The sequence below is a fragment of the Pseudomonas sp. SDO524_S393 genome, from assembly GCF_054071875.1.
In genome coordinates this window covers 1-53,571 of record NZ_JBSVVZ010000030.1, presented here as the reverse complement: position 1 = coordinate 53,571, position 53,571 = coordinate 1, and the positions used below count along the sequence as shown (strand labels likewise).

General features: G+C 62.8%; 60 protein-coding genes (1 of these 60 only partly in view). 28 read left to right on the top strand and 32 right to left on the bottom strand.

What is annotated here, in order from left to right; all coding sequences use genetic code 11:
* Positions 1–619, top strand: the 3' portion of a protein-coding gene (locus ACW9IB_RS15280; protein WP_457414312.1) for a 16S rRNA (uracil(1498)-N(3))-methyltransferase. 101 nt of this gene lie to the left of the window's left edge; only the last 619 of its 720 coding nucleotides appear in the window; its start codon lies beyond the left edge, outside the window; its stop codon occupies positions 617–619.
* A 78-nt stretch (positions 620–697) separates the two neighbouring features.
* Here the strand turns inward: ACW9IB_RS15280 and ACW9IB_RS15275 are convergent, their stop codons facing one another.
* Genes ACW9IB_RS15275 through ACW9IB_RS15265 form a run of 3 tightly spaced genes read right to left on the bottom strand, consistent with a single transcriptional unit; the run spans position 698 to position 3,217 of the window.
* Positions 698–1,600: a transporter substrate-binding domain-containing protein gene (locus ACW9IB_RS15275; protein ID WP_457414311.1), complete on the bottom strand. Its 903-nt coding sequence runs from the start codon at positions 1,598–1,600 to the stop codon at positions 698–700.
* A 23-nt stretch (positions 1,601–1,623) separates the two neighbouring features.
* On the bottom strand, positions 1,624–1,974 hold the full coding sequence (locus tag ACW9IB_RS15270; RefSeq protein ID WP_457414310.1) for a RidA family protein: 351 nt from the start codon (positions 1,972–1,974) through the stop codon (positions 1,624–1,626).
* A gap of 10 nt (positions 1,975–1,984) precedes the next feature.
* Positions 1,985–3,217, bottom strand: coding sequence for a D-amino acid dehydrogenase (locus ACW9IB_RS15265; protein ID WP_457414308.1), 1,233 nt, complete (start codon positions 3,215–3,217; stop codon positions 1,985–1,987).
* Positions 3,218–3,325: 108 nt separating this feature from the next.
* Here ACW9IB_RS15265 and ACW9IB_RS15260 point away from each other — a divergent pair, with 108 nt between their 5' ends.
* The gene (locus ACW9IB_RS15260) at positions 3,326–4,228 is read left to right on the top strand and encodes a LysR family transcriptional regulator (RefSeq protein WP_457368710.1); all 903 of its coding nucleotides are present in this window, start codon (positions 3,326–3,328) and stop codon (positions 4,226–4,228) included.
* A 140-nt stretch (positions 4,229–4,368) separates the two neighbouring features.
* Here ACW9IB_RS15260 and trhA read toward each other — a convergent pair whose 3' ends face one another.
* Entirely contained in the window at positions 4,369–4,986 is a 618-nt protein-coding gene (gene trhA / locus ACW9IB_RS15255) for a PAQR family membrane homeostasis protein TrhA (protein ID WP_457368711.1), read from the bottom strand.
* Positions 4,987–5,223: 237 nt separating this feature from the next.
* Here trhA and ACW9IB_RS15250 point away from each other — a divergent pair, with 237 nt between their 5' ends.
* Genes ACW9IB_RS15250 through ACW9IB_RS15240 form a run of 3 tightly spaced genes read left to right on the top strand, consistent with a single transcriptional unit; the run spans position 5,224 to position 7,284 of the window.
* Positions 5,224–5,790 carry a chromate transporter gene (locus tag ACW9IB_RS15250; RefSeq protein WP_457414307.1) on the top strand — a complete coding sequence of 189 codons (567 nt, stop codon included), beginning with the start codon at positions 5,224–5,226 and terminating at the stop codon, positions 5,788–5,790.
* Positions 5,790–6,332, top strand: coding sequence for a chromate transporter (locus ACW9IB_RS15245; RefSeq protein WP_457414305.1), 543 nt, complete (start codon positions 5,790–5,792; stop codon positions 6,330–6,332). Before ACW9IB_RS15250 ends, ACW9IB_RS15245 begins: the two co-directional genes overlap by 1 nt.
* A 37-nt stretch (positions 6,333–6,369) precedes the next feature.
* Positions 6,370–7,284: a LysR family transcriptional regulator gene (locus ACW9IB_RS15240; RefSeq protein WP_457368714.1), complete on the top strand. Its 915-nt coding sequence runs from the start codon at positions 6,370–6,372 to the stop codon at positions 7,282–7,284.
* Between the two features lie 164 nt (positions 7,285–7,448).
* Here the strand turns inward: ACW9IB_RS15240 and madM are convergent, their stop codons facing one another.
* The 12 genes from madM to ACW9IB_RS15180 form a co-directional block, all read right to left on the bottom strand.
* A complete protein-coding gene (gene madM, locus ACW9IB_RS15235) occupies positions 7,449–8,213 on the bottom strand; it encodes a malonate transporter subunit MadM (RefSeq protein ID WP_457368715.1) in 765 nt (254 codons plus the stop codon).
* A 1-nt stretch (position 8,214) separates the two neighbouring features.
* A complete protein-coding gene (gene madL, locus ACW9IB_RS15230; protein ID WP_457368716.1) occupies positions 8,215–8,628 on the bottom strand; it encodes a malonate transporter subunit MadL in 414 nt (137 codons plus the stop codon).
* A gap of 67 nt (positions 8,629–8,695) precedes the next feature.
* The gene (gene mdcH / locus ACW9IB_RS15225; RefSeq protein WP_457414304.1) at positions 8,696–9,595 is read right to left on the bottom strand and encodes a malonate decarboxylase subunit epsilon; all 900 of its coding nucleotides are present in this window, start codon (positions 9,593–9,595) and stop codon (positions 8,696–8,698) included.
* Positions 9,592–10,179: a malonate decarboxylase holo-ACP synthase gene (locus ACW9IB_RS15220; RefSeq protein WP_457414303.1), complete on the bottom strand. Its 588-nt coding sequence runs from the start codon at positions 10,177–10,179 to the stop codon at positions 9,592–9,594. Before ACW9IB_RS15220 ends, mdcH begins: the two co-directional genes overlap by 4 nt.
* A complete protein-coding gene (mdcE, locus tag ACW9IB_RS15215; RefSeq protein ID WP_457368719.1) occupies positions 10,173–10,943 on the bottom strand; it encodes a biotin-independent malonate decarboxylase subunit gamma in 771 nt (256 codons plus the stop codon). Before mdcE ends, ACW9IB_RS15220 begins: the two co-directional genes overlap by 7 nt.
* On the bottom strand, positions 10,940–11,779 hold the full coding sequence (locus ACW9IB_RS15210; protein WP_457414301.1) for a biotin-independent malonate decarboxylase subunit beta: 840 nt from the start codon (positions 11,777–11,779) through the stop codon (positions 10,940–10,942). Before ACW9IB_RS15210 ends, mdcE begins: the two co-directional genes overlap by 4 nt.
* On the bottom strand, positions 11,772–12,071 hold the full coding sequence (locus tag ACW9IB_RS15205) for a malonate decarboxylase subunit delta (protein WP_457368721.1): 300 nt from the start codon (positions 12,069–12,071) through the stop codon (positions 11,772–11,774). The genes ACW9IB_RS15210 and ACW9IB_RS15205 overlap by 8 nt, the downstream gene beginning before the upstream one ends.
* The gene (locus ACW9IB_RS15200) at positions 12,071–12,904 is read right to left on the bottom strand and encodes a triphosphoribosyl-dephospho-CoA synthase (RefSeq protein ID WP_457368722.1); all 834 of its coding nucleotides are present in this window, start codon (positions 12,902–12,904) and stop codon (positions 12,071–12,073) included. The genes ACW9IB_RS15205 and ACW9IB_RS15200 overlap by 1 nt, the downstream gene beginning before the upstream one ends.
* Positions 12,905–14,575 (bottom strand): malonate decarboxylase subunit alpha, encoded by a 1,671-nt coding sequence (gene mdcA / locus ACW9IB_RS15195; protein WP_457414300.1) that lies wholly within the window; start codon positions 14,573–14,575, stop codon positions 12,905–12,907. It abuts the gene before it with no gap.
* Positions 14,576–14,874: 299 nt separating this feature from the next.
* The gene (locus ACW9IB_RS15190) at positions 14,875–15,057 is read right to left on the bottom strand and encodes a DUF6124 family protein (protein ID WP_457368052.1); all 183 of its coding nucleotides are present in this window, start codon (positions 15,055–15,057) and stop codon (positions 14,875–14,877) included.
* Between the two features lie 43 nt (positions 15,058–15,100).
* Entirely contained in the window at positions 15,101–15,520 is a 420-nt protein-coding gene (locus ACW9IB_RS15185) for a hypothetical protein (RefSeq protein WP_457414298.1), read from the bottom strand.
* Complete coding sequence (locus tag ACW9IB_RS15180) at positions 15,498–15,881, bottom strand: polymorphic toxin type 44 domain-containing protein (RefSeq protein WP_457414296.1); 384 nt, start codon at positions 15,879–15,881, stop codon at positions 15,498–15,500. Before ACW9IB_RS15180 ends, ACW9IB_RS15185 begins: the two co-directional genes overlap by 23 nt.
* 296 nt (positions 15,882–16,177) lie before the next feature.
* On the opposite strand from ACW9IB_RS15180, the gene ACW9IB_RS15175 reads away from it, so the two are divergent.
* Positions 16,178–16,456, top strand: a complete 279-nt coding sequence (locus ACW9IB_RS15175) for a type II toxin-antitoxin system RelE/ParE family toxin (protein WP_457414295.1) — start codon at positions 16,178–16,180, stop codon at positions 16,454–16,456.
* Positions 16,457–16,470: 14 nt separating this feature from the next.
* A complete protein-coding gene (locus ACW9IB_RS15170; protein ID WP_457414293.1) occupies positions 16,471–16,758 on the top strand; it encodes a HigA family addiction module antitoxin in 288 nt (95 codons plus the stop codon).
* 136 nt (positions 16,759–16,894) lie between these two features.
* Here the strand turns inward: ACW9IB_RS15170 and ACW9IB_RS15165 are convergent, their stop codons facing one another.
* The 6 genes from ACW9IB_RS15165 to pilG form a co-directional block, all read right to left on the bottom strand.
* Complete coding sequence (locus tag ACW9IB_RS15165; RefSeq protein WP_457368050.1) at positions 16,895–17,350, bottom strand: chemotaxis protein CheW; 456 nt, start codon at positions 17,348–17,350, stop codon at positions 16,895–16,897.
* Positions 17,343–23,159, bottom strand: a complete 5,817-nt coding sequence (locus ACW9IB_RS15160; protein ID WP_457414291.1) for an Hpt domain-containing protein — start codon at positions 23,157–23,159, stop codon at positions 17,343–17,345. The genes ACW9IB_RS15165 and ACW9IB_RS15160 overlap by 8 nt, the downstream gene beginning before the upstream one ends.
* Positions 23,160–23,327: 168 nt before the next feature.
* Entirely contained in the window at positions 23,328–25,379 is a 2,052-nt protein-coding gene (locus tag ACW9IB_RS15155) for a methyl-accepting chemotaxis protein (RefSeq protein WP_457414290.1), read from the bottom strand.
* Entirely contained in the window at positions 25,376–25,900 is a 525-nt protein-coding gene (locus ACW9IB_RS15150; RefSeq protein WP_457368047.1) for a chemotaxis protein CheW, read from the bottom strand. Before ACW9IB_RS15150 ends, ACW9IB_RS15155 begins: the two co-directional genes overlap by 4 nt.
* An 11-nt stretch (positions 25,901–25,911) precedes the next feature.
* Entirely contained in the window at positions 25,912–26,277 is a 366-nt protein-coding gene (pilH, locus tag ACW9IB_RS15145) for a twitching motility response regulator PilH (RefSeq protein ID WP_016976047.1), read from the bottom strand.
* A gap of 46 nt (positions 26,278–26,323) precedes the next feature.
* Entirely contained in the window at positions 26,324–26,731 is a 408-nt protein-coding gene (gene pilG, locus ACW9IB_RS15140) for a twitching motility response regulator PilG (RefSeq protein ID WP_010564379.1), read from the bottom strand.
* 240 nt (positions 26,732–26,971) lie between these two features.
* Between pilG and gshB the strand changes: the two genes are divergently transcribed.
* The 7 genes from gshB (at position 26,972) to ACW9IB_RS15105 (ending at position 32,888) form a co-directional block, all read left to right on the top strand.
* A complete protein-coding gene (gene gshB, locus ACW9IB_RS15135) occupies positions 26,972–27,925 on the top strand; it encodes a glutathione synthase (protein WP_457414289.1) in 954 nt (317 codons plus the stop codon).
* Positions 27,926–28,003: 78 nt separating this feature from the next.
* Entirely contained in the window at positions 28,004–28,912 is a 909-nt protein-coding gene (locus tag ACW9IB_RS15130) for an energy transducer TonB (RefSeq protein ID WP_457368045.1), read from the top strand.
* Between the two features lie 92 nt (positions 28,913–29,004).
* Positions 29,005–29,574 (top strand): YqgE/AlgH family protein, encoded by a 570-nt coding sequence (locus ACW9IB_RS15125; RefSeq protein ID WP_457414288.1) that lies wholly within the window; start codon positions 29,005–29,007, stop codon positions 29,572–29,574.
* The gene (gene ruvX / locus ACW9IB_RS15120; RefSeq protein ID WP_457368043.1) at positions 29,574–30,011 is read left to right on the top strand and encodes a Holliday junction resolvase RuvX; all 438 of its coding nucleotides are present in this window, start codon (positions 29,574–29,576) and stop codon (positions 30,009–30,011) included. Before ACW9IB_RS15125 ends, ruvX begins: the two co-directional genes overlap by 1 nt.
* Positions 30,012–30,084: 73 nt before the next feature.
* Positions 30,085–30,591, top strand: coding sequence for a bifunctional pyr operon transcriptional regulator/uracil phosphoribosyltransferase PyrR (pyrR, locus tag ACW9IB_RS15115; RefSeq protein WP_457368042.1), 507 nt, complete (start codon positions 30,085–30,087; stop codon positions 30,589–30,591).
* A 24-nt stretch (positions 30,592–30,615) separates the two neighbouring features.
* Complete coding sequence (locus tag ACW9IB_RS15110) at positions 30,616–31,620, top strand: aspartate carbamoyltransferase catalytic subunit (protein ID WP_457368041.1); 1,005 nt, start codon at positions 30,616–30,618, stop codon at positions 31,618–31,620.
* A complete protein-coding gene (locus ACW9IB_RS15105; protein ID WP_457414287.1) occupies positions 31,617–32,888 on the top strand; it encodes a dihydroorotase in 1,272 nt (423 codons plus the stop codon). Before ACW9IB_RS15110 ends, ACW9IB_RS15105 begins: the two co-directional genes overlap by 4 nt.
* A 150-nt stretch (positions 32,889–33,038) precedes the next feature.
* Here the strand turns inward: ACW9IB_RS15105 and ACW9IB_RS15100 are convergent, their stop codons facing one another.
* Positions 33,039–33,467 (bottom strand): NINE protein, encoded by a 429-nt coding sequence (locus ACW9IB_RS15100; protein ID WP_457414285.1) that lies wholly within the window; start codon positions 33,465–33,467, stop codon positions 33,039–33,041.
* A gap of 250 nt (positions 33,468–33,717) precedes the next feature.
* Here ACW9IB_RS15100 and ACW9IB_RS15095 point away from each other — a divergent pair, with 250 nt between their 5' ends.
* A complete protein-coding gene (locus tag ACW9IB_RS15095) occupies positions 33,718–34,356 on the top strand; it encodes a C40 family peptidase (protein WP_457368038.1) in 639 nt (212 codons plus the stop codon).
* Positions 34,357–34,502: 146 nt separating this feature from the next.
* Here ACW9IB_RS15095 and ACW9IB_RS15090 read toward each other — a convergent pair whose 3' ends face one another.
* A complete protein-coding gene (locus ACW9IB_RS15090) occupies positions 34,503–35,537 on the bottom strand; it encodes a type IV pilus twitching motility protein PilT (protein WP_457414284.1) in 1,035 nt (344 codons plus the stop codon).
* 57 nt (positions 35,538–35,594) lie between these two features.
* On the opposite strand from ACW9IB_RS15090, the gene ACW9IB_RS15085 reads away from it, so the two are divergent.
* From ACW9IB_RS15085 to ACW9IB_RS15045, 9 genes are all read left to right on the top strand, one after another.
* Positions 35,595–36,281 (top strand): YggS family pyridoxal phosphate-dependent enzyme, encoded by a 687-nt coding sequence (locus ACW9IB_RS15085; RefSeq protein ID WP_457368036.1) that lies wholly within the window; start codon positions 35,595–35,597, stop codon positions 36,279–36,281.
* 33 nt (positions 36,282–36,314) lie between these two features.
* A complete protein-coding gene (gene proC, locus ACW9IB_RS15080; RefSeq protein ID WP_457368035.1) occupies positions 36,315–37,133 on the top strand; it encodes a pyrroline-5-carboxylate reductase in 819 nt (272 codons plus the stop codon).
* Between the two features lie 39 nt (positions 37,134–37,172).
* A complete protein-coding gene (locus ACW9IB_RS15075; RefSeq protein ID WP_457368034.1) occupies positions 37,173–37,760 on the top strand; it encodes a YggT family protein in 588 nt (195 codons plus the stop codon).
* Positions 37,761–37,992: 232 nt separating this feature from the next.
* Entirely contained in the window at positions 37,993–39,132 is a 1,140-nt protein-coding gene (metX, locus tag ACW9IB_RS15070) for a homoserine O-succinyltransferase MetX (protein WP_457414282.1), read from the top strand.
* A gap of 7 nt (positions 39,133–39,139) precedes the next feature.
* Positions 39,140–39,760, top strand: coding sequence for a methionine biosynthesis protein MetW (metW, locus tag ACW9IB_RS15065; RefSeq protein WP_457368032.1), 621 nt, complete (start codon positions 39,140–39,142; stop codon positions 39,758–39,760).
* Between the two features lie 21 nt (positions 39,761–39,781).
* Positions 39,782–40,219, top strand: a complete 438-nt coding sequence (locus ACW9IB_RS15060; protein WP_457368031.1) for a DUF4426 domain-containing protein — start codon at positions 39,782–39,784, stop codon at positions 40,217–40,219.
* Positions 40,216–40,809: an RdgB/HAM1 family non-canonical purine NTP pyrophosphatase gene (rdgB, locus tag ACW9IB_RS15055; protein WP_457368030.1), complete on the top strand. Its 594-nt coding sequence runs from the start codon at positions 40,216–40,218 to the stop codon at positions 40,807–40,809. The genes ACW9IB_RS15060 and rdgB overlap by 4 nt, the downstream gene beginning before the upstream one ends.
* Complete coding sequence (hemW, locus tag ACW9IB_RS15050) at positions 40,806–42,008, top strand: radical SAM family heme chaperone HemW (RefSeq protein ID WP_457414281.1); 1,203 nt, start codon at positions 40,806–40,808, stop codon at positions 42,006–42,008. Before rdgB ends, hemW begins: the two co-directional genes overlap by 4 nt.
* Positions 42,009–42,026: 18 nt before the next feature.
* Positions 42,027–42,350 (top strand): DUF3392 domain-containing protein, encoded by a 324-nt coding sequence (locus ACW9IB_RS15045; protein WP_016972961.1) that lies wholly within the window; start codon positions 42,027–42,029, stop codon positions 42,348–42,350.
* A gap of 215 nt (positions 42,351–42,565) precedes the next feature.
* Here ACW9IB_RS15045 and trmB read toward each other — a convergent pair whose 3' ends face one another.
* The 4 genes from trmB to ACW9IB_RS15025 all read right to left on the bottom strand — a co-directional run bounded on the left by trmB (position 42,566) and on the right by ACW9IB_RS15025 (position 44,796).
* Positions 42,566–43,291, bottom strand: coding sequence for a tRNA (guanosine(46)-N7)-methyltransferase TrmB (trmB, locus tag ACW9IB_RS15040; RefSeq protein ID WP_457368028.1), 726 nt, complete (start codon positions 43,289–43,291; stop codon positions 42,566–42,568).
* 9 nt (positions 43,292–43,300) lie between these two features.
* Positions 43,301–44,095: a thiazole synthase gene (locus ACW9IB_RS15035; RefSeq protein WP_457414279.1), complete on the bottom strand. Its 795-nt coding sequence runs from the start codon at positions 44,093–44,095 to the stop codon at positions 43,301–43,303.
* Positions 44,096–44,143: 48 nt separating this feature from the next.
* Positions 44,144–44,344, bottom strand: coding sequence for a sulfur carrier protein ThiS (gene thiS / locus ACW9IB_RS15030; RefSeq protein WP_457368026.1), 201 nt, complete (start codon positions 44,342–44,344; stop codon positions 44,144–44,146).
* Positions 44,345–44,415: 71 nt separating this feature from the next.
* Positions 44,416–44,796 (bottom strand): DUF423 domain-containing protein, encoded by a 381-nt coding sequence (locus tag ACW9IB_RS15025; protein WP_033897049.1) that lies wholly within the window; start codon positions 44,794–44,796, stop codon positions 44,416–44,418.
* A gap of 74 nt (positions 44,797–44,870) precedes the next feature.
* On the opposite strand from ACW9IB_RS15025, the gene mtgA reads away from it, so the two are divergent.
* Positions 44,871–45,593 (top strand): monofunctional biosynthetic peptidoglycan transglycosylase, encoded by a 723-nt coding sequence (gene mtgA, locus ACW9IB_RS15020; protein WP_457414278.1) that lies wholly within the window; start codon positions 44,871–44,873, stop codon positions 45,591–45,593.
* A 181-nt stretch (positions 45,594–45,774) separates the two neighbouring features.
* On the opposite strand, the gene rpoH is transcribed toward mtgA, so the two are convergent.
* The 4 genes from rpoH to ftsY form a co-directional block, all read right to left on the bottom strand.
* The gene (gene rpoH, locus ACW9IB_RS15015; RefSeq protein WP_003176698.1) at positions 45,775–46,629 is read right to left on the bottom strand and encodes an RNA polymerase sigma factor RpoH; all 855 of its coding nucleotides are present in this window, start codon (positions 46,627–46,629) and stop codon (positions 45,775–45,777) included.
* Between the two features lie 129 nt (positions 46,630–46,758).
* A complete protein-coding gene (ftsX, locus tag ACW9IB_RS15010) occupies positions 46,759–47,784 on the bottom strand; it encodes a permease-like cell division protein FtsX (protein ID WP_457368023.1) in 1,026 nt (341 codons plus the stop codon).
* Positions 47,781–48,452 carry a cell division ATP-binding protein FtsE gene (ftsE, locus tag ACW9IB_RS15005; RefSeq protein ID WP_003234627.1) on the bottom strand — a complete coding sequence of 224 codons (672 nt, stop codon included), beginning with the start codon at positions 48,450–48,452 and terminating at the stop codon, positions 47,781–47,783. The genes ftsX and ftsE overlap by 4 nt, the downstream gene beginning before the upstream one ends.
* Positions 48,449–49,810 carry a signal recognition particle-docking protein FtsY gene (gene ftsY / locus ACW9IB_RS15000; RefSeq protein ID WP_457414277.1) on the bottom strand — a complete coding sequence of 454 codons (1,362 nt, stop codon included), beginning with the start codon at positions 49,808–49,810 and terminating at the stop codon, positions 48,449–48,451. The genes ftsE and ftsY overlap by 4 nt, the downstream gene beginning before the upstream one ends.
* A 232-nt stretch (positions 49,811–50,042) precedes the next feature.
* Between ftsY and ACW9IB_RS14995 the strand changes: the two genes are divergently transcribed.
* Genes ACW9IB_RS14995 through rsmD form a run of 3 tightly spaced genes read left to right on the top strand, consistent with a single transcriptional unit; the run spans position 50,043 to position 53,489 of the window.
* Positions 50,043–51,398, top strand: coding sequence for a M16 family metallopeptidase (locus tag ACW9IB_RS14995; protein ID WP_457414275.1), 1,356 nt, complete (start codon positions 50,043–50,045; stop codon positions 51,396–51,398).
* The gene (locus ACW9IB_RS14990) at positions 51,391–52,881 is read left to right on the top strand and encodes a M16 family metallopeptidase (protein ID WP_457414273.1); all 1,491 of its coding nucleotides are present in this window, start codon (positions 51,391–51,393) and stop codon (positions 52,879–52,881) included. The genes ACW9IB_RS14995 and ACW9IB_RS14990 overlap by 8 nt, the downstream gene beginning before the upstream one ends.
* Positions 52,881–53,489, top strand: a complete 609-nt coding sequence (gene rsmD, locus ACW9IB_RS14985; protein WP_457414272.1) for a 16S rRNA (guanine(966)-N(2))-methyltransferase RsmD — start codon at positions 52,881–52,883, stop codon at positions 53,487–53,489. Before ACW9IB_RS14990 ends, rsmD begins: the two co-directional genes overlap by 1 nt.
* Positions 53,490–53,571 lie beyond the last annotated feature (82 nt).

Sequence of the window (53,571 nt, the reverse complement as noted above, 5' to 3'; positions counted from 1 at the left end):
CGAAGGCGATGCCGTGCAACTGTTCGACGGCTCCGGCCAGGAGTTTTTGGGCAACCTGCTGGAGGTCGGCAAAAAACGCGTCAGCGTGCAGCTCACTGAACGCTTTCAGGGCCAGGTCGAATCGCCCCTGCACATTCACCTCGGCCAGGGCCTGTCCCGGGGCGAACGCATGGACTGGGCGATTCAGAAAGCCACGGAGCTTGGGGTCAACGTCATCACGCCGATTTTCAGCGACCGCTGCGAGGTACGCCTCAAGGACGAACGCGCCGACAAACGCCTGCTGCACTGGCGCCAGGTGGCGATCAGCGCCTGCGAACAATGCGGACGCTCGACCGTGCCGGTGATTCACCCACCGCTGCTGCTGGCCGAGTGGCTGAAGCAAACCGAGGCGGACCTGAAACTGGTGCTGCACCCGGTGGCCGAGCCGCTGGTCAGCCATGCCAAGCCAGCAAGCCTGGCCTTCCTTATCGGGCCTGAAGGTGGATTGACCGACAACGAAGTCCAGATCGCCCAAGCCGCCGGCTACCACGCCGCGCGCCTGGGGCCACGGGTGCTGCGTACCGAAACCGCGCCGGTGGTGGCGCTAGCAGTCGCTCAACAACTGTGGGGCGATTTCTGACCCAGACCCTTTGCAAACCCAATCCCCCTGTGGGAGCTGGCTTGCCAGCTCCCACAGGGGGATTGGGTTATCACTTCTTTATTCCACCGGATCACTCACCGGCCTGGCAATGATCGCCTTCAGCTCAGCGGTCATCGGGAACTCCAGGTTCAGCCCTTTGGGTGGAATCGGCTGTTCGAACCAGCGCTGATAAATCCCGTTGATTTCCCCGCTGCGATACAGGTCTGCCAACGTCTCGTTGACCACCGCCAGAAACTGCGGATCGTCCTTGCGTACCATGCAGCTGTAGATTTCCCGGGACTGCTCTTTGCCCACCACCACCCAGTGGTGCGGGTCGCGGGCCTTGGCGCGCTCGCCGTAAAGCAATGCGTCATCCATATAGAACGCCGCTGCGCGGCCCGTCTCCAGCATCTTGAACGCTTCGCCATGGTCCTTGGCGCTGATCACGAACATATTGGCCTTGTGCTCGGCGTTGTAACTCTTGAGGAAACGCTCGTTGGTGGTCCCCGCCGTGGTCACCACATTCTTGCCGCCAAGGTCGCCAAAGCCCTGGATGCCACTGTCCTTCGCCGTCAGCAACTGCCCCTTCACATAGATAAACCCGTAGGAGAACGCCACCTGCTTCTGCCGCTCGGCGGTCACGCCGGTGGAGCCGCATTCCAGGTCGACCGTGCCGTTCTGCACCAACGGGATACGCGTCTGGGAGGTCACCAGGTTGTATTTCACATTGAGCTTGGCCACCCCGGTTTTCTGCTGGATGCGCTCGACGATCTTGTTCGCCAGCTCCACCGAGTAACCCATGGGCTTGCCGCTGTGATCCCCCACGTAGGAAAACGGCACCGAAGCATCGCGATACCCCAGGGTGATGGACTGGGCGCCGGCGATTTTGCCCAGCGTACCCTCCAGCGGCGCCGGATTGGCCTGGGCCTGAGCCCCCCACAACAGCCCCAGGGTGCAGGCCGACAACAGGATTTTTTTCATTGTTATGCTCCGTGTTTTTGACGTTATGCGCGCACAGCAATCACGCTGATTTCCACCAGCACGCTCGGGCGCGCCAGTTGCGCTTGCAGGGTGGTCCGCGTCGGCGCGCAGCCCGGCGACAGCCAGGCCGACCACACCGCGTTCATCGGCGCGAAACCCTCGCCGATGTCTTTCAGGTAAATCGTCGCGTTGAGCAGGTGGTCCTTGTCGCTGCCGGCTTGGGCCAGCAACGCGTCGATCTTGGCCAGCACTTCCCGGGTCTGGGTCGCCACATCCTGACCATCGTCCGGCACCTGGCCCGAGAGGAACACCAGGTCCTTGAAGGTCACGGCACCGGAAAGTCGTTCGTTGCTGCTGAGTCGTTCGATGGTCATGGGTGGATCCTCAGGCGGCGCGGGGCGTCAGGCCCTGCAGGTCAATGGAAGGAGTGCGCTGGCCGATCAATTCGGCCAGCAGTTGGCCGCTACCGCAGGCCAGGGTGAAGCCGAGGGCGCCATGGCCCAGGTTCAACCACAGGTTGCGCGTGGGACTGGCGCCGATCAGCGGCACACCGGTCGGGGTGGCCGGACGCATGCCGGCCCATTCCACCGCGCGGGAGTAGTCGCCGGCCAGGGGAAACGTCTCCCGTGCCTGACGCTTGATCAGCGCCAGGCGCTTGGGGTCGAGGCTGGCGTCGAAACCGACGATATCCACCATGGCCGCCACCCGCAGTTGTTCGCCGATGCGCGCATAGACGATCTTGCGGTCGTAGTCGGTGATGCTCACGTTCGGCGCCTGATGCTGCGGGCCAAGCGGCACGCTCAGGCTGTAGCCCTTGAGCGGATACAGCGGCACCCGCAGGCCCAGCTCGGCACTGCGATACCCGGCGGCCAGCACCAGGTGCTCGACCGGCATCACCTCATCACCCAGCTCGACCGCCTGCACCGCACCACGTGCCTCGCGAATGCCGGTGACCTTGCGCCCCAGCAAAAACCGGCAACGCCCCGAGGCTTCAAGCCGGGCCGCCAAGCGCTGGCAAAAGGCATGACAATCGGCCACTTCTTCATTGGGTGTATAGATGCCGCCGACGAACCCGCCACCCGCCAGCGCCGGCTCCAGTCGCGCGCAATCGGTCGCCGACAACACCTGCTGCTGCAGGATATCGGTGACTTTGCTGCGGGCATGTTCAAAAGAGCCGGCATTACGGAACGTCACCAACTTGCCGTTGCGTCGCCAGTCGAAGCCATCCAGATGATCGTTATCGCGCCATTGCTGCAACGTGGCCTGGCTCAACGCCGCCAGGCGCAGCAAATGAGCGGCATTGCGCTGGTTCACCGAACCCCGGCAGGCGCCAAGAAACGCGGCCATCCAGCGCCATTGCCGAGGGTCGAGGCGTGGACGCAGCTTGAGCGGCGAGTCGCCGCGCAGCAACCAGCCCACGGCCTGCCAGGGCACGCCGGCGTCCGCCAACGGTGCCACGTAGCGATAGGACAATTGCCCACCGTTGGCAAAACTGGTTTCGCTGCCCAGCGACCCGCGCGCCTCGATCACCGTGACCTCATGGCCGGCACGCACCAGCGCGTACGCACTGGCCAAGCCGATGACCCCACCCCCGATGATACAAACCTGCCCGGCCATCCCAGCCCCCAGCCTTTGAAATAAGAGGACTCAAGCGTAGGGTCAGGTGACAGGCGCGCGACAATCAATAAAGATGGCCCTCCTATAAACAAAGGTTATGGACTTGCCATGCGCTTGCGTCATATCGAGATCTTCCAGGCCATCCGCCAGACCGGCTCCGTCAGCGCCGCCGCGCAGTTGCTGCATGTGTCGCAACCGGCGGTGACCAAGGTGTTGCAGCACGCCGAGTTGCAGTTGGGCTTTCCGCTGTTTCTGCGGGTACGTGGCAAATTGCAGCCCACCCCGGAAGCTCTGGCCCTGGAAAGCGAAGTCGAGAAAGTCAGCGAGAGCCTGCAAGGCGTGCGGCGTCTGGCCAAGAGCCTGCGCCGTGCACCGGGCCAGAGTGTGCGCATCGGCGCCATCCCCGCGCTGGCCCTGTCCCTGCTGCCGCCGGCGATCCTGGAGTGGAAGCGCGATTACCCGGATATGGCCTGCGAGCTGTCCAGCGACCATAGCCGCGAGCTGGTGCAGAAGCTGTTGATGCGCGAGATCGACCTGGCCCTGACGCTGAATTTTTCCGGCCACCCAGGGCTGACTACCCAAGTGCTGGCCAACGGTGTGCTGGTGGCGTTGGCGTCGAAGGGTTACTGGCCCGACGCTGAAATCAGCCAGCCACTGCCCCTGGCCGACCTGGCGGGCACTTCCTTGATCGGGCTTTCCAGCGCCGACCCGTTGGCCGCGAAACTCGACAGCTACCTGGAAAACGTCGAGCCGCCGCCCCGGGTGACGATTGCCGTGCAGACCTATTCCCTGGCCCGTGCCATGGTGGAGTCCGGCGCAGGCCTCACGGTGATCGACCCATTCACCGCCCTCGGCGCCTCGACCGTCACCACGTGCATCCGCCCCCTCACCCCGCCACTGCCGATCACGCTCTATGCACTGACCCGCGCCGATGAACCGCCGCCGCATATGTTGGCCAAGCTGCTGAAGATCTTCGGCCACCGCGCCCAGGACCTGCTGAAACGCTTGTAAGAACACCACTCTTGAAACCGATGAAGCTCCAATGTGGGAGCGGGCTTGCTCGCGAATGCAGTGTGTCAGTGAAGTAGGTATTGGCTGATCCACCGCATTCGCGGGCAAGCCCGCTCCCACATTTGGATTTGTCGTGTGGGTCAGAGCACGTAATGCATCACCGCCACAAAATGCAGCAGGCTGCCGCCGATAACGAACAGGTGCCAGATCCCATGGGAGTGCCGCAAGCGATGCTCCAGGGCGAAGAAAATAATGCCGACGGTGTACAACACCCCACCCAGCGCCAGCCAGGTAAAACCCGCCGTGCCGAGCGCGTTGATCAGCGGCTTGACCGCCACCAGCACGATCCAGCCCATTACCGCGTAGATCACAATTGACAGGATGCGGGCTTCGGAACGCGGCTTGATCTCCTGCAAAATGCCGATCACCGCCAGCCCCCACACGATGCCGAAGAGCGTCCAGCCCCACGGCCCTCTCAATGTCACCAGGCAGAATGGCGTGTAACTGCCGGCGATCAACAGGTAGATCGAAAAGTGATCCACCTTCTGCATGATCGTTTTACGTCGCCCGCGCACACTGTGGTAAACGGTCGACACGCTGTACAGCACCAACAGCGTAAAGCCATAAATCGCTACGCTGACGATCTTCCAGGGGCTGCCGTCGAAACTTGCCACCACCAACATCCACACCGCGCCGACAAAGGCCGCGACCGCCCCGAACAAATGGCTCCAGGCGTTGAATCGTTCCCCGTGATACATGTGTCACTCACCTCGAATAACCGTTATCACCTTGAGCATTCTGACGTCAGACACTGACTTTCAGGTAACACCCGTTCTTCATTTGCCCAAGTACCCCAGCCCATCGGATGATTCACCCCATCCTGTGGGAGCTGGCTTGCCTGCGATGAGGGCCTGACACTCAACACTCTACCCACTGATAGACCGCTATCGCAGGCAAGCCAGCTCCCACATAAAAGCACCCCATTGGTAATCGCCATGCCCGAGCTTGAACCCGACGCACCTCACCCCAGCCTATGGCAATTGTTTTACAACTTCGCCATGGTCGGCCTGTTCGGCTTTGGCGGCGTGATGCCCTGGGCACGGCAGATGATGGTCGACCGTAGGCAGTGGGTCAGCGAACAGGGCTTCAATGAGCTGCTGACCACCGGCCAGTTCTTCCCCGGCCCGAATATCGCCAACGTCGGCATCATCTTCGGTCGGCGCCTGCATGGCTTGCCGGGTGCGGTTGTGACCGTGTGCGGGCTGTACCTGTTCCCCTCGCTGATCACCGTACTCGCCGGCTTCGCCTACGCCAAATGGTGGAGCCATGACGTGGTGCAACAGATCTTCGGTGCCGTGATGCCGATTGCCACCGGCCTGATGCTCGGCACCACCCTGCGCCTGCTCAAGGCCATGCCCCGCAACCTCGCCAACTACAGCGCGTTCTTGCTGACGTTCGTGTTGATGGCGGTCCTGGTGCTGCCGCTGTGGGTGGTACTGCTGGTCTGCATCCCCAGTTCCCTGGCCCTGAGCTTCATCGAATCCAAGCCGGTGGTCAGCTGATGCAAACCGTCCTCCTGCACCTGATGGTCCAATGCGCACTCTGGTCGCTGATGTCGATTGGCGGCAACACCGTGGCCATCGGCGATATCCACCGCTACACCGTCGTCGATATGCACTGGATCACCGACGCGCAATTCGTCGCGTTCTTTGCTCTGTCCCAGGCGCTGCCCGGCCCCAACGGCATGTTCCTGGTGTTTATCGGCCAGCAAGCGGCGGGCCTGCCGGGCGCGCTGGTGGCCTTGCTGGGCAAACTGGTGCCGTGTTCGGTGCTGGCCTATGTGGGTGCCGGCTGGCTGGAAAAACACACCCGCACGCCGTGGGTGCAACGGGTCAAGCGCAGCCTGCTGCCCATCTCCATCGGGCTGATCCTGGCCTCCACCTACATTCTGATGAACAGCCTGGAAAACAATGCCACCAGCCTGGTGCTGACCCTCGCCAGCGCCGCCGTGGTCTATTACACGCGGCTGAATGCGATTTGGCTGATCGTCTTCGGCGTGGCGCTCGGCCTGTGCAGTTCATGGCTGGGAGCGAGCTGGTTTTAGGGGCACAATCGACGGCATTCGAACAAGAGTGACCGCCATGCTGATCGACGAAGAGTTCACCCTCAAGAAGCTGGAAATCTTCCTGGCGTTCATGCGCACCGGCAACCTGGCCCGTGCCGCTGCCGAGTTGCAGACCAGCAACGTCAGCGTGCACCGCGCCATCCACTCCCTGGAAAACGCCCTGCGCTGCCCGTTGTTCAAACACGAAGGGCGCAACCTCACCCCGCTGGAAAGCGCCTATGTGCTGGAAGAGCGCGCGCAGAAACTGGTGAGCGACGTGGTCGACAGCGTGCGCCTCACCCGCGAAGCCGCCGGGTTCTCCGCCGAGCGCTTCAAGCTGGGCTCGCTGTATTCGCTGACGGTCAAGACCGTGCCGCAGTTGATCATGGGCCTGAAGCTGCGCCGCAGCGAACTCAATATCGACCTGATCCTGGGCTCCAACTTCGACCTGCTCTACAAGCTCAAGAACATGGAGGTGGACGCGATCCTCATCTCTTTGGACGAACACGCCAACGACCCCGACTGCGAACAGATCGCGCTGTTTTCCGACGACATCTTCCTGGCCACTCCGGCCGATTCGCCCTTCGACCGCGAGCAGCAGATCGACCTCGCCGACGTGCGCGACGCCACCTTCATCACCCTCACCCAGGGCTTCGCCACGCACCAGGACGGCAATCGCGTGTTCAAGCAGGCCGGGTTCGAGCCGAAAGTGGCGATGCAGGTGAACGATATTTTCACGCTGCTGAGCATGGTCAGTTCAGGCGTGGGGTATGCGTTGCTGCCGGGCAGGATCGCGGCGGTGTACGAAAACCGCGTGAAGCTGATACCGCTGCAACCCCGGTATCGGTTGCAGCAGCATATCGGCGTGGTCTTTCTGAAGGCCAAGGAGCGTGACCCGAATTTGCTGGCGTTGTTGGCGGAGTGCCGCATGTATGCCAACCGTCAATCTTGACCGTCCCTTGTAGGAGCCCGGCTTGCCGACGATGACGCCATCAAAATCGCCATCGCAGGCAAGCCAGCTCCCACATTTTGACTGCATTCCAAATGCAAACCCGATCAAATGTGGGAGCGGGCTTGCCCGCGAAGACGCCAGGCCAGACAACGCTGGATCGGGGGTTAGCCGACGAGGCCACGCACGATGAAGTACAGCACCGAAGGCCCGAGCAGGCAGCCAAGCCCGGTATGGAAGGTCGCTGTCAGTGCGCCGTAGGGCACCAACCGCCGGTCCGTCGCCGCGAGCCCTGCGGTCACACCACTGACGGTACCGGCCAGCCCGCCGAACACCATCGCCGAACGCGGGTTGTCCAGGCCCATCCAGCGCGCCGCCACGGGCGTGCCGACCATCACCAGAATCGCCTTGATCAAGCCCGTGGCAATCGACAGCGCCATCACATCCGACGTCGCGCCAATCGCCGCACCGGTCACCGGGCCGACGATGTAGGTCACGGCACCGGCGCCAATGGTGGTCATGCTGATCGCATCGCGGTAGCCGAACGCCCAGGCCATGCTCGCGCCGACGATAAAGGGCAGCACGGTGCCCAGCAGCAGCGCGATCACGCCGATCATCCCGGCCTTGCGCGCCTCGGTGGCTTGCACCTCGAACGCCGTGGCGACGATGGCGAAGTCTCGCAGCATCGCGCCGCCCATCAGACCGATGCCGGAGAACAGTGCCATGTCGGCCAGGCCCTTTTGCCCGCCGGTCAGCGTGCCGCCGACCCAGGCCAGGATCAGGCCGATGACGATGGCAATCGCCGAGCCATGAATGCGTCCGAAGGTAAGGCGCTTGGACAGCACCACCGAAATCCACATCACCACGCCGACGAAGGCAAAAGCAGTGATCAAACCATTGTGTTCCAGGCCCTTCTCGATGAGATCCCACATATCAGCGGCCCCCTGCGACAGGTGCCGGGGTGCTCAGCGGTTCCTCATCAGGCAAGGGTTCGCCCTTGTGAGTCCGGCTGATCAGCGCAATGGTGCAACCGCACACCACCACTGATCCGATGGCCGCCAGCACCGCCACCGGCCCGCCGTGCAAGGCGGTCACCACGTTCTGTTGCGCCGCCATCGCCACCACCACGGGAATGTACATGGCGCCCCAGAATCCGACGCCCATTTCGCAGTCCTTGGTCATGCCGCCGCGCTTGTGCATCCACAGCCGGGCGCAGATCAGCAGGATCATCGCGATGCCCACTCCGCCGACGTTGGATTTGACGCCGAGCAACACGCCCAGCAAATCGCCCATGATCACGCCCGCGAGCGTGCAGATCGCCAGCAATGCCACACCGTAAATAATCATTGTCGTTGTCCTCAAAGTGCTCGATCGAAATTGTTGTTGTTGTGCTTCGAAAGCCTTGGGTGGTGCTTTATCGGTGGCGGCGCCCCTCCTCTTGCAACAGGGCCTGCAAGGTGTCCAGGCGCGCGCCTTCGCAGGCGATGACCGTGCCTTGCTCGAACACCCGGCGCGACAGGCCGGTGAGCACGGCCCCCGGAGGCAGTTCGATTTGCAGGCGCACGCCGCGCTCATAGGCGCTTTGCACGGTGCCGCGCCAATCGACGATGCGGCACATGTTGAACGCAAGGTCGTCGCGCAACGGCTCAGGTTGGTGGACCGGCCGCGCGCGGGTGCTGCTCAGGTAGGTGATGCGCGGCGCCTTGAGCGGCACAAAGGCCTGCGCCAGCACCTGGGCCGGTTGCTCCAGCAGCGCGCAATGGGACGGCACGCTGACCGCCAGGCGCCTGGCGACGCCATTGCCCTTGATGCGCTGGGCCACACGCTGCATGGCCTCGTCGCTGCCGGCGATCACGCTCTGGTTGTCGGCATTGATATTGGCCAGGTACACCGGGGTTTCAGGGCTGTGGATCTCGGTCAGCAGTTTTTCCACTGTGGATAATTCCACACCGATGATCGCGGTCATGCCAAAGCCCTGTGGATAAGCGTTCTGCATCAATTCGCCGCGCAGGCTGACCAGCTTGAGTGCATCAGCGAAGTCCAGAGCACCCGCGATCACAGCGGCGGGATAGGCGCCGATGGACAGGCCCGCGACATAGTCCGGTGTGTGTTGCAACAAGCGCGCGTGGGCGACACCGGCGATCAACAGGCACAACTGAACCGCACGGGTCGAGGCCAAAGCCTGCACGGAATCGAGCTGACGCGCATCTTCACCCAGCACATCGCTGGCCTGCTCCAGTACCTCGGCGGCAATGCCCTGAAGCATCCCGGGTCGCTGGGCGCCCTGCCCCGGAAACACCAGCAGGCTGCTCATGCCACGGCCTGCCAGGGGTCAAGGACGAGATGCGCGCCGCTGACGGTTTTCAGCAACACACGCTTGGAATCACCGGCCCATTCGCGCAAGGCAACGGCGCCGAACGGTGTTTGCAACTGCATGTCCACGGCGCACGCGGCCTTGTCCAGGGTGGCCAGCAACTCACGCGCAGCGCTGCGACCCAGCAGCTCGGGCGTGCGCAGAAGCAGGTCCAGGTCGCTCCTGGCATGCAGCGCTTCAATGCCCGTGGCCAGTTCGAAACCGGCGCTGCCGGTGACGCCCCAATCCAAGGCGGCCAACACGGGGCGCAGTTGTTCGAGGGCCTGCAACGCCGGCAGATCCCGTGGCGAAACGACCTCGCGCAAGTCTTCCGGCACCACTCGCCGCTGCACGGCGGCCAGCGGCATCAGCGCAGCCAGGCGTTGCTCGCGCAACCGACCGCGCACGCCCACGGCAATAAAGCCCGGTGCGACGCGTGCGCGGCGCACCACCACCGCATCAAGCGCCGTCGCCGCCCACGCCGGTGCGTCAGCGGGCAGATGCGCCGGGGTCATGCCCCAGAGCAAGTCGTGCGCGTTCACCATTGCTCCCGCAGCAGTTCGCGCACGCGGCTGGAAGCCGCGCGGTTGGCCGCGCCCAGGCGACCACTCAAGTCAGGCTCGCCAACGTCCTTGATTGCACTCACCAGGCAGTCGCCGACCCGCGCCACATCGTCCGGCGTGGGTTGTTCAATCCGGCTCACCGACAGAGTTTCCCAGAGCAGCCCCAGGCTGGCATAGCTGTCGATGTCATAGGCCATCGGCGGCACGCTGGCGGCCAGGGCCTCCAACTCTTCGACACTGCGCAGGGTCACCCGCGCCGCCGAGGCCTTGCCCATGGCGTGCACCATCACGCCGGGGTCACGCAGGGCGATCAGGCGGTTGGCCTGGTAACCGTGGGCCAGGAATGCACCGGACATGGCCTTGCCCACCAGCAGCGCGATCACCGGGTGTCCGGCCAGTCGGGCGCGGGCGTAGCTGTCGGCGGCGGCGGCCAGGGCCTGGTGGATACCGAGGGCTTCTTCGCGGCGGCCATAGGCTTGGCTGGGCACATCGACGATGGCGATGATCGGGCGTTTGTCGCCCCGGGCGATGGCTTCATCCACCGCTTTGGCCAGGCCCCAGCCCTCCAGCAAGCCGACCTCACCATTGCGGGCACGAGGGAAGCGGTTGTGCGGGTCGGCGACCACGGCGATAAAGCGCACAGCCTGCTCACCCACTGCGCCATCGGCCACCTTCAACGAGTCCGGCAAGCCTGTCACGGGCGTCGCGCCGGCGCTCAATGCGTTAAACCACTGCAAGCCGCTCATGGGCGTTCTCCTTGATACAGCGCGCGCACCGTCGCCGGGTCGATTTGCGCTGTGGCATCCAGTTCGGCGAGACGCGCCAGATAATGTTCGGCCTGGCGGCTGCGTTGCCGCGCCGGCACGCCTTGTTCCAGCAGTGCGCTGACGGTCTGTTGAATCTCGGCGACATCATCCGCCACATAACGGTCGGCCAGCCCGCTGTTGAAGCGCTGCTCGCCGCCGGTGAGGCTCCAGATAAAAGGCCGATCGCGGGAGTCGTATTCGTCCAGGCCGGCTTCCTGCTCGATCACTTGCGGGCCGTTCAGACCCAGGCGCGCTTCACGGGTGACCACCAGGTAGCTGCACAACCCGGCGGCGATGGACATGCCACCAAAGCAGCCAACGCTGCCGGCCACCACGCCGATCACCGGCTGGAACCGACGCAGATCGACAATCGCCGCATGGATGTCGGCAATCGCCGCCAGCCCCAGGTTGGCTTCCTGCAAACGCACACCGCCGGTTTCCAGCAGCAGCACGGCGCGGGTCGGGATGCCCTTGCGATTGTCTTCGGCGGCCAGCTCCAGGGCGCCAGCGATTTTCGCGCCCCCCACTTCACCGAGGCTGCCGCCCTGGAAGTTGCCTTCGATGGCCGCAATGACCACGGGCAGGCCGTCGATGCTGCCTTTGGCGATCACCACCCCGTCATCGGCCTGGGGCACCACACCCTGGCGGCTGAGCCAGGGCGACATGACGCGCTGGAACGGGTCGATCAGTTCACGGAAGGAACCGCTGTCCAGCAACGCCTTGGCCCGTTGCCGCGCGCCCAGTTCAACGAAGCTGTGTTTGGCAAGGTCAGTCATGGCCGATCTCCTCGAAACCTTGTTCCAAGCGCAAACGCACCACGCCGGGCGTCGCACCGAAATCGTGGATATCGATCTTCAGCGCAGGCGGCGTCTGCTCCTGGAAGATCCGTTCGAACAGATGTTGCCAGCGTTGTCCGGCGCCATTCACCGAGGTCTGCACCTGGATGGTCAGCGTGCCCGGCGTGCCCGGTTCCAGCAGCACTTCCAGATCGCCCGAACCGACACAACCCACCAGCGCACGGCCCTTGGGCGGCTGCCCGGCGGGGAATTCAAAGGATAAGGTTTCCATCAAAACGCTCCGTCGAGGCGGTCGATAAACAGGCAGGCGGCCAACAGGTCGGCGGCGCCGCCCGGGGAGGCATTCAGGGCCAGCAGGCGCTGGTCAAGTTCGTGCAGGCAGCGGCGACCGGCGAGGGTCGCGCTGCCGCCCGCGTCCAGTACGGCCTGAGCCCCGGATTGCATGGCGTGCAAGCCCTCAAGACCCGCGCGATAGAGCACGCAGGTATCGGCCAGGTCGGTCATGATCGCGAGCAACGCATCCAGGCGGGCATTCTGTTCACCCGCGTTCTGCCGCCGGCTTTTGCGCAATTGCGGCAAGCCGCGCTGCACCACCGAGGGGAAGCCCAACTGCGCTTCTTCACGCGCTCCGCGGGCGCCGTAGCGTTGCGCCACCTGCGCGCCGTGGCTCATCGGTTGCGGGGCATAACGGTCGTTGAGCAGGGCCAGCCGGGCAGCGTTCAGGGTAATAGCGCGGGGCTCCAGGGCGGCCGCTGCAGTGAGTAAACCCAGCGCCCAGATCGCGCCGCGATGGGTATTCACACCGTGAGTGGTGGCGAGCATGGCGTGCTCGCCTTCACGGCCGATCCGTCCCAAGGCTTCACGCAGGGGCAAACCGACTTCACCGAATTCGATGGCCGCTTCAGCCATTTCCTTGAACATCGGCCACAACGACAGCGCCGAGGCGTGCATCAAACCCAGGTGCAAATCGCTGTGGGCACCGTTGCCGCGGCGGTCCACCAGGGCCGGTTTGGGCGACAGGTCGGCTTCATCGATCAGCGCGTCGACGGCCATGTCCGCCAGGCGGTCGGCGAGGGTCAATTCATGCAGTTTGAGTGCGCGCATTTACCAACTCCTGAATTTGGCGGGCGGGTTGTACAGGCCACCGGACCAGTCCACCAGGTCGGCCACGCTCTTGGCGGCCAGCAGCTCGCGGGTGGCGTCGGTGCGACGGATACCCAAGTCTTCGGGCAAGGCGATCAGGCCTTCACGGCGCATCCGTGCGGTGTCCTTGGGGTTGTGGCGCAGGCCGATGGCTGTTACGCCAGCCACGGCGGCGATCATCGCCTGGCGCTCTTCCAGAGAGCGTGCCTTGTACAGGTAGGCGATGCCTTCTTCGGTGAGCAGGTGGGTGACGTCGTCGCCGTAGATCATGATCGGCGCCAGGGGCATGCCGCTTTTGCGCGCGACGTCCACCGCATCGAGGGTGTCGACGAAGGTGGGCTTGCCGCCCTCCTGGAAAGTCTCGACCATTTGCACCACCAGCTTTTTGCCGCGCTCCAGCAAGGCTTCGGGCGCAGCGTCGTGGCGCATGTCCAGCCACGCCGGCGTGCCGTGGCGACGACCGCGCGGGTCGTGACCCATGTTCGGGGCACCGCCAAACCCGGCGAGGCGGCCACGGGTGACGGTGGAGGAATGACCGTCGCCGTCGACTTGCAGGGTGGCGCCAATAAACAGATCGACTGCATATTGGCCGGCCAACTGACAGAACATCCGGTTGGAGCGCATCGAGCCGTCACGGCCGGTGAAGAACACATCCGGCCGCGCGGCGATGTAGTTCTCCATGCCCAGCTCGGTGCCGAAGCAATGCACACTTTCGACCCAGCCGCTTTCGATGGCGGGGATCAGCGTGGGGTGCGGGTTGAGCGTCCAGTTGCGGCAGATCTTGCCCTTCAAGCCCAGGGATTCGCCGTAGGTGGGCAGGATCAGTTCGATGGCGGCGGTGTTGAACCCGATGCCGTGGTTGAGCGATTGCACATTGTGTTTTTCGTAGATGCCACGGATCGCCATCATCGCCATCAGTACGTGCACCGGCTTGATGTGGCGCGGATCGCGGGTGAACAGCGGTTCGATGTAGAACGGCTTGTCGGCCACCACCACGAAATCCACCCAACTGGCCGGGATATCCACGCGTGGCAGATCGGTGACGTCATCCACCAACTGGTTGACCTGCACGATGACGATGCCATCGCTGAAGGCAGCGGGCTCGATCAACGCGGGAGTGTCTTCGGTGCTGGCGCCGGTGTAGATATTGCCGGCGCGGTCGGCCATGAAGCCGGCAGACAGAACGACGTTGGGGATCAAGTCCACCACCAGCCGTGCATAGAGTTCGATGTAAGTGTGGATCGCGCCGATTTCCAGCAGGCCGTCTTCCAACAGTTGGCTGATGCGCAGGGATTGAGTGCCGGCGAAGGAGAAGTCGAGCTTGCGCGCAATGCCTTTTTCAAACAGATCCAGGTGCTCGGAACGACCGACACTGGGCATGATCATGTGCAGATCGTGGAGCTTGGCGGGGTCGGCTTTTGCAAGGGAGCGCGAGAGAAAATCCGCCTGTTTCTGGTTGTTGCCCTCCAGCACCACGCGGTCGCCGGGGAGGATCAACGCTTCCAGCGCCTCGACGATCCTGTCGCTGGGCAACACCGCCCCGTCTGCATACTGTTTGACCAGCCCGAGCCGCCGCTGCTTCTCGTCGCGCCGCCGCGTCCAGCGCGAGTCGGGGGTGATGGTTGTTGTCATGGTCGCTCCACGGGATTTGCTGTCGTGGGCTGTACCTTAGGAGTGAATCGGGGGGGTATCAATCAAGCTCGGCGGCGGATCGTTACGGTTGGGGTAACGAAGTCCGTGCGAATGCTGATCGTGAGCCTGATGCACATTAAAATGTGGGAGCTGGCTTGCCTGCGATAGCGGTGTGTCATCTGGCGATAAGTCGACTGATACTCCGCCATCGCAGGCAAGCCAGCTCCCACATGGGTTCGGTGGCGTTCGTTAAGGAGCGGTCCCAAGCAGGGAACGATCAGTCCCTGTTTGGGACCGCTTCAAGAGGCTGGCGACGGGCTGACTTGCTCCAACGCTCTATCAACCAGCATCTGCCCCAGCTCCGCCATTTGCTGGATGCCGAGCAGGATTGCGCGCTGGGAGGTGTCCAGGTCGAAGGCCAGGTTGCAGGTGAGTGCGTTGAGGGAAGACAGGGTTTCGCTGGCTGCACACAACAAGTTCATGCACTGCCCAAAATCTCGCAGGAAAAATCCGAAGCCAATCGGTCTACAACCTCATGTCTATGCTCACAGCCCCCAAACCTTCAAGCGGGTAGCTGCGGTACTCATAAACCCCACCACGAACAGCAAGGCGGATGAGGCCAGCCTGTCGGGTGACTTGAACATCCGGCTCTTTAGTTTTCAGAAAGGGATGTGCCGACACCAGTGTCGTGAGTATTTCCCGATCATTACTCAGATCCTTGTGGACGTAGTACAGGTAGGTAAAGCCCACCGTAGCGCCACCCTGATTATTCCGCGCGCCGTAAATAGAGCTTCCGTTATTCAAGGAGTACTTGAGCACGACCTCATCCAGCTCCGGTGGATTCGGGCTCATCAACCAACCAATGCCCAAGTACCCGAGACACGCCACCAGCAGCCCGTTGAGCAAGCCCTGGACCGGCCACTTAATACCCTTGAGCTCTGGCATATTCGATACCCTCCTTGATCCAATGCTGGTCACTGTGATCATCACCATACGGCGCATCGCCCCACCAGTCTCCGAACTCCGCCCGAGAAGTCCCTGCTGCCTTTTGCGCCGCACCAGCCGCTCTCAACAGCACACTTTCCGGAATACCCAGCACAATGCCGGTGACGCCATAATTGAAATTCCCGAACGCCTCGTACTCACGACTTTTCTGTTTGTAATCCCAAGGGCTACGCCCCCGGACCTGTGAGTAAAACCAGGAATAGGCGAAGGCTGAACCAGGCTTCAAATGCATCCTGCGGTTGTTGGCCAAGGCAATATTGTCTTGCAGCGAAACGCCCGAAGGTATGGGAGGGACGGCCATTTGCGAATCCTTGCTGATGGGGTTGAGCGATAAAAACTAGCACTCAACAATCAGTAAAAAATACGAAGGTGAGACTTACAGAAATTTCAGACGCGCTATCAGTCAGAGCCCTACCTACGATTGTCGTCCTGACAAGCAACAAGGAATGTTCTGACAGCGGTTTCAGGTTGTTGCTCGGAACCTGTCTATCTAGCCTTTCCGGTCCGAATCGTTCCGCGGACAGACGTCATGAATCCGACCGTTAAAACCGATGCAAGGTCATTGCAGAGCGTGATGTATCACATCACAATCACGCCATGATCGTCAGCTGGAAACACAAAGGTCTCAGGGTCTTCTATGAGACAGGCTCGACCAGTGGCATCAACGCAAATCATGCAAAGCGCTTACGCCGCGTTCTGTTCATTCTGGACAAAGCCGAACACCCAGATGCACTGAACTTGCCTGGTTGGCGTTTCCATCGCTTGAAAGGCGATCTGATCGACTATTGGTCTGTCAGCATTAGTGGAAACTGGCGGATCATTTTTCGGATGTTCGACGACCAAGTCGAACTGGTTGATTATCTTGATTACCACTGAGTAGAGGTATCGATATGGGCATGCACAACCCCCCTCACCCAGGTGAAATCCTGCTTGAAGATGTAGTCCCTGCCCTGGACATCACCATCACCGAAATGGCCCGGCGCCTGGGTTTCGCCCGTGAGACGTTTTCGAGGATCTTGCATGGGCGTGCGCCTGTCAGCCCTGACTTGGCGGTGCGGCTTGAGCGGGCAGGTGTGAGCACTGGGCAGTTATGGCTGTCGATGCAGAGTGCTTATGATTTGTGGCAGGCCGAGAATCGGGAGCAGCCGGTGATTGAGCGGTTTGCGCGGATCGATTGATATCTGGAGACAAACGCAATTCAGTGTGGGAGCGGGCTTGCCTGCGATGGCGGTGGGTCAGCTGTTGATGCAGTGACAGACAAACTGCTATCGCAGGCAAGCCAGCTCCCACATTGGATCCTGACAGGGATCAGGTTCAGGCCAGACCTGACTCCACCAGCAAGGCTTCAAGCCCCATCAGGTCCGGCACCTTCGCCACATGCTCGCCCACTTGCACCGCCGCCAGTTCCAGTGGGCACAGCGGCACGTCCACGTAGCTCAGCTCGCTGTCGAGCTTGTACGAGCGGGGGATCCCCTGGATCACCAGCGCGATGAACTTCAACGACGGTCGCCCGCCCAGCGCATTCAGCACCACGATTCGCGAGCGTTCGCCGATCACGATGGCCTCGCCGCACACCGCTTCGAAGCTGATCAGCGGCAGTTGCCGATCCCGCCAGGTCACTTGCCGCAAATACCACGGCGGCGCATCGCTGGCCGGTTCGCCGCGCTGGAAGTCGATCAGCTCGGCGATGGCAACGTTGGGCAGCACCAGGTGGCGGTCGGCCAGAGGCAACAGCAGGCCGGTGAGTTGGCTGGTGCGGTGATCAAGCATGGGACTTGCTCCAGTAGGCGATGCTCTCCAGCAGCACCGATTCCTGATACGGCTTGCCGAGGTAGTCATTCACGCCGATGGCCATGGCGCGGTCGCGGTGCTTCTGGCCGGTGCGAGAGGTGATCATGATGATCGGCAGGCGCATCAGTCGCGGATCGTTGCGCACTTGCATGGCCACTTCGAAGCCGTCCATGCGCGGCATTTCGATGTCGAGCAGCATCAGGTCCGGCAGGTGTTCTTCGAGCACGGCAATGGCGTCGATGCCGTCTTTGGCGGTGAGTACGTTCATGCCGTTGCGCTCCAGCAAACGGCTGGTGACTTTGCGTACGGTGACTGAGTCGTCCACCACCAACACCAGCAACGGGCGCTTTTTCAGCGGGTCGTTGAGGATCAGCGGCGCGTCGGTCACCCGGGCCGGCAAGGCCGGTTGCCGGGCGCGAATGTGCGCCAGCAGGTCGATGATCAACACCACGCGACCATCGCCCAGAATGGTCGCCCCGGACAGGCCCTGCACAGCGGCAAGCTGCGGCCCCAGGCCCTTGACCACGATTTCCCGCGTGCCGGCCATGGCATCCACGTGCACCGCCACATGCCGCTCATTGCACTGCACCAGCAAGAGCGGGACCGGCTGGTACTGGCCCAGCAGTTTCGGACGGTTGACGGTGTGCAGCAGGTCGCCCAGGTAGAACAACTCGTAGCGCTGTCCGGCGTACTCGTAGCTCGGCGGGTCGAGCTGATAGTGCCCGGCCAGTTCATGGGGCAGCACGCTCACCAGGCCTTCGATGGTGTTGAGGGGTATCGCGTATTGGTCGTCCGCACATTGCACCATCAGCGCCCGGTTGACCGAGACGGTAAATGGCAGGCGAATGCGAAAGTGCACGCCCGCCCCCGGGGTCGACTCAATGAACATCGAACCGCCCAACTGACGCACTTCCTCGTGCACCACGTCCATGCCCACGCCCCGTCCGGAAATCTGCGTGATCTTCTCGGCGGTGGAAAAGCCCGGCTGCAGGATGAACTGCAACACATCACGGTCGCTCATCTCTTGATGCGGACCGAGCAAGCCACGCTTGATCGCCTTGCGCCGCACCGCTTCCAACGGCACACCGGCGCCGTCGTCGCGCATGTCGAAAACGATGTCGCCACCTTCGTGGGTCAGGTCCAGGGTGATGCGGCCTTTTTCCGGCTTGCCCGCCAGCAAGCGCGCCTCCCGCGGCTCCAGGCCATGGTCGACGGCATTGCGCAGCATGTGCTCCAAAGGCGCCGCCATGCGTTCCAGTACGTTGCGGTCCATCTCGCCCTCGGCGTTGCCGACGATGAACTCCACGTCCTTGCCCAACTCGCCCGCCACCTGGCGCACGATGCGCTTGAGGCGCGGCAACATGCGCTCGAAGGGCACCATGCGCGTACGCATCAGGCCCTCTTGAAGCTCAGTGTTGATGCGCGCCTGTTGTTGCAGCAGGTCGTGGGCGTCCTGGTTGCGGCTGTCGAGGGTGTCCTTGAGGTCGAGCAGGTCGGAGGCCGATTCGGACAGCGCCCGGGACAACTGCTGCAACTGGGAATGACGGTCCATTTCCAGCGGGTCGAACTCTTCGTAGCCCAGGCGCTCGGCCTCGGCCTGCTGGCGGCTGAGAATACGGCCTTGGGTTTCGGTGTCGAGGCGGCGCAGTTGGTCGCGCATGCGCTCGATGGTGGTCTCCACTTCGTTGAGCGCAATGCGCGCGTCGTTGACCTGCTGCTCGATACGCCCACGGAAGATCGAGGTTTCACCGGCCAGGTTGACCAGGTCATCCAGCAGCTCGGCGGAGATTTTCACCATATCGGCGGCAGGGTCCACCACCGCCTCAGCCTTGCCCGCCGGCAGCGCCACCGGCATCACCGCCTCTTCACTCGGGTGCACCAGGCTCTTGATGCGTTCGATCAGTTTGTCCACCGAGCCCACTGGTAAACCGTCCGCTACCGCGTCGATCATCTGGGCCAGGCGGTCGTGGCAACCTTGCAACAGCGCGAACAATTCGGGGGATGAAGCCAGTTGGCCGGCAGACAGGCCCTCGTAGAGAAACTCCAGTTCATGGGCCAGGTCACCGATCGGGCCGATCTCGACCATGCGCGCACCGCCCTTGAGGGTGTGCAGGTCGCGCAACAGGGTTTCCACTTCCTGACGGTTGCCGGGCTCGGCCTGCCAGCGCGAGAGCGCCGCGCTGGAGCTGTCGAGAATGTCGGCGGCTTCTTCGAGGAAGATCTCCAGCAAATCGGGATCGGCACTCGATGCCTGGGCCACAGGGGTCGGCGTTGCGGGCGAACCGCTCTGTCGCAGGGCCCGCAGCTTGTCGACCAGCTCAGTGCTGTCACTCAAGGGCTGGTGCTGCTGTAACTGATCCAGCTGCAAGGCCAGCCGTTCATGGCTGTCCATCAGCACGAGGGACAACTCGGGGGAATAGCTGTAGCGCCGGTCCACCAACCCTTCGTACAGGCACTCCAGCTCATGGGCCAGGTCGCCCACCGGGCCGATTTCGGCCATGCGCGCGCCGCCCTTGAGGGTGTGCAGGTCGCGTTGCAACGACGACAACGGCGCAAGGCTGTCCGGCTCCAGCAACCAGCGCTTGAGAGACTGCCCGGCGCTGTCGAGGATATCCACGGCCTCTTCGAGGAAGATCTCGACGATCTCGTCGTCCACGTTGGAGCCTTGATCCAGCTGCGCGGTGGCGGCACCGAGTTCGGCGATACGCGGAGCCTGGTGGCCGTCGGTACTGATCAAGCCCGTGGCCGATGGGTCCAGCGCACCGTCCAGCAACTCGCGCAGGGCTTCGACCCGCGCCGGTGCCGGGCTGATTTCCTGACCGGCGGCCAGTTGGTCGAGCATGTTGATCAGTGCGTCATGGGCCTGTTCGGCCTCCAGGAAAAACCGCTCGCTCACCGCCAGGCTGCTTTCTTCCACGGCGCCATACAAGTCGAGCAAGGCTTCGCACAGCGCGTCGATGGCGTGCAGGTCAGCGAGGTGCGCACCCTCCCCCAGCGTCGTCAATTCGTCCAGCAGTGCGGTCAGCTCCTGACGCTCGCCGGGGTGCTGCTGCCAACGGCGCAGCAGGCTTTCGGCATCGAGCAGGATGTCCATGCCCTGGGCCAGGAAGTTGGCGATCAACTGCGGATCGCGCTTGATGCGCAGGCCGGTATTCGGTGCGTCGAGCAGCGCGGCAAGCTGCTGGTCGAGCAGGCCCTGGGTACGCTTGATCAGGTCCTGCGCACCGGGGATGGGCACCAGCGGGTCACTGTCCAACTGGCGCAGCCCGCGCTGGAACACGCCTTCGGCCTCCAGCAGCAACTCCACTTCGTCCAGGTCCAGGGGCAGGCGGTGGGCCTTGTATTCGCGGGTCAGGTGATCCAGCGGCCGCGCCAGTTCGGCAATCGGCAACACGCCGGCCATGTAGGCGCTGCCTTTGAGGGTGTGCAGGGCGCGTTGCAGTTCATCGCTGACTTGCAACGGCACATGCTCGGCGGCCTGTTGCAGGAAATGGTTGAGGCTGTCCAGGTGGCTCTGGGCTTCGTTGCGGAAGATCTCCAGCAGCATCGGGTCGTGGCCTTCGGCAGCGGCTTGCGTGCCACTGGCCAACGCATGGGCGCGAGCCGCCAGGGCGTCGACTTCATCCCGCTGGCGCTGATGGCCGTTGGCGAAATCGGCGATCAGCTCCGGCAACAGCGCCACCGCCTCGTCCAGCACCTGTTGCACCTCGGGGCCCAGGGCCACGCTGCGCTCCAGTACGCGGTTCAGCAGGTTTTCCACGGCCCAGGCCAGCTCGGCCAACACCAGGGCACGCACCATGCGGCCACTGCCCTTCAGGGTGTGGAAGGCGCGGCGCATTTCGCCCTGGGCGGTCTTATCGGTGCTGGCCGGCAGAAAGTGGTGCAGCACCTCCAGCACTTCGTCGGATTCTTCGAGGAACACGTCGCGCAGTTCGTCATCGACCGGCTCTTCACTGGCCGGCGGGGGCAACAGACTGCCGGGACGTTGCAGTGCCGGCGGGTTCAGGCGGGAGGTCGGGCTGGCCAGTGCGTCGAAACGCGATTGGCTCTGCGCGGCGTCGATGGAGGGCATGTCGTGCGCAACTGTCTGCGTCGGGCGCCAGGGTTTCTCGGCAGGCAGGTAACCCAGCACAGCCAGGCCTCGGGCGGCCAGCTCCAGCACGCGTTCACCGGGGGCATCCGGGTCCTGGAGCATGCGCTCCAGGTAATACTCCAGGCTGCTGACCACGTCGGCGAAAGCATCCTGTTGTGCCTCGGAAGGCGTGGCATCGCCGGCCATGAAGTGTTCGTCGACGTAGTCGGTGCAACCGCGCATCAGGCTGGCCGCCCGTGGCAGCGGAATCATCGCCAGGGCGCCGCGCACCTGGCTCAACAGCTCCGGCAGGGACTCCAGGCGCTGGCGGTCCCAGTCCGCCTCGATGCAATCGATCACCAGTTCCTTGGCCTGCTTGAGGCACTGGCAGGACTCGCGGATCACCAACTGGTGAATCTGCGTCAGGTCGGTGGTGGGCAGGCGGCTTTCTTCGCGGCTTTCCGGCTCGACGGTACCGACCATGCCCGCCAGCGTGGCTTCGACGTACAGCAAGGCACCGGCGACATCCATCAACACCGCGTCGTTGGGTTCGCGCTGACCCTGGGCCAGGCTCAGCACCACCGCCAATTGGTCGATGATCACTTTGCGCGGCTGGCCGAAGCCAAGCACCGCCAGGGTATCGGCGATCTGCCGCAGCGGCGCCAGCAGCGCATCGAGGTCGCTGGTGTGCTGCCGGTCGCTGCGCACGAACAGGTCGAGGCGCTCTTTCACCCGCACCAGTTCTTCACACAAGGCCCCGAGTACCGAGCCCATGGCATTGCGGTCCGGTCCGGCCAGGCGGGCGCGCTCGGCGTCGACCACGGTGCTGTCGGGCAAGGCCTCATCCAGGCCATAACGTTCTTTCAGGCTTTGCATGCGCGGTGTCGGCCGAGTGACCTTGGCCACATAAAACAACAGGCTCTTGAGCAACTCGTCCGGTGCCGGCTGGTTGATCCCGCCGATGCCCTGGGCCAGCAGGCGCTTGAGTTGCTTGTCGCTGGCCTTGAGCAGGCTGCGCAGTGCCGGGCTATTGGCGATCACGCCGGTCAGCATGCCTTCGACCAATGCCGAAGTGACTTGCCACAACGGCAACAGCGGCGCGCCCTGGCACAGGGCTTCCAGACGCGCGAAGACCCGCGCCATGTCTTCCAGGTTGCTCGGGCCATGGTCTTCCCGCAGCAAACCGGCCAGGGCTTGTTGCAGCAGGTGGTGCCATTGACGCAACTGGTCGGCCAGGTCGGGTGCCGCCCGTTGGATCAGGGCCTCATCGGGCAACGGCGCAATCGACAGCAGCTGCGGGCTGAACAGGCTGGTCTCCGACAGCAGGCTTTCGCCCCTCGCGCTGCGCAGGTCGTTGAGCAATGGCAACACCACCAGCGGCAAGTCACGGCGAGCGCTGTGCACCCGGTCCAGGTACAGCGGCAGTTGATTGAGGGCCTGTTGCAGCAGGCGGATGCCTTCGTCGCGCTGGCCAATACGTCCGGCTTGCAAGGCCAGGGCCAGCTCTTCGAGCTCTTCGGCCAGCAAGGCGGCGCCGTAGAACTCGACCATCTGCAACGCGCCATGCACCTGATGGATACCGGCCAGGCAGTCGTCGATGACGCCGCTGTCACCCGTTTCGACAAACGCGTCCAGCGCCGAACGCGCCTGCTTCAAGGTGTCGGCAATGTCGCCCTTGACCCATTCGAGGGCCACGTAGTCGTGCCGATCAACCATAACTGCTCCGCTTAGAATTCGTGGGTTGCTGGTGTTGCAGAGATCTCAAACCGAATGGAGATCCAATGTGGGAGCGGGCTTGCTCGCGAATAGGGTGGGTCAGTCACTGAATGGTCAGCTGACATATCGCATTCGCGAGCAAGCCCGCTCCCACATTTGGGTAGCATTTCACCCTTCCGGCTGTTTTGCTGGCGGAAGGGTGAAACCCGACACCGACCTTCGCAACTGGCTGGCCATTTTCGCCAGGTTGCCGATGCTCTCGGCAGTCGCCGTAGACCCCGACGAGGTCTGGGTGGTGATCTGCTGGATCACGTTCATGGTCAGGGAAATCTGCCCCGCCGAACGGGTCTGTTGCTGCGCCGCGTTGGAAATACTCTGGATCAGCGCGGCCAGGGTTTTCGATACGCCTTCGATCTCTTCCAGCGCCACGCCGGCGTCCTGGGCCAGCCGTGCGCCGCGCACCACTTCGGTGGTGGTCTGCTCCATGGAGGTCACGGCTTCATGGGTGTCGGTCTGGATCGCCCGCACCAGGGTTTCGATCTGGCGGGTAGCCGCCGAGGAGCGCTCGGCCAACCGCTGCACTTCATCGGCCACCACCGCAAAACCACGCCCGGCGTCGCCGGCCATGCTGGCCTGGATCGCCGCGTTGAGGGCAAGAATGTTGGTCTGGTCGGCAATGTCATCGATCAGGCTGACGATGTCGCCAATTTCCTGGGACGACTCGCCCAGGCGCTTGATGCGCTTGGCGGTGTCCTGGATCTGTTCGCGGATGTTGTCCATGCCGTGGATGGTGTTGTGCACCACCTCGTTGCCCTTGTTGGCGATTTCCACCGAACGCTCCGCCACCGCCGACGATTCGGCGGCGTTGGCCGACACCTGGTCGATGGACTGCGCCATTTCGTTAACCGCGGTGGAAGCCTCGGCAATCTGTTGGGCCTGATGCTCGGAAGCCTGGGCCAGGTGCATGGCGGTGGCCTGGGTGTCCTGCACCGCGCCAGCGACTTGCCCGGCGGTGAGGTTGATGGTGGCGACCAGGTCGCGCAGCTGGTCCACGGAATAGTTGATCGAGTCGGCGATGGTGCCGGTAAAGTCTTCAGTCACCGAAGCGGTCACCGTCAGGTCGCCGTCAGCGAGGTCTTCGATTTCATCGAGCAGGCGCATGATCGCGTTCTGGTTGCGCTCGTTCTTCTCGGCGGTCTCATGCAGTTGGCGGTTGGTTTCGCGCACCATCACCAGGCCGATCAGGATGATCGAGGTCAGCGCCAGCAAGCCCAGCACGTAGCCACCGATGGTGTCGAAACTGCGCCCGCTGGCGAGGTTTTCGAAACCGGTGGCCAGGTGCGAGGCCTCATCGAGCAGGGTTTGCGAGAGGTTGAAGATGTTGCTCGCCGAGGCGCGCACCTGGAACAGCTGCGGCGAGGTCTCCAGGATGTCATCCACGGAGCCTGAAACGAACTCGAACAGTTCGGCGATTTCCGCCAGCCGCGCCCGGGCGTCGTGGTCTTCGACCTGGCTGATGCGCAGGCCCGGATTGCCCTGGAGCATGCCGTTGAGTACCTGGCCAAAGCGGTTGGCATCGCGGCCAAAGGCATCGGCGGCCTGAACCGCCGTATCGTCGCCGGCGAGCACGGTATTGACCGCCCCCAGAATACGTTCGGCCAGCAGTGACTGGCGCTGGGCCAACGCCACCTGGCTGGCCGGGGCACCGCGTTGCAACAGGATGTCGACCACCTTTTCCGACTCCATCTGCAATTGCGGCACGGTTTCAGCCAGGGTCGCGGCCACCTGGTGCAGCGACAGCACGGTCTGTTCACTGGCCAGGATCGCGTCGGTATTTTTCAGTAGCGCTTCCCAGTCGGTCTGCACCGCGCGCATCTCGGCACGCACCGCGTTGGGCGCCGCCGGCAGGCCCGTCTCGAGGTCGCCTTTTTTCAGGTAGCCCCAGCGCTGCGCAAAGTCGTTGCGCGCGTCAGACAGCAGCTTGAACGCGGCAGCCTTGCCGGCGGCGGCTTCGGTGGCGTTCTTGGCGATGCGCTGGGACAGCACGCGCAGCTCACCGGCATGGCCGATGTACTGTTTGTCGTAGGTGGACTGGGTGTTGAGGTACGCGAAGTTGGCAAACAACAGCATGATGAACACGATCAGCGCGATGAACAGCACGATGATCTGCGAGCGGCTGCGCGAACCGGCCTGGGGTTTGAGCGGGGTGGCGGTGGTCATGCGGCGACATCCATGAAGCCTGGAGCCTGGGCCAGGGCGAAAGGGCTGAAGACCTGCCACGACGGGTCGCCGTGGAAACGACCCGTGATGAAGGGGGCGTCGGTGGCGATACTCGTCACCCACGCGTCTTGTTCGAAATGCTGCATTCCCGCCACCTCGTCCACCAGCAGCCCGACAAACAGGTCATTGAATTCCACCACCAGCACGCGCCGCTGCTTGCGCGCCCGGGACAGCTCGAGGCCGAGGAAACCGCCCAGGTCCATCACCGGCAGCAGACGCCCGCGCAGGTTGGCCACGCCTTTGACCCACGGCTTGACGCCGGGCATCAGGGTACAGCGCGGTTCGTGCAACACCTCGGCGACTTCGCCCATGGGCGCCACGTACCACTGCTCTCCCAGGCGAAAACCGATGCCGCTCCAACGCTGCAAACGGGTTTCCTGTGAAGGCAGGTCGGCGGCCAGCAGGCGGCAGCGACGGTCGATGTCCAGCAGCAACTCGAACGCGGTTTGCGACTCGGTCATGATGCCTGCCGTCAGCCGGCCAGTACCTTGTTCAGGGTGGCGATCAGGGTTTCTTCATCCACCGGCTTGGTCAGGTAGTCCTTGGCCCCCTGGCGTGCGCCCCAGATCTTGTCGGTCTCCTGGTCCTTGGTGGTGATGATGATGATCGGGATGCCGTTGGTTTCCGGCTCCTTGGACAACTGGCGGGTGGCCTGGAAGCCGTTGAGGCCCGGCATCACGATGTCCATGAGTACCGCATCGGGCAGTTCCTGGCGGGCCAGGGCCACGCCGTCCGCACCGTTTTCGGCCTTGAGGACCTGGTGGCCATGCTTTTCCAGCATGCCGGTCAATTTGTACATTTCGGTCGGCGAATCGTCGACGATCAGAACACGTGCCATGGTTTTCCCCACTACATTGGTCCGCGCCAGCCCTTGTGAGGCGGCGTCAGTGTGCTTGTTCTACTGCGGCGAAGCCGGGCACGTAGGCCTTGATTGCGCCCAGCAGTTCTTCCTTGCTGAAAGGCTTGGTCAAAAACTGATCGACACCCACGATGCGCCCCTTGGCCTTGTCGAACAGACCGTCCTTGGAGGACAGCATGATCACCGGGATCGACTTGAACGCCGGGTTGTTCTTCACCAGGGCGCAGGTCTGGTAGCCATCCAGGCGCGGCATCATGATGTCGACAAAGATGATGTGCGGGTGGTGATCGACAATCCTGGCCAACGCATCGAAACCGTCGATGGCCGTGATGACATCGCACCCCACGTTCTTCAACAGGGTTTCTGCGGTGCGCCGGATCGTTTTCGAATCGTCGATTACCATCACTCTCAAGGCGTTGGAATGCTGTTCCATATCTGCTCTACCATCGCCACAGCGAATCGGTTTTCGGTGCGTACTGCCTGATCTTGCACAGGGCGGGCGCCGCAAGCCTTGGAATTCAAGGGCTGCTGAGCCGTGGCAGTCTTTTTAGCACAGTCTCGGGGAGCAATCTATCGAGCGGCCTGCCCGGTGGTTTTTCCTTGACCCGCAACGACCGCAGCGCCACTCTGACGCCACTTTCATGCTTCCCAAATTTGCCAAAGGAAATCCCCCATGAGCGTTCGCGTCGGCATTGTCATGGACCCCATCGCCAGCATCTCCTATAAAAAGGACAGCTCGCTGGCCATGCTCCTGGCCGCCCAGGCCCGCGGCTGGACACTGTTCTATATGGAGCAGCGCGACCTTTACCAAGGCGAAGGCGTGGCCCGCGCGCGCATGCGCCCCCTGCAAGTGTTCGCCAACCCGGAAAAGTGGTTCGAGCTGCAAGACGAAATCGACAGCCCGCTGAGCGATCTGGACGTGATCCTGATGCGCAAGGACCCGCCGTTCGACATGGAGTTCGTCTACTCCACCTACCTGCTGGAGCAGGCCGAAAACGCCGGCGTGCTGATCGTCAACAAGCCGCAGAGCCTGCGCGACTGCAACGAAAAGCTATTCGCCACGCTGTTCCCGCAATGCACACCGCCGACCGTGGTCAGCCGCCGCGCCGACGTGCTGCGTGAATTCGCCGCCAAGCACGGCGATGTGATCCTCAAGCCGCTGGACGGCATGGGCGGCACCTCGATCTTCCGTCACCGCGCCGGCGACCCGAACCTGTCGGTGATTCTGGAGACTCTGACCGCCCTGGGCACCCAGCAGATCATGGGCCAGGCGTACCTGCCGGCGATCAAGGACGGCGACAAGCGCATCCTGATGATCGACGGCGAGCCGGTGGACTACTGCCTGGCGCGTATCCCGGCGGCCGGCGAGACCCGGGGCAACCTGGCGGCCGGCGGTCGTGGCGAAGCACGCCCGCTGTCGGACAAGGACCGCTGGATCGCCAGCCAGGTCGGCCCGACCCTGCGCGAGAAGGGCCTGCTGTTCGTCGGCCTGGACGTGATCGGCGAGCACCTGACCGAAATCAACGTCACCAGCCCGACCTGTATTCGCGAGATCGACAACGCATTTGGCACGAACATCGGCGAAATGCTGATGACGGCCATCGAGCGCAAGCTACAAGCCAAGTGACATAGAACAGCCGGACACCTGCCAACATTGCGTTATCATGCGCCACCTGTGAAACGCGCGATGTTGGTTTTTTTTGTCATGACGCTCCCGTCCGATCTGCCTCCCGAACTCTCCCACAGTGGCGTGCGCCCGGCTGATCGGCTCGGATTCACCCTGTTTCTGGCGGCACTGATCCACCTGGCTCTCATCCTCGGACTGGGCTTCACCTTCGCCGAACCCAAGCAGATCACCCAGACCCTGGAAATCACCCTCGCTACCTTCAAGAGCGAGAAGAAGCCCGAGAAGGCTGACTTTCTCGCCCAGGACAACCAGCAGGGCAGCGGCACCCTGGACAAGAAAGCCATACCCAAGACCACCGAAGTGGCGCCGTTCCAGGACAACAAGGTCAATAAAGTCACCCCGCCACCGCCGGCACCCAAGCCCGAAGTCAAGCAGGCCGCGCCCAAGGCGACCGTTGCCACCGTCGCGCCCAAGCCACAAAAAGCCCCGGTGCAACGCGAGAAAACCAAGACCGAACCGCAACCCGAGCCCGTCAAGCCGGCGCCGACGTTCGACAGTTCACAACTGTCCGACGAAATCTCCAGCCTGGAAGCCGAGCTGGCCAACGAGCAGCAGCTCTATGCCAAGCGCCCGCGCATCTACCGCCTGAACGCGGCCTCGACCATGCGCGACAAAGGTGCCTGGTACAAAGACGAATGGCGCAAGAAAGTCGAACGCATCGGCAACCTGAACTATCCGGACGAAGCCCGCCGCCAGCAGATCTACGGCAATTTGCGCCTATTGGTGTCGATCAACCGTGACGGCACACTCTATGAAGTGCAGGTGCTGGAATCGTCCGGCCAGCCTCTGCTGGACCAGGCCGCCCAGCGCATCGTGCGTCTGGCCGCGCCCTTTGCCCCGTTCAGCGGCGACTTGAACGATGTGGACCGCCTGGAAATCATCCGCACCTGGAAATTCGCCAAGGGCGACCGGCTGTCCAGCAACTAACGGTTTCAGATCATTCCCACGTAGAGCGCGGGAACAATCAGCCTCCGTCACCACACTTGTCAGCCAGCCCCTCCACCGCCACACTAGCGGGCATGAAAAATGTCAGCCCGACCTACCTCAAGCACCAATTCCTGATCGCCATGCCCCATATGGCCGACCCGAACTTTGCGCAGACCTTGACCTACATCGTCGAGCATACGGCCAATGGTGCCATGGGGCTGGTCATCAACCGCCCGCAAGAGCTGAACCTGGCGGACATCCTTGAGCAACTGCGCCCCGAGGTCGATCCGCCGGCGCGCTGCCAGGGCGTGCCGATCTACATCGGCGGCCCGGTACAGACCGATCGCGGCTTTGTGCTGCACCCGACCGGGCCGAAGTTCCAGGCCACGGTAGATCTGGAAGGCGTGTCGCTGTCCACCTCACAGGATGTGCTGTTCGCCATCGCCGACGGCGTGGGCCCCGAACACAGCGTGATCACCCTCGGTTACGCCGGCTGGGAAGCCGGGCAACTGGAGGCGGAGCTGGCCAGCAATGCCTGGCTGACGTGCCCGTTCGATGCCGAAATCCTGTTCAACACCCCCAGCGAACTGCGACTGGAAGCGGCGGCAGCCAAGCTGCGCATCAACCTGAGCCTGCTCACCAGCCAGGCAGGGCACGCCTGATGGCTTTGCGCTTGATCCTCGGGTTCGACTACGGCACCAAACAGATCGGCGTGGCGGTCGGCCAGGTGATCACCGGCCAGGCCCGCGAGCTGTGCACCTTGAAAGCCCAGAACGGCGTGCCGGACTGGAACCAGGTCGAAGCCCTCATTAAAGAATGGAAACCCGACGCGGTGGTTGTCGGCCTGCCCTTGAACATGGACGGCAGCCCCAGCGACATGTGCGTACGCGCCGAGAAATTCGCCCGCCGCCTGAATGGCCGCTACAACCTGCCCTTCTACACCCACGATGAACGCCTCACCACGTTCGAGGCCAAGGGCGAGCGTCTGGCCCGAGGCGGGCAGAAAGGCAGCTACCGCGACAACCCCGTGGACGCCATCGCCGCCGCGCTGCTGTTGCAGGGCTGGCTGGATGAAAACACGGCTTTATTTGAATCCTGACTGACGCGGCTTGCCGCGTCTTTTTACGTTTGAGCCCGGACCCTGCCTGCGCCAAGGTCCTGAAGGAGCCTGCATGAGCTTGCCGAACCCCGCCGAACTGATCAGCCAAATGGCCACGAGCCTCACGGCCCATCTGCAACACCGCAACATCAGCGAGCCACGCTTCATCGGCATTCGCACCGGCGGTGTGTGGGTGGCCCAGGCACTGCTGGAGGCGCTGGGCAACGATGCGCCGCTGGGCACCCTTGATGTGTCGTTCTACCGTGACGACTTCAGCCAGAACGGCCTGCACCCGCAAGTGCGTCCGTCGGCCCTGCCGTTCGAGATCGAAGGCCAGCATCTGGTGCTGATCGATGACGTGCTGATGAGCGGTCGCACCATTCGTGCGGCCCTCAACGAACTGTTCGACTACGGCCGCCCGGCCAGCGTAACGCTGGTGTGCCTGCTGGACCTGGACGCCGGCGAACTGCCGATCAGCCCGGACGTGGTCGGCGCGACGCTGTCGCTGGAAGCCCGTCAGCGGGTAAAATTGTCCGGTCCCACGCCGCTCGTACTCGAACTGCAAGACCTTGTCCCTTAAACCGCCTTGTAAAGAGTCCCCGCGATGACGCCTCTAGATGCCAAGCGCCCGCTGCAGCTCAATGCTCAGGGCCAGTTGCAACACTTCCTGTCGCTCGACGGTTTGCCCCGCGAACTGCTCACCGAAATCCTCGACACCGCCGACTCGTTCCTTGAAACGGGTGGCCGCGCGGTGAAAAAAGTCCCGTTGCTGCGTGGTAAAACCATCTGCAACGTGTTCTTCGAAAACTCCACTCGCACCCGCACCACCTTTGAACTGGCGGCCCAGCGGCTGTCGGCTGACGTGATCACGCTGAACGTGTCCACCTCGTCGGCGAGCAAGGGCGAAACCCTGCTCGACACCCTGCGCAACCTGGAAGCCATGGCCGCCGACATGTTCGTGGTGCGCCACGGCGACTCCGGCGCTGCGCATTTCATTGCCGAGCACGTGTGCCCGCAGGTGGCGATCATCAACGGCGGCGATGGCCGCCACGCCCACCCGACCCAGGGCATGCTCGACATGCTCACCATCCGGCGGCACAAGGGCAGCTTCGAAAACCTGTCGGTGGCCATCGTCGGCGACATCCTGCACTCGCGGGTAGCGCGCTCGAACATGCTGGCACTCAAGGCCCTGGGTTGCCCGGATATCCGCGTGATCGCGCCAAAAACCCTGCTGCCCATCGGCATCGAGCAGTATGGCGTAAAGGTCTACACCGACATGGCCGAAGGCCTCAAGGACGTGGACGTGGTGATCATGCTGCGCCTGCAACGCGAGCGCATGGCCGGTGGCCTGCTGCCGAGCGAGGGCGAGTTCTACCGTCTGTTCGGCCTCACCACCGCCCGCCTGGCCGGCGCCAAGCCGGATGCCATCGTGATGCACCCGGGGCCGATCAACCGCGGGGTTGAGATCGAGTCGGCGGTGGCCGATGGCTCGCAGTCGGTGATCCTGAACCAGGTCACCTACGGCATCGCGATCCGCATGGCGGTCATGTCCATGGCCATGAGCGGGCAGACCGCGCAACGTCAATTCGAGCAGGAGAACGCCCAGTGAAGCTCAGCATTCTCGGCGCCCGAGTCATCGATCCGGCCAGCGGCCTGGATCAAGTTACCGATTTGCATCTGGAAGCCGGCAAGATCATTGCCATCAGCGCCGCGCCCGGTGGCTTCAACGCCAGCGAGACCATCGACGCCAAAGGCCTGGTGGCCGCGCCTGGTCTGGTCGACCTGAACGTCGCTCTGCGCGAGCCGGGCTACAGTCGCAAAGGCACCATCACCAGCGAAACCCGCGCCGCCGCCGCCGGTGGCGTGACCAGCCTGTGCTGCCCGCCGCACACCAAGCCGATTCTCGACACCTCGGCGGTGGCCGAGCTGATCCTCGATCGCGCCCGGGAAGCGGGTAATTGCAAGGTGTTCCCCATCGGCGCGCTGAGCAAAGGTCTGGAAGGCGAACAACTCGCCGAGCTGATCGCCCTGCGCGATGCCGGCTGCGTGGCGTTCGGCAACGGTCTGGAGAGTTTCCGCAGCACCCGCACGCTGTTGCGCGCCCTGGAATACGCGGCCACCTTCGACCTGACGGTGATCTTTCACTCCCAGGACCGCGACCTGGCCGAAGGCGGGCTGGCCCATGAAGGCGCGGTCGCCAGCTTCCTCGGCTTGCCGGGCATTCCGGAAACCGCCGAAACCGTGGCCCTGGCCCGCGACCTGCTGCTGGTGGAACAAAGCGGCGTGCGTGCGCACTTCAGCCAGTTGACCAGCGCTCGTGGCGTCGCCTTGATCGCCCAGGCCCAGGCCCGTGGTTTGCCGGTGACCGCGGATGTCGCCCTCTACCAGCTGATCCTGACGGATGAGGCGCTGATCGACTTTTCGAGCCTGTATCACGTGCAACCGCCGCTGCGCACCCTGACCGACCGTGAAGGCTTGCGGGCAGCGGTGAAGTCGGGCGTGGTTTCGTCGATTTCCAGCCATCACCAACCTCACGAGCGGGACGCCAAGCTGGCACCGTTTGGCGCGACAGAACCCGGCATCAGCAGCGTGGAGCTGTTGCTGCCGCTGGCGATGACACTGGTGGAAGATGGTTTGCTGGACTTGCCGACCCTGCTGACCCGTCTGAGTGCCGGCCCGGCCGAAGCCCTGCGCCTGCCGGCGGGCAAATTGGCGGTGGGTTCGGCGGCGGATCTGGTGCTGTTCGACCTGGGCAACTCCACGGTGGCCGGGGAGCATTGGTTGTCCAAAGGGGAAAACTGCCCGTTCATCGGCCATAGCCTGCCGGCGACGGTACGTTACACGCTGGTGGATGGACGCATCAGCTACCAGGCCTGATGAAACCCGACCGCTGTGTGGGCACGGTCAATGTGGGAGCTGGCTTGCCTGCGATGCAGGCACCTCGGTGGTTCAGGCAAACCGAGGTGATCCTATCGCAGGCAAGCCAGCTCCCACACAAGCCGGCGCCACATTTAATGGTGTGCAGACTCAGCGACCGCTGTTGCGCTCGGCATTACCCACCGAAATCTGCGTATTCAACGTCCAGAAGTCATACAGCACCCCCACCAGGAACAAACCGCCCGTGAGCAAGTAGATCAGGCCGCTGATCCATTTGCCCTGATACATGCGGTGCACGCCGAACACACCGAGAAACGCCAACAGAATCCAGGCCACGCTGTATTCGAGGGGCCCGGAGGTAAAGCGCAAGTCTGCCTCGCGGTCCATGGCCGGGATCAGGAACAAGTCGATCAGCCAGCCAATCCCCAGCAGGCCGAGAGTGAAAAACCAGATCGTGCCGGTGACGGGCTTGCCGTAATAGAAGCGATGCGCGCCGGTAAAACCGAAAATCCAGAGCAAGTAACCGATCACCTTGCTGTGGGTGTCGTGTTGCGGGCCAACCTGTTGATAGGTGTTCATGGAGTACCTCTTTTGCCTCGATAGATAAATTTTTTCACTTTCTTTGTGACTTTTTTACAGGCGCCCGACGTACGGCAAATGGTATCTTCCCTGCCCTGAAAGCCTTATGCCACCTGACCTGTGTAGGACAATTGCGGTGATTCGTCGCGTTTTTCCTGATTTTGACGTCAAGGTTCAGTCGACAAACGGCCTGAGAACATCACAAAAAGCTGTTATAAAGTTGCGCGCTAACCCATAAGAGCCACGCCTAATGCGACCATTTTTCAAGACATGGCTAACCATCTGCCTATTAATGCCACTGGCCGCCCACGCCACCAATCGTGAGCAACGACTTCCCAACGTTAACGGTTTCACCCCTAAAGTTCACAGCACACCCAGCACTGCCAAATCGGTAAAGCTGACCGTTAACCGCCCGACTCAACTGAGCAAGGCCCACGGCAATTCAGCGCCAGGCCTCGCGGGCATCAATACCAAGCAAAGCAGCAACGTCCTCAGCCGCGCCGTCAACGTACTCGGCACCCCTTATCGTTGGGGCGGCAGCAGCCCAAGTAAAGGGTTCGACTGCAGCGGCCTGGTGAAATATGCGTTCAATGACGTCAAGGCAGTGGATTTGCCTCGCACCTCCAACGCCATGGCGGCCGGCCACGGGTTGAAAGTCGATCGCAAGGACCTGAAACCGGGCGACCTGTTGTTCTTCAAACTCAAGAGCCGCCAGGTCAACCACGTTGCCATCTACCTGGGCAATGACCGTTTCATCCACGCCCCCCGTCGCGGCAAGGCCGTCAGCATCGATACGCTGAAGAAGCCGTTCTGGGACAAGAACTACGTGATCGCCAAGCGTGTGCTGCCTAAAGAGCAGAACAACAATCTGCGGGTCGTGCAGCGCTGATACAAAGAGCAGCAGCCTCCCCATTTGAAATGCAATCAACTGTGGGAGCTGGCTTGCCTGCGATGACGGTATGTCAGCTTGCACAGAAGTTGCCTGGCAGTCCGCTATCGCAGGCAAGCCAACTCCCACATTGATATCAGTGTTCTCTAGATATCTGCTGGCACCCTCGCCTTCTCCCGCGCGTCCTCCCGGCTGATCACACCCTGGGCAACCAAAGCCTTCAAGCTCATATCCAGCGTCTTCATCCCCAACGCCCCGCCCGTCTGGATCGCCGAGGCCATCTGCGCCACCTTGTCTTCGCGGATCAGGTTCCGAATCGCCGGCGTGCCCAGCATGATTTCATGGGCGGCTACGCGCCCGCCGCCGACTTTCTTGACCAGCACCTGGGACACCACGGCTTGCAATGACTCCGACAGCATGGCGCGGACCATCGCTTTTTCCCCCGCTGGGAACACATCCACCAGCCGGTCCACTGTCTTTGCTGCCGACGAGGTATGCAGCGTGCCAAAGACCAGGTGCCCGGTCTCTGCCGCTGTGAGGGCCAGGCGGATGGTTTCCAGATCGCGCAGTTCGCCTACCAGGATCACATCCGGGTCTTCCCGCAAAGCGGAGCGCAGGGCGGTGGAAAAGTCATGGGTGTCGCGGTGCACTTGGCGCTGGTTGATCAGCGCCTTTTTGGGCCTGTGGATAAATTCGATGGGGTCTTCCAGGGTCAGGATATGGTGGCGCCGATGCTGATTGAGAAAATCGATCATCGCCGCCAGGGTGGTGGATTTGCCCGACCCCGTGGGCCCGGTCACCAGCACCAGGCCGCGCGGCAACTGGGCGATACGCTGGAACACCTCCCCCAGCCCCAGGCTTTCCAGGCTGCGGACCTCGGCGGGGATGGTGCGAAACACCGCGCCCATGCCGCGATCCTGCTGGAACACATTGGCGCGGAACCGCGCCAGGCCGGGCAGTTCGAACGCAAAATCCGTTTCAAGAGATGTTTCGAAATCCTTTTGCTGGTGAGTCAGCAACAAAGGGCTGAGCAAATCCACCACTTGGGGCGGTGAAAGCACCGGTCCGTCCAGCGGCCAGACTTCGCCATCCACGCGCAGCATCGGTGCCAGGCCTGCCGACAAATGCAGGTCGGAGGCGCCACGGCGTACGCTCACCGTCAGCAATTCAGTGATATCCATAGGGCTTTCCATTTCCAGTAGAATGCCGCGGACTCCATATCCACGGGCGCATCTTGAATGTCGACGATAGCAGACAACATTGGCCGGGTTAGCCAGCGCATCCGCGCCGCAGCCGATGCCGTGCAACGTGACGCAAGCAGCGTCCACCTGCTGGCCGTGAGCAAGACCAAACCCGCACAAGCCGTGCGCGAAGCCCACGCTGCCGGGATGCGCGACTTCGGCGAGAACTACCTGCAGGAAGCCTTGGGCAAACAGGCCGAATTGACCGACCTGCCCTTGAGTTGGCACTTCATCGGCCCCATTCAATCGAACAAGACGCGCGCTATCGCCGAGAACTTCGCCTGGGTGCATTCCGTGGACCGCCTCAAAATCGCACAACGCCTGTCCGAGCAACGCCCGGCCGACCTGCCGCCGCTGAATATCTGCATCCAGGTCAACGTCAGTGGCGAAGCCAGCAAGTCCGGCTGTACGCCCGCCGACCTGCCGGCCCTGGCCCACGCCATCAGCGCATTGCCGCGCCTGAAGCTGCGTGGCCTGATGGCAATCCCCGAGCCGACGGAAGATCGCGCCGCGCAAGATGCAGCGTTCGCCACGGTGCGTGAGCTGCAAACCCGTTTGAACCTGCCGCTGGACACACTTTCCATGGGCATGAGCCATGACCTCGAGTCGGCCATCGCCCAAGGCGCCACCTGGGTGCGGATCGGTACCGCCCTGTTTGGCGCCCGCGACTACGGCCAGCCTTGAAATGGCTGACTTCCCTCTGAGTAAGGACCTGTCATGAGCAACACGCGTATTGCCTTTATCGGCGCCGGTAACATGGCGGCCAGTCTGATCGGCGGCCTGCGGGCCAAGGGCCTGGACGCCGCGCAGATTCGCGCCAGCGATCCGGGCGCCGACACCCGTGCCCGGGTCAGCGCCGAACACGGTATCGAAACCTTTGCCGACAACGCCGAGGCCATCCAGGGCGTCGATGTGATCGTGCTGGCGGTCAAGCCGCAAGCGATGAAAGCCGTGTGTGAAAGCCTGCGCCCGAGCCTGCAGCCCCACCAGTTGGTGGTGTCGATCGCCGCGGGTATCACCTGCGCCAGCATGAACAACTGGCTCGGCGCCCAGCCGATCGTGCGCTGTATGCCCAACACCCCGTCGCTGCTGCGCAAGGGTGTGAGCGGCCTGTACGCCACCGGCGAAGTCAGCGCCGCCCAACGTGACCAGGCACAGGAACTGCTGTCCGCCGTGGGCATCGCCCTGTGGCTGGAGCAGGAGTCGCAACTGGACGCGGTCACGGCGGTGTCCGGCAGCGGCCCGGCGTATTTCTTCCTGCTGATCGAGGCCATGACCGCTGCGGGCGTGAAACTCGGCCTCACGCAGGACGTGGCCAAGCAACTGGCCGAGCAGACCGCCCTGGGCGCTGCGCACATGGCCGTGTCCAGCGACGTGGATGCCGCCGAACTGCGCCGCCGCGTCACCTCGCCGGGTGGCACCACGCAAGCGGCGATCGAATCGTTCCAGGCCGGGGGCTTCGAAGCCCTGGTGGAAAAAGCATTGGGTGCTGCGGCACATCGTTCGGCGGAAATGGCCGAGCAACTGGGCCGGTAATCGCCCTCTACCTGCAACTGGATTAGATAGGAACCAAAGATGCTCGGAATCAATGACGCTGCCGTCTTTATCATCCAGACCCTCGGCAGCCTGTACCTGCTGATCGTGCTGATGCGTTTTATCCTGCAACTGGTGCGGGCAAACTTCTATAACCCGCTGTGCCAGTTCGTGGTCAAGGCCACCCAGCCGCTGCTCAAGCCACTGCGCCGGGTGATCCCGAGCCTGTTCGGCCTGGACATGTCCTCGCTGGTGCTGGCGCTGCTGCTGCAGATCCTGCTGTTTGCGGTGATCCTGCTGCTCAATGGCTACCAGGCCAACACCGTGCTGCTGTTGCCGTGGGGACTGATCGGGATCTTCTCGCTGTTTCTGAAGATCATTTTCTGGTCGATGATCATCAGCGTGATCCTGTCGTGGGTCGCCCCGGGCAGCCGCAGCCCTGGCGCCGAGCTGGTGTATCAGATTACCGAGCCGGTGCTGGCACCGTTCCGCCGCCTGATCCCCAACCTGGGTGGCCTGGATATCTCGCCGATCTTCGCGTTCATCGCGATCCAGCTGCTGCAAAGCTGGGTGATTCCGCGCCTGGCCTACTACGCGTTCATGCCCAAGGAACTGTTCGGGCTGATCTGACACGCCTCCTGTGGGAACTGGCTGGTGTGGGAGCTGGCTTGTCGGATCGCCGCACCGCTGCGATAGCATCACCGCGGTGCAACTGAAACATCGCGGTGCCTGTATCGCAGGCAAGCCAGCTCCCACACAGCCCGCTCCCACATTTTGTATCTGTGTACTGGTGCAGGCCTTTGCTTGCCGCTGGCGGCCCCGCTCTTTAGACTTACGCCTCATTTAAACGAGAGCAGGGTCGATGCCAGCTGCCTTCCCCCCCGATTCTGTTGGACTGGTCGCGCCCCAAGTGGCGCACTTCAGCGAACCCCTGGCCCTGGCTTGCGGACGTTCGCTGGCTGCCTATGACCTGATTTATGAAACCTACGGCCAACTGAACGCCACGGCGAGCAATGCCGTGCTGATCTGCCACGCGCTGTCTGGCCATCATCACGCCGCCGGTTTCCACAACGTCGACGAGCGCAAGCCCGGTTGGTGGGACAGCTGCATCGGCCCCGGCAAACCCATCGACACCAACAAGTTCTTCGTGGTCAGCCTGAACAACCTCGGCGGCTGCAACGGCTCCACCGGCCCCAGCAGCCTCAACCCGGAAACCGGCAAGCCGTTCGGCGCCGACTTCCCGGTACTCACCGTGGAGGACTGGGTACACAGCCAGGCACGCCTGGCCGACCTGCTGGGTGTCAGCCAATGGGCGGCGGTGATCGGCGGCAGCCTGGGCGGCATGCAGGCGCTGCAATGGACCATCACCTACCCGGACCGCGTGCGTCATTGCCTGGCAATCGCGTCGGCACCCAAGTTGTCGGCACAGAACATCGCCTTCAACGAAGTCGCGCGCCAGGCCATCCTCACCGACCCCGAGTTCCACGGCGGTTCGTTCCAGGAGGCGGGCGTGATCCCCAAGCGCGGCCTGATGCTGGCGCGGATGGTCGGGCACATCACCTATTTGTCCGATGATTCCATGGGCGAAAAATTCGGCCGTGGCCTCAAGAGCGAAAAGCTCAACTACGACTTCCACAGCGTCGAATTCCAGGTAGAAAGCTACCTGCGTTATCAGGGCGAGGAGTTCTCGGGGCGTTTCGACGCCAATACCTACCTGCTGATGACCAAGGCTTTGGACTACTTCGACCCGGCCGCCAACCACGACGACGACCTGGCGAAAACCTTCGAGGTCGCCACTGCCAAGTTCTGCGTGATGTCGTTCACCACCGACTGGCGCTTCTCGCCCGCGCGCTCCCGCGAGCTGGTGGACGCGCTGATGGCCGCGCGCAAAGACGTCTGCTACCTGGAGATCGATGCCCCACAAGGCCATGACGCCTTCCTGATTCCGATCCCGCGCTACTTGCAGGCGTTCGGTAACTACATGAACCGGATTACTGTGTGAGAACGCCATGAGAGCCGACCTGGAAATCATCCAAGACTGGATCCCCGCCGGTAGCCGTGTACTTGACCTTGGCTGTGGCGATGGCGAACTGCTGAGCTGGCTGCGCGACAACAAGCAAGTCACCGGTTACGGCCTGGAAAACGACGCGGACAACATCGCCCAGTGCGTGGCCAAGGGCATCAACGTGATCGAGCAGGACCTGGACAAGGGCCTGGGCAACTTTGCCAGCAACAGCTTCGATGTCGTGGTGATGACCCAGGCCCTGCAAGCGGTGCACTACCCGGACCGGATCCTCGACGAAATGCTGCGCGTGGGCCGTCAGTGCATCATCACCTTCCCCAACTTCGGCCACTGGCGCTGCCGCTGGTACCTGGCCACCAAGGGCCGCATGCCGGTGTCGGATTTCCTGCCGTACACCTGGTACAACACGCCGAACATCCACTTCTGCACCTTCGAAGACTTCGAAGCCCTGTGCGGCGAACGTGAAGCCAAGGTCATCAACCGCCTGGCCGTCGACCAGCAGCATCGTCACGGCTGGGCGAGTAAGCTATGGCCCAACCTGTTGGGCGAAATCGGTATTTACCGGGTCAGCAGTCCTGGCCTGACCGACCACAAGATTGCCGTCTAATCATCTTCAAGAGGGACGCTCATGAGTCGTTTGGCTGCTTTTCTATTCACCGCCCTGCTTGGCGCCCACGCCATGGCCGCCGACGTTATCGACCCTAACCGCACCAAGGAATTCGGCGATATCACCGTGCGCTACAACACATTCACCTCCAGTTACCTGCAACCGGAAACCGCCCAGGCCGTGGGCGTGGTGCGCAGCAAGAACAAGGGCCTGATCAACGTCTCCGTGTACAAGGGCGTCACGCCCGTGGTGGCGCAGGTGACCGGCACCATCAAGGACTCGCTGGGCAAAAGTGAAGTGCTGACGTTCAAGCAGATCACCGAAAAAGGCGTGACCAACTACCTCGCGCCCTACTCCGTGCCGCAGCAGGAGTTCAAGACGTTCACCATCAACGTTGAAACCGGTGGCAAGGCCCACGGTTTCAGTTTCGTCCAAGAACTTTTCCCGGCCGACAAATGAACCTGACCCAACTCGTACTGGCCAGCCATAACGCCGGCAAGCTCAAAGAACTGCAAGCCATGCTCGGCGAGTCCGTGCAACTGCGCTCCATTGGCGAATTCAGCCAGGTGGAACCGGAAGAAACCGGCCTGTCGTTCGTCGAAAACGCCATCCTCAAGGCACGTAATGCCGCGCGCATTTCCGGCTTGCCGGCGCTGGCGGACGACTCGGGCCTGGCGGTGGATTTCCTCGGCGGCGCCCCGGGCATCTACTCCGCACGTTATGCCAACGGCCAGGGCGACGCCGCCAACAACGCCAAGCTGCTCGACGCCCTCAAGGACGTGCCGGACGCCGAGCGCGGCGCGCAGTTCGTCTGCGTGCTGGCTCTGGTGCGTCATGCCGACGACCCGCTGCCGATCCTCTGCGAAGGCTTGTGGCATGGGCGCATCCTGCATGCCGCCAGTGGCGAGCACGGGTTTGGCTACGATCCGCTGTTCTGGGTGCCGGAGCGCAATGTCTCCAGCGCCGAACTGAGCCCGGCGGACAAGAACCAGATCAGCCACCGCGCTCGCGCCATGGTTTTGCTGCGCCAGCGTCTGGGCTTGAAATGACCCAGAACACCTCTGCGCAGCCACTGATCCACGGTGGCGCGCAAACACCCCGGGCGGCCCTGCCTGTGCTGCCGCCTCTGGCGCTGTATATCCACATTCCGTGGTGCGTGCGCAAATGCCCTTACTGCGACTTCAACTCCCACACCGCCAGCCAGGTGCTGCCGGAAGAGGAGTATGTGGACGCGCTGCTCGCCGACCTCGATCAGGACCTGCACGCGGTTTACGGTCGTGAGCTGAGTTCGATCTTCTTTGGCGGCGGTACGCCGAGCCTGTTCAGCGCTGCTGCGCTGGGCCGCCTGCTCGCGGGCGTGGAAGCGCGCATCCCGTTTGCCGGTGATATCGAGATCACCCTGGAAGCCAACCCCGGGACGTTCGAGCAAGAAAAGTTCGTGGCTTATCGCAAGCTGGGCGTCAATCGCCTGTCTATCGGCATCCAGAGTTTCCAGCAGGAAAAACTCCAGGCCCTGGGCCGCATCCACAACGGCGACGAAGCGGTGCGCGCTGCCGGCATGGCGCGCCAGGCCGGGTTCGACAACTTCAACCTGGACCTGATGCATGGCCTGCCGGATCAGTCCCTGGACGATGCATTGAGCGACCTGCGCCAGGCGATTGCGCTCAAACCGACGCACCTGTCCTGGTACCAGCTGACCCTGGAGCCCAACACCGTGTTCTGGAACCAGCCCCCTGCGCTGCCGGAAGACGACACCCTATGGGACATCCAGGAAGCCGGGCAGGCGCTGCTCGCCGAACACGGTTACGCGCAGTATGAAGTGTCGGCCTACGCCCAACCGGGCCGCCCGGCACGGCATAACCTGAATTACTGGAGCTTTGGCGACTTCATCGGCATCGGTGCCGGCGCCCATGGCAAGCTCAGCCACCCCGACGGGCGCATCGTGCGCACCTGGAAGACGCGAGCGCCGAAGGACTACCTCAACCCGGCCAAGAGCTTTCAGGCTGGAGCGAAAGAACTGACCAACGAAGAGCTGCCATTCGAGTTCCTGATGAACGCCTTGCGGCTCACCGAGGGCGTCGATGCCCAGCTGTACACCGAGCGCACCGGGCTGGACCTGGCGAGCCTGGACGAAGGTCGTCGCGACGCCGAACAAAGTGGCTTGATGCAGGTCGAACCGTCACGCCTGGCGGCGACCGACCGCGGGCAACTCTTTCTCAATGATCTGTTGCAGAATTTTTTGAGCTGACGCTCTTAAGGAAATCGAATGGATTTGGTACTCGACCTGCTCGCCACCGTCTCTCGCTGGAGTCGCAGCAACCTGTCGGAAATCTCCCTGGCCCTTGTCGGCTGTCTGCTGGTGCTGTTCGGCGCCGACATCAAGGGCTGGGTGGAAGCGCGCCTGGGCAGCATCGCCGGCGCACTGCGTGTGCCATTGATGGCGCTGGTGTGCATGATCGGCAGCGGTGCGGCGCTGATCTACGCCACGCCGTGGATTGTGCGCGGTTTGAGCCAGTTCAATAACTACAGTTTGGCGCCGGTGTTGGTGGTGGTATTGGTACTGATTGGCGTAGTAGCAGACCGCCGCTGACTTAAGGCCCTACACAACACAACTGTGGGAGCTGGCTTGCTGTGGTGAGCGGGCTTGTCCCGCGCTGGGCTGCGCAGCGGCCCCAATAAGACCACCGCGCAGTATCAGATAAACCGAGGTGGCGGGCTCGGGGCGGCTTCGCCACCCAGCGCGGGACAAGCCCGCTCACCACAAAAGCAGCACATTTTTTGACCGCATTCCAGGCCGATAGCCTGTCAGTCAATTTTTTCGAACTTCAAATCCCACACCCCATGCCCCAACCGCTCGCCGCGACGTTCGAACTTGGTGATCGGCCGTTCGGCAGGGCGCGGCACGCACTTACCGTCTTCGGCAAGGTTGCGGTAGCCAGGGGCGACGTTCATCACTTCCAGCATGTATTCCGCGTAAGGCTCCCAGTCGGTAGCCATGTGCAGGATACCGCCGACTTTCAACTTGCTGCGCACCAGTTCCGCGAAAGACGCCTGGACGATGCGGCGCTTGTGGTGACGGGCTTTGTGCCAAGGGTCGGGGAAGAACAGCATCAGGCGGTCGAGGCTGTTGTCGGCGATGCAGCGGTTGAGCACTTCGATCGCATCGCAGTCGTAAACCCGCAGGTTGGTCAGGTTCTGGGTCAGCACGCCATTGAGCAGCGCGCCGACACCTGGACGGTGCACCTCAACGCCAATGAAATCCTGCTCCGGCGCAGCGGCGGCCATTTCCAGCAAGGAGTGCCCCATGCCAAAGCCGATTTCCAGGGAGCGCGGGGCCGAGCGGCCAAACACCTGGTCGTAGTCCACCGGCGTGTCGGCCAGGGGCAGCACGAACAGCGGCGCACCTTGTTCCAGGCCCTTTTGCTGGCCCTCGGTCATGCGACCGGCGCGCATCACAAAACTCTTGATACGGCGGTGCTTGGACTCGTCGCCTGCTTCCAGGGGGTTCGGCGTTTCGTTTGATTCAGTCATCAATGGCTCTTACTTGATCAGACCATCCAGCGGCGAAGAGGCGCTGGCGTAGAGTTTTTTCGGCATGCGCCCGGCGAGGTAGGCCAAGCGGCCCGCAACGATGGCGTGTTTCATGGCTTCGGCCATCATGACCGGTTGCTGGGCATGGGCGATGGCCGAGTTCATCAGCACGGCATCACAGCCCAGCTCCATGGAGATAGTGGCATCGGAAGCCGTGCCCACACCTGCATCCACCAGCACCGGGATCTTCGCTTCTTCGAGGATGATCTGCAGGTTGTACGGGTTGCAGATGCCCAGACCGGAACCGATCAGACCGGCCAGCGGCATCACCGCGATGCAGCCGATTTCGGCCAGTTGGCGCGCGATGATCGGGTCATCGCTGGTGTAGACCATCACGTCGAAGCCTTCCTTGACCAGGATTTCGGCGGCCTTGAGGGTTTCGATCACGTTGGGGAACAGGGTTTTCTGGTCGGCCAGTACTTCCAGCTTCACCAGGTTGTGGCCATCGAGCAGCTCACGGGCCAGGCGGCAGGTGCGCACGGCCTCGATGGCGTCGTAGCAACCGGCGGTGTTCGGCAGGAAGGTGTAGCGGTCCGGCGACAGCACGTCGAGCAGGTTCGGCTCGCCTTCGATCTGGCCGAGGTTGGTGCGGCGCACCGCGAAGGTAACGATCTCGGCGCCCGAGGCCTCGATAGCCTGGCGGGTTTCTTCCATGTCGCGGTACTTGCCGGTGCCGACCAGCAAGCGGGACTGGTAGGTACGACCGGCCAGGACGAAGGGCTTGTCGCTACGAACGATGCTCATGGGAAATCCTCGAGTTGGAGTGAGGTTCTGCAGAATCCGGGTGGGCGACTAGCCGCCGCCGATGGCGTGGACCACCTCGACCTGATCACCGTCGGTGAGCGTGGTCTCGGCGTGCTGGCTACGCGGGACGATATCCAGGTTGAGTTCCACTGCGACACGGCGTCCGGTCAGGTCCAGACGGGTCAGCAGGGCCGCAACGGTTTCACCGTCGGGCAGTTCAAGGGATTCGCCGTTCAACTGAATGCGCATGCCGCGGGCCGCCATCGTTTTTAGGGGCCCGCATTCTAGCGCGATTGGGACCTGAAGGTCAGCTCCAAGCGTCAAGCGGTCAGCTGCAAGCGCCAGGCTGCGAGGCCCAGGAAGAACCATCCAAGCAGGAACGCCAGCCCGCCAAACGGCGTGATGATCCCGAGTTTGCTGATCCCGGTCAGGGTCAGCACATACAGGCTGCCGGAGAACAATAGAATGCCGACGGTAAACGAGATGCCTGCCCAGCTGACCAATCGGCCAGGAATATGCGCCGCCAGCAACGCGACGCCGAACAGTGCCAGGGTGTGCACCAGTTGATAAGTGACGCCGGTGTGGAAGATCGCCAGGTACTCGGCGCTCAGGCGGTTTTTCAGGCCGTGGGCGGCGAAGGCGCCAAGGGCGACACCGGTAAAGCCGAAAAAGGCAGCCAACATCAGAAAGCCACGCAACATGAGGAACTCCAGTCAGACGCAAGGGGCCGGGTCTGTATAATGGCCCGCTCAACGGGTTCGGCCAAGCCATCTCTATGCTGCGTCTCCTCTTCAAGCGTTTTCTCAAGGTCGTGAAATGGTTTGCCATCGGCAGCGTGTTGCTGGTGCTGCTGTTGCGCGTGGTTCCGCCGCCGTTTACCGCGCTGATGGTGGAGCGCAAAGTGGAATCCTGGATCGACGGCGAGCCCATCGACCTGCAACGTACCTGGGTGCCGTGGGATGAAATCTCCGATGAGCTCAAGGTGGCGGTGATGGCCGGCGAGGACCAGCGCTTCCCGCAACATTGGGGTTTTGACTTCGGCGCGATCCAGGCGGCGATCCTGCACAACGAGCGCGGCGGCTCGATTCGCGGCGCCAGCACGTTAAGCCAGCAGGTGTCGAAGAACCTGTTCCTGTGGGCCGGGCGCAGTTATCTGCGTAAAGGGCTGGAAGCTTGGTTCACCGGGTTGATCGAGGTCTTGTGGCCCAAACAGCGAATTCTTGAGGTGTACCTCAACAGCGTGGAATGGGACGAAGGGGTGTTTGGCGCAGAAGCGGCGGCACGGCATCACTTTGGGGTGAGTGCCAAGGCGCTTTCGCGGCAGCAGGCCAGTTATCTGGCGGCGGTGTTGCCGAACCCTCGGGTGTGGAGTGCCAGCCATCCCACCGCCTATGTCTCGCGTAGAGCGGCGTGGATTCGCCAGCAGATGAGTCAGTTGGGTGGGGATGGGTATCTGGTGGAGTTGAACAATTCGCGCAAAGCGCCTTGGGCCGACTGACGCACCCTCCCCTGCGGGAGCTGGCTTGCCTGCGATAGCGGTCCATCAGCTTGCCCATCAGTTGGCTGACAGGGCCCCATCGCAGGCAAGCCAGTTCCCACAGAGGCCGCATTGACTCCGAAGATAAACAAAAATGCCCCACTCTTTCGAATGGGGCATTTTTTTGTCTTATCGCAGCAGTTTAGGCAGCAATCGACAACTTCAGCTTATTCATCGCGCTCTTCTCAAGCTGACGAATCCGCTCGGCCGACACGTTGTACTTCTGCGCCAGGTCGTGCAGCGTGGCTTTTTCTTCTGCCAGCCAACGCTGGTAGAGGATGTCACGGCTGCGGTCGTCCAGCACTTCCAGCGCTTCGTGCAGGTTGTGGTTGGAGTTGTCGCTCCAGTCCGCATCCTCCAGTTGACGCGCCGGATCGTACCGGTGGTCTTCCAGGTAATTGGCCGGCGACTGGAAGGCGCTGTCGTCGTCCGCTTCAGCGGCCGGGTCGAAGGCCATGTCATGACCGGTCAGGCGACTTTCCATCTCGCGAACTTCACGGGGCTCCACGCCGAGGCTTTCGGCCACACGGTGGACTTCCTCGTTGTTCAGCCACGCCAGACGTTTCTTCTGGCTGCGCAGGTTGAAGAACAGCTTGCGCTGGGCCTTGGTGGTCGCCACTTTCACGATGCGCCAGTTGCGCAGGATGAATTCGTGGATTTCCGCCTTGATCCAGTGCACGGCGAACGACACCAGGCGCACACCCATTTCCGGGTTGAAGCGCTTCACGGCCTTCATCAAGCCGACGTTGCCTTCCTGGATCAGGTCAGCCTGGGCCAGGCCGTAGCCGCTGTAGCTACGGGCGATATGTACGACAAAACGCAGGTGGGCGAGCACCATCTGCCGAGCCGCCCCCAAATCCTGCTCATAGTAGAGACTCTCGGCCAGTTCACGCTCCTGCTCGGGCGTCAGCAATGGAATGCTGTTGACCGTGTGCACATAGGCTTCCAGGTTCGCACCCGGAACCAGCGCATAAGCAGGTTGCAAAGAAGTGGTCATACGAAAAAACCTCCGACTCACATAACTCGTGCAGTGAAGCACTGCGAAAATTGACCGGGAACCGTAGGACAAGTTCCCTATACAGCCGATACGGTCAATACAAACGAAACCACATTAATCTGACATTAACTACTTGGGCGCCAGCTCGCGTAAATGCCGTGCGACCGCAATCCAAGCACCGATATACCCCAACAGCACCGCGCCAAGCAAGAGACTCAGACCATCGGCTACCGGCACGCCGGCCAGGGCAAAATCGCTGCCGTACAAGCCGGCCAGCCCGATTACCGCGTCATTCAGCCAGTTAAGGCCAAATGCCAGTACGCCCCAGGAGAAAATCCCGGCACCGAAGCCATAAAGCGCGCCCATATAAAGAAAGGGACGACGCACATAGCTGTCTGTGCCGCCGACCAGTTTAATCACTTCTATCTCGGTGCGACGGTTTTCGATATGAAGACGAATGGTATTGCCTATCACCAAAAGTAATGCAGAAACCAACAGCACTGTCAGGCCGAATACAAAGCGGTCACCCAGCTTGAGAATCGCCGCCAGGCGCTCGACCCACACCAGGTCCAACTGGGCCTGTTGCACCTTGGGCATTTCCGCGAGTTTCTGGCGCAAGGCTTCCAGCGCAGGCTTGTCGACTTCATTCGGCGTGACCAGCACCACCCCCGGCAACGGGTTCTGCGGCAGCTCTTTAAGCGCCTCACCGAGGCCGGACTGTTGCTGGAACTCCTCAAGGGCCTGGTCGCGACTGATGTACTCGGCATCCGCCACGCCTGGCAAGTTCTTGATGTCGTCGCGCAGGGACTCGCCGTCCTTGGCGCTGGCATCGATATTCAAGTACAGCGATATCTGCGCCGCACGCTGCCAGGAGCCTCCCAGGCGCTCCACATTATTGAGCAGCAGCGACAACCCCATCGGCAGGCTCAAGGCCACGGCCATCACCAGGCAGGTGAAAAAGCTGCCGATCGGCTGCTTGCCCAGGCGCCGCAGGCTGTCCAGCAGGCTGGCGCGATGGCTCTCGATCCAGGCGCGCAGCAGGGTGCCGAAGTCCGGGCCGTCATCATCGTGGTCGTGTTTTTTCTTCGACGGTTGCGGGTCGGCCGGTTTCGGCGCCACGCGCTCGGAGACTTTAGGGCTGCGGGTAGCACTCATACGCCTGCCTCCCCGTCGCCGATCAGGCGGCCGCGTTGCAGGGTCAGCATGCGGTGGCGCATGCGGGCGATCAGCGCCAGGTCGTGACTGGCGATCAATACGCTGGTGCCCAGGCGGTTGATGTCCTCGAACACCCCCATGATTTCAGCGGCCAGACGCGGGTCGAGGTTACCGGTGGGTTCGTCCGCCAGCAGCAAGGCCGGGCGATGGACGATGGCGCGGGCGATACCGACGCGCTGTTGCTGCCCGGTGGAAAGGTCGCCCGGGTACAGGTCGGTCTTGTCCGACAGCGCGACGCGCTCCAGCGCCGAATCCACGCGCTTGACGATTTCGGCCTTGGACAACCCGAGGATCTGCAACGGCAGGGCTACGTTGTTGAACACGGTACGGTCGAACAGCAACTGATGGTTCTGGAACACCACGCCGATCTGGCGGCGCAGGAACGGAATCTGCGCATTGCTGATGGTCGCCAGGTCCTGGCCCGCCAGCAGCAGCTTGCCGGTGGTCGGGCGCTCCATGGCCAGCAACAGGCGCAACAAGGTACTTTTGCCGGCGCCGGAGTGGCCGGTGACAAACAGGAACTCGCCACGACGCACCCGAAAGCTCAGCTCATGCAAGCCCACATGCCCGTTGGCATAGCGTTTACCGACCTGTTCGAATCGAATCATGAACGCTCCCGCTCGGCAAACAGTGCCTGTACAAAGGGTTCGGCTTCAAAAGTGCGCAGGTCGTCGATGCCTTCACCGACACCGATGTAACGAATCGGCAACCCGAACTGTTTGGCCAGGGCGAAAATCACGCCGCCCTTGGCCGTGCCGTCGAGCTTAGTCAATGCCAGACCGGTCAGCTGGACGGTCTGGTTGAATTGTTTGGCCTGACTGATGGCGTTCTGACCCGTGCCAGCATCCAGCACCAACAACACCTCGTGCGGTGCGTCTGCGTCCAGCTTGCCGATCACACGGCGCACTTTCTTCAGCTCTTCCATCAAATTGTCTTTGGTGTGCAGTCGACCGGCGGTATCGGCGATCAGCACATCGATGTTGCGCGCCTTGGCGGCCTGCACGGCGTCGAAGATCACCGAAGCGGAATCGGCGCCGGTGTGCTGGGCGATGACCGGGATCTTGTTGCGCTCGCCCCAGACTTGCAGCTGTTCCACGGCGGCGGCACGGAACGTATCGCCGGCGGCCAGCATGACTTTCTTGCCTTCGGACTGCAGTTTCTTGGCCAGTTTGCCGATAGTCGTGGTCTTGCCCGCGCCGTTGACGCCCACCACCAGGATCACGAACGGCTTGTTCGGGGTGACGACCAGCGGCGCCTCCACCGGCTTGAGCATGGCGGCCAACTCGGCCTGCAGGGATTTGTACAACGCGTCTGCGTCGGTGAGCTGCTTGCGAGCGACCTTCTGGGTCAGGCTCTGGATGATCACGGCGGTGGCTTCGACGCCCACGTCGGCGGTGAGCAGACGGGTCTCGATGTCTTCCAGCAGTTCGTCATCAATGACCTTCTTGCCCAGGAACAGGCTGGCCATGCCCTCGCCGATGCTGGCGCTGGTCTTGCTCAGGCCTTGCTTGAGACGGGCGAAGAAGCCGGTCTTGGCGGTTTCGGCAGGCGCTGGAGCAGCCACGGCAACCGGTTCAGGCGCGATGACCGCCGGCACGGCGACCGGCTCGACCCGCGCCGGAATAGGCGGCGGCACATGCTCGGCCTGCACGTCTTCAACCAATGCCACGGGCTCTTCGGCCACCGGCAGCTCCGGCCACGGCTTGTGCTCAGGTTCCGGCTCAGGGGCAACCTCGACGACGGGCTGCAACACCGGTTCGACCATGGGCAAGACCACCGGAGCCGGGGTTTCAACCACCGGTTCGGCTTCTACGATGGGCTCTGCTGCGTGTTCGATAGGGAGCTCAGGTTGAACCTGGGGCTGTTCGTCGACGGTTTCCTGCGGCTTTTTGCGCAGCCATCCGAACAGGCCTTTCTTCTCGCCAGCCGCGGCTGGGGTCTTCTTGTCGTCGTTGGAACCAAACATGGAGACGGCTATCTCAAGGTAGCGACGCGCCAAGGGGCGCGCCGGTAAATAAAATTCGATGCGTAACAGACTGTTTTTTAGCCAGCTCGTTCATGCGCAACATTTTGTAAGGCCTAAATAGAGCCTTAACAGGGCAGCCGCAGTGGCTGTCACTCAGTCGGATCAGTATCCTAGCACCTCCTCGCCCGCCGACGCTAAGACCAAGCGGGCAGCCCAACAGGTTTAAAAACGAATGAATGCTCTAGCCCGCCGCGCCGCAGGCCTGCTGCTCAGCACAGTTTGTCTGCCCCTTTCAGCCCTGGCTGCCGATCCACAACCCACCCATGAATTCACCCTGGATAACGGACTCAAGGTGGTGGTGCGCGAAGACCATCGCGCGCCGGTGGTGGTTTCCCAGGTCTGGTACAAGGTCGGTTCGAGCTACGAAACCCCGGGCCAGACCGGTTTGTCCCACGCCCTGGAACATATGATGTTCAAAGGCAGCGCCAAGGTCGGCCCTGGCGAAGCCTCGCTGATCCTGCGTGACCTGGGCGCCGAAGAAAACGCCTTCACCAGCGACGACTACACCGCCTACTACCAGGTACTGGCCCGCGACCGCCTGGGCGTGGCCTTTGAACTGGAAGCCGACCGCATGGCCAGCCTGCGCCTGCCGGCCGACGAGTTCAGCCGCGAGATCGAGGTGATCAAGGAAGAGCGTCGCCTGCGCACCGACGACAACCCGATGTCCAAGGCCTATGAGCGCTTCAAGGCCATGGCCTACCCCGCCAGCGGCTACCACACGCCGACCATCGGCTGGATGGCTGACCTCGAGCGCATGAAAGTCGAGGAACTGCGCCACTGGTACCAGTCCTGGTACGTGCCGAACAATGCCACCCTGGTGGTGGTCGGCGATGTGACCCCGGACGAGGTGAAAACTCTCGCCCAGCGCTACTTCGGCGCGATTCCCAAGCGCGACGTGCCGCCGGCCAAGGTGCCGATGGAGCTGGCCGAGCCGGGCGAACGCCTGCTGACGATGCATGTACAGACCCAATTGCCGAGCGTGATCCTGGGCTTCAACGTGCCGGGCCTGGCCACCGCCGCCGACAAGCGTTCGGTCCAGGCCCTGCGCCTGATTTCGGCCTTGCTGGATGGCGGCTACAGCGCGCGCATCTCGGAACAACTGGAGCGTGGCGAAGAGTTGGTATCTGCCGCGTCCACCAGCTACGACGCCTACACCCGGGGTGACAGCCTGTTCACCCTCACGGCCACGCCGAACCAGCAAAAGAAAAAGACCGTCGCCCAAGCCGAAGCCGGCCTGTGGCGCTTGCTGGAAGACCTGAAGACCACACCGCCAACCCCTGAAGAGCTGGAGCGCATCCGCGCCCAGGTCATCGCAGGCCTGGTCTACCAGCGCGACTCGATCACCAGCCAGGCCACGGCCATCGGCTCGCTGGAAACCGTCGGTCTGTCCTGGAAGCTGATGGACACCGAACTGGCCGACCTGCAAAGCGTGACCCCGCAGGATATCCAGCAAGCCGCACGCACCTATTTCACCCGCGAACGCCTCAGCGTCGCCCATGTCCTGCCTGAGGAGACCGCTCATGAGTGATCGCAAAAGCAGCCGCCTGATCCTGCCCGGCCTGATTGCCGTCACCCTGGCCGCGGCGAGTGCCGTGTATTTGCTGCGCCCGAGTGACTCCGTCGCCAGCCAGGCGCTGGACAAGGCTCAATCGGCCGACAAACTGCAATCCCTGGCCGAGCTGGACGGCAAGGCGCCGACCAATCGCAAGCTCGATGTACAGACCTGGACCACCGCCGAGGGCGCCAGGGTGCTGTTCGTCGAAGCCCATGAGCTGCCGATGTTCGACATGCGCATCCTGTTCGCCGCCGGCAGCAGCCAGGACGGTGACGTCCCGGGCCTGGCGCTGTTGACCAACGCCATGCTCAACGAAGGCGTGCCGGGCAAGGACGTGAGCCAGATCGCCGCCGGTTTCGAAGGCCTGGGCGCCGACTTTGGCAATGGCGCCTACCGCGACATGGCGCTGGTGTCGCTACGCAGCCTGAGCGACAGCGACAAGCGCGAAGCGGCGCTGACGCTGTTCGATCAGGTGATCGGCCAGCCGACCTTTCCTGCCGACTCCCTGGCGCGCATCAAGAACCAGCTGCTGGCCGGCTTTGAATACCAGAAGCAGAACCCCGGCAAACTGGCGAGCCTCGAGCTGTTCAAGCGCCTGTATGGCGACCACCCTTACGCCCACCCGAGCGAGGGCACGCCGCAGAGCGTTCCGGCGATCACCCTGGCGCAGTTGCAGGCCTTCCACGCCAAGGCTTACGCGGCAGGCAACGCAGTGATTGCAGTGGTCGGCGACCTGACCCGCGCCGAAGCCGAAGCCATGACGGCCAAGGTTTCCGCATCGCTGCCCAAGGGCCCGGCCCTGGCCCGGATCGCCCAGCCGACCGAACCCCGGGCCGGCCTTGGCCATATCGAGTTTCCCTCCAAGCAGACGCACCTGTTGTTCGCCCAACTGGGCATCGACCGCGCCGACCCGGATTACGCAGCCCTCTCCATGGGCAACCAGATCCTCGGCGGCGGTGGTTTCGGTACACGCCTGATGAGCGAGGTGCGTGAAAAGCGTGGCCTGACCTACGGCGTCTACTCGGGCTTTTCGCCGATGCAGGTGCGCGGCCCGTTCATGATCAACCTGCAGACCCGCGCCGAAATGAGCGGCGGCACCCTGCGCCTGGTGGAAGACGTGCTGGCCGAATACCTCAAGAACGGCCCGACGCAGAAGGAACTGGATGACGCCAAGCGCGAGCTGGCCGGCAGCTTCCCGCTGTCGACCGCCAGCAACGCCGATATCGTCGGACAGTTGGGCGCGATGGGTTTCTACAACTTGCCGCTGAACTATCTGGAAGATTTCATGAAACAATCCCAGGCCCTGACCGTGGAGCAGGTCAAGGCCGCGCTGAACAGACACCTGAGCGCCGACAAGATGGTCATCGTGACCGCCGGCCCGACGACTGCGCAAAAGCCACTGCCGCCCCCCACTGATAAACCCGCCGAGCAGCCGCTCGGGGTTCCGGAGCATTGATGGCCCGTTCATCCCACCCGAAAAAACCTGTCCACAACGTGCATAACGGGGTGGGCCAGCTGCGCATCATTGGCGGCGAATGGCGCAGCCGCAAGCTGAGCTTCCCCGACGTCGCGGGCCTGCGACCGACGCCGGACCGCGTGCGTGAAACCCTGTTCAACTGGCTCGCGCCCTACATCGAGGGCGCCAAGGTCCTGGACCCGTTCGCCGGCAGCGGCGCGTTGTTTCTCGAAGCCTTGTCCCGTGGCGCTGCCCTGGGCCAGGCGCTGGATGCCAGCAATGTGGCGGTGTCCAGCCTCAAGGAACACTTGGGCACCCTGCGCTGCACCAACGGCCAGGTGCAGACCGCCGATGCTCTGCGCTACCTGGAAACCCAACCTGCCAGCGCGTTCGACGTCGTCTTCCTCGACCCGCCGTTCAACCAGAACCTGCTGCCGAACGTGTGCACACTGCTGGAAGAACGCCAATGGCTGGCACCGGACGCGTGGATCTACACTGAAAGCGAGACAGCGCCGTCCACCCTCGGCCTGCCGGCCACCTGGCGCCTGCACCGCGAGCAAAAATCAGGGCAGGTGCATTACGCACTGTGGCAACGCAGCGCCATATGACGCCGTTGTAGTGAACCGGTCTTTGTAGTGAGCGGGCTTGTCCCGGTACAAACCGGAGACATCGTTTACATTTCTAACCGGG

Excerpts from the sequence above, each read along its gene's own strand:
- mdcE (WP_457368719.1), bottom strand. The coding sequence starts at position 10,943 with ATGAGCGGCTTGCAGTGGTTTAACGCATTGAGCGCCGGCGCGACGCCC.
- mtgA (WP_457414278.1), top strand. The coding sequence starts at position 44,871 with ATGCTGCGTCTCCTCTTCAAGCGTTTTCTCAAGGTCGTGAAATGGTTT.
- pyrR (WP_457368042.1), top strand. The coding sequence starts at position 30,085 with ATGAGCTTGCCGAACCCCGCCGAACTGATCAGCCAAATGGCCACGAGC.
- metW (WP_457368032.1), top strand. The coding sequence starts at position 39,140 with ATGAGAGCCGACCTGGAAATCATCCAAGACTGGATCCCCGCCGGTAGC.
- hemW (WP_457414281.1), top strand. The coding sequence starts at position 40,806 with ATGACCCAGAACACCTCTGCGCAGCCACTGATCCACGGTGGCGCGCAA.
- mdcA (WP_457414300.1), bottom strand. The coding sequence starts at position 14,575 with ATGACAACAACCATCACCCCCGACTCGCGCTGGACGCGGCGGCGCGAC.
- ACW9IB_RS15155 (WP_457414290.1), bottom strand. The coding sequence starts at position 25,379 with ATGACCACCGCCACCCCGCTCAAACCCCAGGCCGGTTCGCGCAGCCGC.
- pilG (WP_010564379.1), bottom strand. The coding sequence starts at position 26,731 with ATGGAACAGCATTCCAACGCCTTGAGAGTGATGGTAATCGACGATTCG.
- ACW9IB_RS15200 (WP_457368722.1), bottom strand. The coding sequence starts at position 12,904 with ATGCGCGCACTCAAACTGCATGAATTGACCCTCGCCGACCGCCTGGCG.
- ACW9IB_RS15110 (WP_457368041.1), top strand. The coding sequence starts at position 30,616 with ATGACGCCTCTAGATGCCAAGCGCCCGCTGCAGCTCAATGCTCAGGGC.
- ACW9IB_RS15035 (WP_457414279.1), bottom strand. The coding sequence starts at position 44,095 with ATGAGCATCGTTCGTAGCGACAAGCCCTTCGTCCTGGCCGGTCGTACC.
- metX (WP_457414282.1), top strand. The coding sequence starts at position 37,993 with ATGCCAGCTGCCTTCCCCCCCGATTCTGTTGGACTGGTCGCGCCCCAA.
- ACW9IB_RS15095 (WP_457368038.1), top strand. The coding sequence starts at position 33,718 with ATGCGACCATTTTTCAAGACATGGCTAACCATCTGCCTATTAATGCCA.
- ACW9IB_RS15150 (WP_457368047.1), bottom strand. The coding sequence starts at position 25,900 with ATGACCGAGTCGCAAACCGCGTTCGAGTTGCTGCTGGACATCGACCGT.
- madL (WP_457368716.1), bottom strand. The coding sequence starts at position 8,628 with ATGATTATTTACGGTGTGGCATTGCTGGCGATCTGCACGCTCGCGGGC.
- ACW9IB_RS15240 (WP_457368714.1), top strand. The coding sequence starts at position 6,370 with ATGCTGATCGACGAAGAGTTCACCCTCAAGAAGCTGGAAATCTTCCTG.
- ftsE (WP_003234627.1), bottom strand. The coding sequence starts at position 48,452 with ATGATTCGATTCGAACAGGTCGGTAAACGCTATGCCAACGGGCATGTG.
- ACW9IB_RS15125 (WP_457414288.1), top strand. The coding sequence starts at position 29,005 with ATGAAAAATGTCAGCCCGACCTACCTCAAGCACCAATTCCTGATCGCC.
- trmB (WP_457368028.1), bottom strand. The coding sequence starts at position 43,291 with ATGACTGAATCAAACGAAACGCCGAACCCCCTGGAAGCAGGCGACGAG.
- rpoH (WP_003176698.1), bottom strand. The coding sequence starts at position 46,629 with ATGACCACTTCTTTGCAACCTGCTTATGCGCTGGTTCCGGGTGCGAAC.
- ACW9IB_RS15180 (WP_457414296.1), bottom strand. The coding sequence starts at position 15,881 with ATGGCCGTCCCTCCCATACCTTCGGGCGTTTCGCTGCAAGACAATATT.
- rdgB (WP_457368030.1), top strand. The coding sequence starts at position 40,216 with ATGAACCTGACCCAACTCGTACTGGCCAGCCATAACGCCGGCAAGCTC.
- ACW9IB_RS15130 (WP_457368045.1), top strand. The coding sequence starts at position 28,004 with ATGACGCTCCCGTCCGATCTGCCTCCCGAACTCTCCCACAGTGGCGTG.
- mdcH (WP_457414304.1), bottom strand. The coding sequence starts at position 9,595 with ATGAGCAGCCTGCTGGTGTTTCCGGGGCAGGGCGCCCAGCGACCCGGG.
- thiS (WP_457368026.1), bottom strand. The coding sequence starts at position 44,344 with ATGCGCATTCAGTTGAACGGCGAATCCCTTGAACTGCCCGACGGTGAA.
- ACW9IB_RS15220 (WP_457414303.1), bottom strand. The coding sequence starts at position 10,179 with ATGGTGAACGCGCACGACTTGCTCTGGGGCATGACCCCGGCGCATCTG.
- proC (WP_457368035.1), top strand. The coding sequence starts at position 36,315 with ATGAGCAACACGCGTATTGCCTTTATCGGCGCCGGTAACATGGCGGCC.
- ACW9IB_RS15205 (WP_457368721.1), bottom strand. The coding sequence starts at position 12,071 with ATGGAAACCTTATCCTTTGAATTCCCCGCCGGGCAGCCGCCCAAGGGC.
- ACW9IB_RS15270 (WP_457414310.1), bottom strand. The coding sequence starts at position 1,974 with ATGACCATCGAACGACTCAGCAGCAACGAACGACTTTCCGGTGCCGTG.
- ACW9IB_RS15090 (WP_457414284.1), bottom strand. The coding sequence starts at position 35,537 with ATGGATATCACTGAATTGCTGACGGTGAGCGTACGCCGTGGCGCCTCC.
- ACW9IB_RS15160 (WP_457414291.1), bottom strand. The coding sequence starts at position 23,159 with ATGGTTGATCGGCACGACTACGTGGCCCTCGAATGGGTCAAGGGCGAC.
- rsmD (WP_457414272.1), top strand. The coding sequence starts at position 52,881 with ATGGCCCGTTCATCCCACCCGAAAAAACCTGTCCACAACGTGCATAAC.
- ACW9IB_RS15245 (WP_457414305.1), top strand. The coding sequence starts at position 5,790 with ATGCAAACCGTCCTCCTGCACCTGATGGTCCAATGCGCACTCTGGTCG.
- ACW9IB_RS15265 (WP_457414308.1), bottom strand. The coding sequence starts at position 3,217 with ATGGCCGGGCAGGTTTGTATCATCGGGGGTGGGGTCATCGGCTTGGCC.
- ruvX (WP_457368043.1), top strand. The coding sequence starts at position 29,574 with ATGGCTTTGCGCTTGATCCTCGGGTTCGACTACGGCACCAAACAGATC.
- ACW9IB_RS15190 (WP_457368052.1), bottom strand. The coding sequence starts at position 15,057 with ATGAACTTGTTGTGTGCAGCCAGCGAAACCCTGTCTTCCCTCAACGCA.
- ACW9IB_RS14995 (WP_457414275.1), top strand. The coding sequence starts at position 50,043 with ATGAATGCTCTAGCCCGCCGCGCCGCAGGCCTGCTGCTCAGCACAGTT.
- ACW9IB_RS15165 (WP_457368050.1), bottom strand. The coding sequence starts at position 17,350 with ATGCTTGATCACCGCACCAGCCAACTCACCGGCCTGCTGTTGCCTCTG.
- ACW9IB_RS15275 (WP_457414311.1), bottom strand. The coding sequence starts at position 1,600 with ATGAAAAAAATCCTGTTGTCGGCCTGCACCCTGGGGCTGTTGTGGGGG.
- ACW9IB_RS15250 (WP_457414307.1), top strand. The coding sequence starts at position 5,224 with ATGCCCGAGCTTGAACCCGACGCACCTCACCCCAGCCTATGGCAATTG.
- ACW9IB_RS15210 (WP_457414301.1), bottom strand. The coding sequence starts at position 11,779 with ATGACTGACCTTGCCAAACACAGCTTCGTTGAACTGGGCGCGCGGCAA.
- gshB (WP_457414289.1), top strand. The coding sequence starts at position 26,972 with ATGAGCGTTCGCGTCGGCATTGTCATGGACCCCATCGCCAGCATCTCC.
- ACW9IB_RS15075 (WP_457368034.1), top strand. The coding sequence starts at position 37,173 with ATGCTCGGAATCAATGACGCTGCCGTCTTTATCATCCAGACCCTCGGC.
- pilH (WP_016976047.1), bottom strand. The coding sequence starts at position 26,277 with ATGGCACGTGTTCTGATCGTCGACGATTCGCCGACCGAAATGTACAAA.
- ACW9IB_RS15175 (WP_457414295.1), top strand. The coding sequence starts at position 16,178 with ATGATCGTCAGCTGGAAACACAAAGGTCTCAGGGTCTTCTATGAGACA.
- ACW9IB_RS15085 (WP_457368036.1), top strand. The coding sequence starts at position 35,595 with ATGTCGACGATAGCAGACAACATTGGCCGGGTTAGCCAGCGCATCCGC.
- madM (WP_457368715.1), bottom strand. The coding sequence starts at position 8,213 with ATGTGGGATCTCATCGAGAAGGGCCTGGAACACAATGGTTTGATCACT.
- ACW9IB_RS15170 (WP_457414293.1), top strand. The coding sequence starts at position 16,471 with ATGGGCATGCACAACCCCCCTCACCCAGGTGAAATCCTGCTTGAAGAT.
- ACW9IB_RS15025 (WP_033897049.1), bottom strand. The coding sequence starts at position 44,796 with ATGTTGCGTGGCTTTCTGATGTTGGCTGCCTTTTTCGGCTTTACCGGT.
- ACW9IB_RS15185 (WP_457414298.1), bottom strand. The coding sequence starts at position 15,520 with ATGCCAGAGCTCAAGGGTATTAAGTGGCCGGTCCAGGGCTTGCTCAAC.
- ACW9IB_RS15060 (WP_457368031.1), top strand. The coding sequence starts at position 39,782 with ATGAGTCGTTTGGCTGCTTTTCTATTCACCGCCCTGCTTGGCGCCCAC.
- ftsX (WP_457368023.1), bottom strand. The coding sequence starts at position 47,784 with ATGAGTGCTACCCGCAGCCCTAAAGTCTCCGAGCGCGTGGCGCCGAAA.
- ACW9IB_RS15260 (WP_457368710.1), top strand. The coding sequence starts at position 3,326 with ATGCGCTTGCGTCATATCGAGATCTTCCAGGCCATCCGCCAGACCGGC.
- ACW9IB_RS15045 (WP_016972961.1), top strand. The coding sequence starts at position 42,027 with ATGGATTTGGTACTCGACCTGCTCGCCACCGTCTCTCGCTGGAGTCGC.
- ACW9IB_RS14990 (WP_457414273.1), top strand. The coding sequence starts at position 51,391 with ATGAGTGATCGCAAAAGCAGCCGCCTGATCCTGCCCGGCCTGATTGCC.
- ACW9IB_RS15100 (WP_457414285.1), bottom strand. The coding sequence starts at position 33,467 with ATGAACACCTATCAACAGGTTGGCCCGCAACACGACACCCACAGCAAG.
- trhA (WP_457368711.1), bottom strand. The coding sequence starts at position 4,986 with ATGTATCACGGGGAACGATTCAACGCCTGGAGCCATTTGTTCGGGGCG.
- ftsY (WP_457414277.1), bottom strand. The coding sequence starts at position 49,810 with ATGTTTGGTTCCAACGACGACAAGAAGACCCCAGCCGCGGCTGGCGAG.